This window comes from Kluyvera intermedia (genome assembly GCF_034424175.1).
GTDB lineage: Bacteria > Pseudomonadota > Gammaproteobacteria > Enterobacterales > Enterobacteriaceae > Kluyvera > Kluyvera intermedia.
Window position 1 is genome coordinate 2,299,631 of the sequence record NZ_CP139986.1, and the last position, 57,671, is coordinate 2,357,301.

The following is a 57,671-nucleotide window of genomic DNA, read 5'->3' on the forward strand; positions in this document are numbered from 1 at the left end:
CGGTACGTCAGTGCCACAGAAGTCGAACATAAAAATAATATTCATCTGCACCCGACAATGACAGGTAAACACTATGAACTCACTCGGCCATAATCGCGTGGCTACCGCTGAAGCGGTCAACGCAGTCCCTCGCTCCCGGCGGCGCATAGGTATTCTGGCGCTGCTGGCCGTTGGTACCATGATTAACTATCTCGACCGTACCGTGCTGGGCATCGCTGCCCCGCAGTTGACACAGGAACTGGGGATCGGTGCAGCGATGATGGGGATCGTTTTTTCCGCTTTTGCCTGGACTTACGCGTTGGCGCAAATTCCCGGCGGTATGTTCCTCGACAGGTTTGGCAATAAAATAACCTATTTTCTGGCATTGGGTTTCTGGTCGCTGTTTACGCTGTTCCACGGATTCGCCGTCGGTTTAAAAACGCTGTTATTGTGCCGTTTTGGTCTGGGCGTTAGTGAAGCACCGTGTTTTCCGGTAAACAGTCGGGTGGTGAGCGCCTGGTTCCCACAACATGAGCGTGCCAAAGCGACGGCGGTGTACACGGTAGGGGAATACCTTGGACTAGCTTGTTTTGCGCCATTCCTGTTCTGGATAATGGACGGTTTTGGCTGGCGAGCACTGTTTGTCACCGTCGGTGTGGTTGGCATTCTCTTTGCGCTGGTTTGGTGGCGACACTACCGTGAGCCGCATGAAGATGCACATTTAAGTGAACAGGAGCGTGACTATATTACCGCGGGTGGCGGCATGAGTTCCGGTGCCGAACAGCACAAGGCTTTTAGCTGGCCGCTGGTGCGTCAACTGCTGAGCAAACGACAGATTATCGGTGCCAGCATTGGTCAGTTTGCGGGGAATACGGTGCTGGTCTTTTTCCTGACCTGGTTCCCCACCTATCTGGCAACGGAACGGCATATGCCGTGGCTTAAGGTAGGTTTCTTCGCCATTCTGCCATTCCTGGCAGCGGCGGGTGGCGTGATGTTTGGCGGCTGGGTATCGGATAAACTACTCAAGGCCACCGGTAATGCCAATCTGGGACGCAAGTTGCCGATTATCGCCGGTCTGCTGATGGCAAGCTGCATTATCAGCGCCAACTGGCTCTCCAGCGATACGGCGGTGATTCTGGTGATGTCGTTTGCCTTTTTCGGGCAGGGCATGGTTGGACTGGGCTGGACGCTTATCTCGGATATGGCACCAAAAGGATTGGGCGGCTTAACTGGCGGTCTGTTTAACTTTTGCGCCAACCTGGCGGGGATCCTCACACCGCTGGTGATTGGTTTTATCGTTGCCGCCTACGGCAATTTTTTCTATGCCCTTATCTATATTGGCGGAGCCGCGCTACTGGGCGTTATCGCCTATTTATTTATCCTCGGTGACGTGAAACGCATTGAACTGGATCTTCAACAGCAGGAGGGTGTACATGCAGATTAGCGGACACACGCGGTTGATCGCGCACCTGGGATATCCGACCGCCAGCTTTAAAGCCCCGATGATCTATAATCCCTGGTTTGAAAATCAGGGGGTGGATGTCAAAGTGGTGCCGATGGGAGTGAAGCCACAGGATTACGCCGCACTGATTCCTACACTGTTTTCACTGACCAACATTACCGGTGCCCTGGTCACCATGCCGCATAAAGTGGCAACCTGCGAACTGGTAGACCGGCTTAGCCCGACCGCGCAAATTGCGGGTGCCTGTAATGCGATTCGTCGGGAACATGACGGCACGCTAACCGGGGATATGTTCGACGGCGACGGTTTTGTTCGCGGCATTCAGCGTAAAGGTTTTCAAACCCACGGTGCACGTGCGTTGGTTGTCGGGAGCGGTGGCGTAGGGTCGGCGATCGCGGCATCGCTGGCCGCTGCAGGGGTAAGTGCCTTAACGCTGTTTGATCCCCGGGAAGCCACTGTGCAGGCGCTGGCAGATCGTCTCCAGACGCACTATCCACGGCTTAAACTGAAGATTATGTCGAACGACCCGGCTGGACACTCACTGGTGGTTAACGCCACGCCGCTGGGCATGTCACCTGGCGATCCGCTGCCTATGGACGTTGAGCGAATAGATCCCAGTGCATTCGTGGGAGAAGTGGTTATGAAGCAGGAATTTACACCGTTTCTCAAATCCGCGATGGCGCGAGGTTGTCCGGTACAGCGTGGAACCGATATGTTGTTTGAGATGATCCCAGCCTACCTGGACTTTTTCCACTTGCCGGTAGCAACACCGGAACAGTTACAGTCGCTGGCGGATATTCGCTACTAAAGCGCTGGTCAATAGCGTAATAGCCCGAGTAATATAGCGCTTTCTCGGGCTACTACGTACCGCTTATGAACTCTACTCTGACCTTACTGGCGGCAGGCAGCCTACGCCGCGCATTTATCCCACTGCAAGCCCAATTTACCCAACGTACGGGGATCGCGGTTGAGATTGTTTTCGGCCCGGCTGGTTTGTTGCGCGAACGTATTGAACGTGGGGCCGCCTGCTCAGTGTTTGCCTCAGCAAACCATCAACATCCACACAGGTTATGTGAAACGGGGCGTGCGCACGGTCTGCAACCTTTTGCGCAAAACCAGCTGATTTTAACGGTGAAAAATACGCCGCAAACGATGGGGAAGGATTGGTTGGGGTTACTGAGTGATGCCGCGCTGCGGCTGGGCACATCGACACCGCTATGCGACCCGTCCGGAGACTATACCTGGCAGCTCTTTGAGCGCCTTGATATCGACTATCCCGGCTTGGGGGCGTCCCTCAAGCAACGTGCGATACAACTGGTCGGTGGGCGCGATTCGTTGACGGTACCGCCTGGAGAAATCGCGAGTCGTTGGTTGATTCGACAAGGTCTGGCAGATTTGTTCATTGGGTATGCGCATTACGCCACTGCGTCGATGGGGGACACGGATATTCGCAACGTAACGATTCCACAACCGTGGAATATCCGCTGCGAATATTATTTGGCAATGCTGGATGAAAGCGACGCTGCTCGGCAATTTTGCCAGTTTATCCTCGCGGAGGAAGGGCAGCGCTGCCTGCGTGATGCTGGATTTCTCGCCGTTAGCGATCCAGTTTAAATAGCGGCGTCACCACCGCCGTAGGGTAATCCTCTAGTTGGATTTTACGCACTACTACGCCGTAAGCTCGCTGCAGATTATCCTCTTGCACAATCTCCGCCGTTGTTCCTGCCAGCCACTGCCCGTTGGGTAACAGCAGCAACGTATGGCTGGCAACCTGCAGCGCATGAGTAGGGTCGTGGGTAGTGAACATCACCGTACGCGACTGGAGATGTGCAAGATTGCTGATGAGCTGCAATACCGTTTGCTGATTGCCTAAATCCAGCGCCGAGCAAGGTTCATCCAGCAAAATGTTTTGACTGGCGCTGACCAGTGCCCGGGCGATCATCACCAGTTGCTGCTGCCCACCGGAAAGGGTGCTGAACAGCGTATCGGCAAGTGGTGTAATGTTCAGCAATGCTAATGCATTCAATACCTGCCGCTCATCTTCTTCCTGCGGCTGTGAGAAAAGGGCGATGTGACGCGCGCGGCCCATTAAGACCACTTCTTTGACTCGCCATGCAAAAGCAGGGTGAAACGACTGAGGCACGATGCCCGTGCCGCCCGAGACGGTGATTTCACCGGCAAGTGGCGGAAGAATGCCGGTTATCGTATCTAAAAGCGTACTTTTCCCGCGTCCGTTCGCACCCAGCACGGCCCAGACCTCACCGGGTTGACAGTGAAGGCTTAACGCCGCGAATAACGCTTTTTTATGCCCGTACTCCAGATTTGAGAGCGTTAACGTCGGGGTCATTTCAGCATTCCTTTACGGCTTGCGCGTACCAGCATGATGGCAAAGATAGGGGCACCAACCAGCGCGGTGATGATCCCAATCGGAATTTCGGCGGCGGTCAGGGTACGGGCAAGATCGTCAACCAGAACCATAAAGCTTGCCCCTAGCCAGAATGCGCAGGGGAGTAAGCGGCGATGATCGGCCCCCGTTAGCATGCGCGCCAAATGCGGGATCACCAGCCCCACCCACGCAATACTGCCGCTAACAGACACCTGCGCGGCAACCAGCAGCGCGCAGCATAGCAGTACTCCGCGACGTAATGCGGTCACCTGGACACCCAATGCGCGCGCATCTTTATCATCAAGCGACAGCAGATTGATACGCCAGCGCAGCTTATAAAGTACCAGTGCGGCGATCGCGACAGGGAGTGCCAGCAGCAGGACTTTCGTCCAGTTAGCTGTTGCAAAGCTACCCAACAGCCAGAATACGATATTCGGTAAGACCTCCTCGGTGTCAGCCATGTACTGCATCAAGCTCACCAGCGCTGCAAAAAAACCGCTGAGAATAATCCCCGCGAGAATCAGCACCAGCGTGCTTTCACGCTTTTGCAATGCCGCCAACAAATAGACCAACGTCAGCGCCAGCAAACCGAAGAAAAAGGTGGTGCCCATCATCATCGGCATACTCAGGCCCAGCAGGATTGCCAGCGTGCCCCCAAATGCGGAACCTGAGGTGACGCCGATAATATGCGGATCAACAAGGGGATTCTGGAAAACGCCCTGAAACGTCGCGCCGCACAGTCCCAATGCGCCGCCGGCCAGCAGCGCCATCAGAATGCGCGGCAGGCGAACGGACCAGACAATCTGGTGTGCAATATCGGCGGTACGGTGTGGATGGGTAAGCTGGGCCAATACGTCGCCAATTGACAAACCGTACTGCCCAAAGCATAGCGATACCACCGCGACCAGTAGGGCGAGTAACATCAACCCACCCTGAACCGTTTTAGGATGACTACTGATGTGCATTTGCGTGCCAATCGGTGCGATAGAAACGGTGATAGTAATCCTGTGCCTGCGCGTCGACATCGACGTTTTTATAGCGTTCCGGGTAGAGCTTTTTCGCCATCCACAGCTCGCCAATCGCCAGCGCTTCTGGCATTGGATAACCCCATGCCTTAGCGTATTCCGGCATCAACCAGACGCGATGATGTTTAACCGCATCAATGCCTTGCCACTGTGGATCCGTGGTGATTTGCTTCACGACATCCGGATAGCGATCCTGGACAAAAATTACCTGCGGGTTCCATTGCAGCACCTGTTCCAAAGACACCTGGCGCGCGCCTTTCACCGTGGCGGCCGCGACATTTATCGCACCGGCATGCTGCATCATCAGACCGGTATTTTTACCTGAACCGTAGGTATTGAGATCCGGGTTTGCCATATACACGCGTACTTTTTCGGTTGGTGGAATTGCAGCAACCGGCGCGTTAGATTTCGCACGGGCGGAAAAAGTGTAGTCAATCAACGCATTCGCTTCGTTTTTGCGGTTAACCACTTCGCCAATCAGGCGGATTCCTTGCTTAAGTCCTTCGTTATAGGCGCGCTCTTCATCGCCCATTGATGGGTTCATCTTGTTCTTTTCACCCACGGCATCATCGCGCAGCGATATCGCCACCACCGGGATCCCCGCATTTTGAATCTGCTGAATCATCTCTGTGGGGGCATAGTTCGCGACAAAAACCACCTGTGGGTGCAGCGCCAGCAGGCTCTCAATATGGGCCTGGGTCAGGTCACCGGGCATCGGCATTTTTTCAATCGCGGGCATAAAACGGGCGAAATTTGGACCAAGCTGTTTTTTCCAGCTACTTAGTACGCCGACAATATCGTCAGCCGCATTGAGCTGAACAAGAAGATTCAACGTCTGATGCTGGAGGACAACTACGCGGTTAACGGTATCGGGTACGGTAACCTGACGGCCAAGCTGGTCGGTGACGATACGCTCGGCTTGCGCAGGCGCGGCGGCGGTTAGACTGGCGCATACCAGCGCCAGACTCAGGAGGAAGCGGGGTAATGTGGACATCAGATACTCAATCAGGAGTGAATAAACGATGTGTATTTGATTATATAACGAAAGCAAATGCAAATCGTCTGAGGCAATTACCCCTAATTTTCTACGGCGAGCCCTCCAGCAAACGAAAAAGGCCGCAGAGTTGCTCCTGCGGCCCGGTTCGGGCGCATGCTGCCATTGCGGCGGCCTTGACGCCCGGGCATTTACTTCCGGTTATGCCACCAGCCCAAAATCAGACCAGTGAGCACGCTGACGATGAGCGGAGCGCCCAGATCGTGCCAGAACATAAATACCCATTGCATTAGCGTCATACCGCCATCCTGATTGCAATGGCAACGGTTCGCGGCTATTCTTAACTTGTCGAAGGTCAAGTTAGCCCCCGTTATGTTGCCAGGTTTTTACCGAACAACGTGCGGGGGTTTTCTCTTTCCAGCAACAGCTGCCGCCGGGGATCAAGCCCCCGCAACATTGCGCCTCTCCCGACAATCGGGATTGAGAGGATCCTATAGCACAAGGAACGGGCTCGGCAATCGCTGAATACTGTTTGTATATCCATGTATCTGCTTTTCAGAATTTGACCCAGCTGCAGACAGCGGATAATCAAATAAAATCTATTCATTACCATTCGCCTTCAACCCTCTGTATCTGCTTAACTGAACGTCTTCCCACCCGTAGAGTATTTTTATGGATCGTCGACAGTTTCTTATTCGTTTCACCGCACTGGCATTAGCTGCAAAGTCCGGTTTAGTCCAGTCGTCCTCATCGCAAAAAATGCCTTACACATTGTCGTTGTGGACGAGTACGCCCCCCGGTGGCGGTGGGCCTGTCGGCGAGATGCGCGTGAGCGCAAAGGGAGCACAAAGTCATATCGCCATACCGTATCTCACGGTCCTTGAACCATTATCGCCAAAGGGCCATGGGGTGTTGATCGCAGCGGGAGGGGGATATAAACGCATCGAAATGGAGATGGAAGCCTGGCCAGCAGCATACTGGCTGGTCGAAAGGGGATTTACGGCTTATATGCTTAGCTACCGCCTGCCGGGAGAAAACTGGCATGACGGGAATTTGGTTGCGTTGCAGGACGCACAACGCGCGCTGAGAATAGTACGTGAGCGTGAAAAACAGGTCAGCGTGCTTGGGTTCTCTGCGGGAGGACATTTGCTGGGAATGGCAGCGACGCGGGCGGATTATCGTAGCTATCCCATCCACGATGCGATTGACGAACGGCCTGCGCACGCCGACCGTGCCGCATTGATTTACCCCATCATCACGCTGGAGAAACCCTACAACCACAGCTCAACGCATAAAATTCTGGTGGGAAATACGGCAACGGATGTGCAGAACGCGGCATGGTCAGTACAAAATTATGTCACTGACCAAACGCCGCCAATGTTTCTGGTTCAGGCTGAAAACGATACGGTGTCCGATCCGCACAATACGCTAATCATGCAGGCCGCCTGCGTTAAAGCACGCGTTCCGGTTACCTTGTACCGCTATCCTAATGGTGGACATGGTTTTGCCATGGGCCGACCCGGCACACAAACAACGCAATGGCCTGCCCATTACCTAAGATGGTTATCGCTCTCGTAGCTCGGCCAAGCGCAGCGCCGCCGGGTTTACTCCGCCTCTACAGGCGTCAAATAATCCAGTCTTAAAGGCTCTGCCAGCAAACTGTCCATCTGTCCGATAAAGGTCTGAAAATAGGGCAGGGAAATATGCTCTTCCAGCGCCGCCTGATCGCGCCATGACTCTCGCATATAGAATACTTCTGGCTCGTCGCGTAACTGAAACAGCGTGTAGTCGGTATTACCCGGCTCCTGACGTGTAGGCAATATCAGCGCTTTGAGCGCTTCACGTAATTCATCCACTTTTCCCGTTTTCGCTTTTAAGACGGCAATAATTGAAATCATCTTAAAATCCCTCCAGCACAATTTTCCCAACAGCGCGGCCCGTTTCCAGCTGTGCATGCGCCCTTTGTAAATTCACGGCATTGATGACCCCGTAATGTTGGCCCAACGTGGTCTCGAGGGTTTGATTATCAATTAGCGTTGCCACTTCACTCAAAAGGCGATGCTGAGCGCTGATATCGCGGGTTTCAAACATCGAGCGAGTGAACATAAATTCCCAGTGCAGCGAAATACTTTTCAGCTTCAGCGGCACCACGTCCAGGCTTTGCGGATCGTCAATGAGCGCCAGTTTCCCCTGTGGCGCGAGGGCGGTAATAAGTTGAAGATAATGCCCCTCGGTATTGTTCAGGCTGGCAACATGCGTCACTTCATTAATGCCAATACGCGCCAGCTCTTCGGTAAGCGGTTTATTGTGGTCGATAACGTGATGCGCCCCCGCTTCGCGTACCCACTTCTGGCTTTCGGGGCGAGACGCGGTGCCGATAACCGTCATTTTCGTCAACTTGCTCGCCAGTTGCGTCAGGATAGAACCGACGCCACCTGCAGCACCGACGATAAGTAAAGTATCGCCAGCATTTCCATCGCGCTGAACGCCCAGACGATCGAACAGCAGCTCCCAGGCGGTGATCGCGGTGAGCGGTAACGCCGCCGCTGAGGCGTTATCCAGCGTCCGTGGCTTCAGTGCGACGATGCGCTCATCTACAAGCTGAAACTCACTGTTGCTGCCTGGACGGCCTAGCGCACCGGCGTACCAAACTTCATCTCCAGGTGTAAATAACGTGACGTTGTCACCAGTGGCTTTGACGACGCCAACCGCATCCCAGCCCAGAATGCGTGGGGTATCCGAGGAGAATCCGGCGCGGACTTTGGTGTCAACTGGGTTAACGGAAACAGCTTTAATTTCAACCAAAATATCGTGGCCTTGCGCTTGTGGGACGGGCAACTCAATCGCGGTAATAAACGGAATGTTGCTGCCTTCGGTGGCGGCGCGGGTAATAGCAAATGCTTTCATGGTATCTCCGGGTATTGTCTGGAATACCCGGATGGTAGGCGTAAGCGGAGAGGGGAAAAATAGGGCGCTGACGATAAGTCTTATACGTAAATCACGAAAATCCCGTTAATCATCGGTGTTCATAAACGCTCCTTTTTCTGGGTAGGCGGTATTGTGCCGCTGCTGTTGGTGCCACTATTTATCGTAACTTCGTAATAATAGTTCTAATGAATTAACCCTCTTCAACAATACACTTCTCCAGATGTGAACTCCTCTCCCGTTTTAATGATTTTATAAACCATTAAAACAATATATGTTTTATATGTGTATAAATAGCATCGTATATATAGATTGTGGCAATGATTTTTAAAATACTTTTGGATCGATAAAGAGAAGCGTATTCTTTGCAGCGGGATAATATTTTCTTATCGGTTCTGAGGTTTTAAATATTCATTCGTTCAATAACTATAGCCAAATAAACTATTGATTTTATGTGTTGAGTGGATTCACCTTCCAGATTATGGGTTTTTATTATTGGTATCAGATAGTTATTGATGTCGTTTTGAACGATTGACTTATCCGGCACACCTCAATTCAAGATAACAAGAGAGGCTGGTGGGGCTACCAGCCTCAGCGGTAGCGTGCTCGATGCAATAATACTGCCCATTTATATTCATATTATATGGAAATATGTTTTCCAACAATTCACGAGGTTATTAATGTCTACAGGATTACGTTTCACTCTGGAGGTGGACGGCCTGCCACCGGACTCGCTGGTTGTGACGTCCTTTCATCTGAGTCAGTCCTTTTCCTCACTGTTTACCCTCGATATCTCGCTGGTCAGCCAGCAGCTTCTCAGCATGGATTTCTCTCAGGTACTGGAAAAACCGGCGCACCTCAAAATCTGGCAGGGCACGGAGATACAGCGCCGGGTGAACGGCATTGTGACCTGGTTTGAACAGGGCGAAAACGACGGGCACCAGATGCTGTACAGCATGCGAGTCCGCCCGCCGCTGTGGCGCGCCGCACTGCGCCAGAACTCCCGTATTTTCCAGAATGAGGATATTAAAAGCATCCTCGGGACGATATTGCAGGAAAACGGGGTCACGGACTGGAGTCCGCTGTTCAGCGAGGCGCATCCGGCGCGGGAATTCTGCGTGCAGTACGGGGAAACGGATTATGACTTTCTGGCGCGGATGGCCGCGGAGGAAGGGCTGTTCTTCTACGAAGAGCACTCATCTGACAGCGATGACCAGAGTCTGGTGCTGTGCGACACGGTGCGCTTTCTACCGAAGGCGTTTGAAATTCCGTGGAACCCGAATACCCGCACAGAGGTGAGCACGCCGTGCATCAGCCAGTTCCGTCATAGCGCGCAGATACGGCCCTCTTCCGTCATCGGCAAGGACTACACCTTTAAACGCCCGGGCTGGGCAGGCCGCTTTAAGCACGAGGGCGAACATCAGGATTACCAGCGCACGCAGTATGAAGTGTTCGACTATCCTGGTCGTTTCAAGGATGCACACGGGCAGAACTTCACCCGCTGGCAGATGGAGGGATGGCGCAATAATGCCGAGGCGGCCCAGGGGAAAAGCCGTTCCCCTGAAATATGGCCGGGACGGCGTATTACGCTGACGGAACACCCGCAGGCGAGCCTGAACCGGGAATGGCAGGTGGTGAGCAGCGCTTTGCAGGGTAGCCAGCCGCAGGCGGTGGCAGGGCGTTCCGGCGCAGGAACCACCCTTGAGAATGATTTTACGGTGATCCCGGCAGACAGAACGTGGCGGCCGGTGCCACAGCAGAAACCATCGGTGGATGGCCCACAGTCGGCGGTGGTTACCGGCCCGGAAGGCGAAGAAATCTTCTGCGACGAGCACGGTCGCGTACGGGTGAAATTCAACTGGGACCGCTATAACCCGCCAGACCAGGACAGCTCGTGCTGGATCCGGGTCGCGCAGGCGTGGGCGGGGCCGGGGTTCGGTAACTTAGCCATCCCGCGCGTGGGTCAGGAGGTGATCGTCGATTTCCTGAATGGCGATCCGGATCAGCCGATCATTATGGGGCGAACCTACCATGCCGATAATACCCCGCCGGGCGGCCTTCCGGGGACGAAGACGCAGATGACCATCCGCTCAAAAACCTATATGGGCAGTGGGTATAACGAACTGATGTTTGAGGATAAAGCCGGGCAGGAGCTGCTGTCGATGCATGCGCAGAAGGACATGAAGACGGAAGTGCTCAATGACCGGACCACCCTCGTGACCCATGACCATTTTGAAGCCGTGAAAAACAACCAGACCGTGACCATCGCGGAAGGCTTCCATCTTATGGATGTCCAGAAAAGCGATCACATGACCACCGTCCGGAAAGGGTCATTGATGGAGGATGTTTTTAAGTTACGCGGAACGACAGCGGGATCGGTAGAGGTCAGGGCGGTTGATAACGGCGGAAGTAATGACGGGATGCAGTCTTATCAGGCGGCTAAACAGATCTCACTGTCTGTTGAGGAAAGCATGATTGCGCTGACCCCGGACGGTATTCAGTTACAGGTTGGCAACACATTTATTCAACTGACTAAGGACGGCATCACCATTAACGGCGAAGCCGTGTTTATCAACTGTTAACTCTAAATTGGGAGAGTGTTATGCAATTCACTTTTAACGAAGGCCGTATATATCTGCCCGCCCAGTGGCAGGATCAATCGATGCATGTTCTGGTTTCCAATGATAACAGCGGGATCAACCTCGTTATCACGCGGGAGCCTGTCGCACAGGGTACCCGAACCGACACTCTGTATCAGGAAACGATTGCGTTGTACCAGGGCAAATTGGATGGATACACCGAACATGCTTGCCATGAAATGACCTTAGCGGAAGAACCCGCGTGGCTGCTCGATTACAGCTGGAATGGTCCTGAAGAAGACGGTAAGCAAGGACGCATCCAACAGTTAGCGGTTTTCCAGCGACGCAACGAAATGCTGCTGACCTTCACGTTTAGCACCTCTCTTCCATTGAATGAGGGGCAAAAAAAGATGCTTCTTGACGTGGTCTCAAGCTTCAAACCATTACCACCGGATGAAGTATCTGAGTCACAGGACTGACGGAAAAACAACGTATGAGTGAAGGACAGGGAGGCCCTCAGGGGGCGAATGCCGGTGGTTCGCTGGCAATGAGGCAAAAGTCGCTTCAGGCGATGGCCGTCAGCCAAAAGCAGCGCGCGGCAAATGATAAAACTATTTCTCAGATGCTGGCCTCACGGTCAGAAACGCCGCAGGCAGCAAGGCTGGGAGATAAAATTCAGCACAAGAGTTTTCTTGGTGCATTAGCGGGCGCGCTATTGGGGGCTGTCGTCACGATTGCAGAAGGTTGCGTCATTATCGCGGCGTGTACTCTCGCAGGGCCAGGAGCGCTGCTAGTGATCATTCCCGCCCTGATGTACGGCAGTTACTGGGCTGACGAATATGTGGAAATGGCGAAATCGTGGCTGGAGGAGAAGATAAACAGCTGCTTTGACCCGGATGGCGCCATCAACACCGGCTCGAAAAACGTCTTCATTAACCAAAAGCCAGCCGCCAGAGCAGCAGTCACGCTACCGCCGCCTCCACCGCCGAATTCAATACCTGCTCCACCTGAAGAGGAGCCGGGATGGGGAGATAAAGCCGAAGCGCTGTTTGATGCGGTGCTGGAGAAGGCTGAGGAACTGGCGCTGGCCCCAGTGCAAGCAGCAATGACGGTGGCAGACGGCAACGCCGGATTCATGGATCGGCTGAATGCCGGTGTCTCGCTGTTATTACCCTGCGGCCCCATCATTATGAAGTTTGCGGAGATGGTTGGAGGCCGCGGCGAAATCGAAAAAGATGTTAACTTCCCGGAAGCAGGGATGGACACAGCAATTTGTTCCAAAGAACTCAAACCACCGCGGATAGCGCAGGGCAGCAGCAATGTGTTTATAAACAACCAACCCGCAGCGCGAAAGGGTGACAAGCTGGAGTGTAGTGCTGCCATCGTTGAAGGCTCGGAAAACGTTTTTATCGGCGGCGGGAAGGTGACTTATCTGGAGATCCAGCCAGAATTCGCGCCATGGCAGCGGCAGATACTGGGGGCAATCACGATAGCGAGTTTTCTGCTGCCGCCGACGGCATTGGCAGGAAAAATTGCGAGTCTGGCAGCTAAACTCGGCAGGCTGGGCACGCTGGCAGGTGCGAAGCTGGGTAGCCTGGTGGCCCGTACCGGCGGCAAACTAAAAAGCGGTTGGGGGAAGGTCGTCAAATGGGTGAAAGATCCAGTTGATCCAGTCACCGGCGCCTTCTGCGACGAACGCACAGACTTCACTCTGGGCCAGACGTTACCGCTTTCCTTTACCCGCTTCCACAGCTCCGTTCTGCCGCTTCATGGCCTGACTGGCCTCAGTTGGGGGGACTCCTGGAGCGATTATGCCTGGGTTCGTGCCCGTGGAAGCCGGGTCGATATCATCACCCTTGGCGATACGCTGAGTTTCGCCTTTGAAGGCGACAGCGACACGGCGGTGAACCCGTATCATGCGCAGTTTATTCTGCGGCGGCGCGATGATTATCTGGAACTGTTTGACCGCGACTCGCTGAGCAGCCGCTTCTTTTACGATGCGTTTGCGGGCTACCGCCTGCGCCAGCAGGTCACGGACGATGCGGAGAACCTGCGTCTGGCACATTCGGCTGAAGACCGCATGTACCTGCTGGGTGCGATGAGCGACACCGGCGGCAACCGCATCACCTTTGAGCGCGACGCGCAGTACCGGCTGACCGGCGTAAGCCATACGGACGGGATCCGCCTGCGACTGACCTACCACGACAGCGGCTATCTCAAAAATATTCTGCGCACCGATAACGGCCTCCAGACCCTGGCGACCTACCGGCAGGATGAAGTGGGGAGGCTGACGGAAGCGGATGCACGTCTGGGCTATCACCTGTTTTACGATTACGACGCTGCCGGGCGGCTTATCCGCTGGTCAGATAACAACCAGACCTGGTGCGGATTTACCTACGATGGCCTGGGCCGGGTGGTCTCCACCGGCGGTGCGGAAGGTTACTATCAGGCGACGCTGGCGTATGCCGACGGTATCACCTCAGTCACAGACGGCAAAGGCACCAGCTATTACCGCTATGACGTTCACGGCAACATTCTGCAGGAGCAGGCGGTGGACGGCAGTCTGACCACCTTTGAGTGGGATGAGTACCACCACCTGCTGGCGCGCCTGTCACCGGCGGGCAGGCTGGAGCGTTTTGAGTACGATACGTCACATGGTCAGCTCACCCGTTATACGGCGGCGGACGGCGCGGTATGGCAGTACGCCTATGATGAACGCGGTCTGCTGAGTGCGGCCACGGATCCGGGCGGTCAGACGTGGACGCAGCGCTGTGATGAGCGCGGTCTGCCGGTGTGTCTGGTGTCACCGCAGGGCGAGGAGACCCGGCTGGAGTACACGCCTCAGGGGCTGTTATCCGGTGTGTTCCGGCGCGATGAGCACCGTCTTGGCGTGAGCTACGACCACCACAACCGGGTGGAGACGGTCACTGACGTGATGGGCCGGTCTCAGCAGACGGAGTACAACGGCCACGATCTGCCGGTGCACGTCCGTGGCCCCGGTGTGCAGGATGCACGGCTGCAATGGCAGGAACACCATAAGCTGAGCGGACTCCAGCGCAGCGGCTCCGGGGCGGAAGGATTTGCGTACGACCGCCACGGTAACCTGCTGACCTACACGGACGGCAACGGCGTGCCGTGGCAGATGGGCTATGGCCCGTTTGATTTACCGGTGTCGCGCACCGACGGCGAAGGCCACCGCTGGCAGTATCGTTACGACAAAGACACCCTGCAACTCACCGAAGTTATCAGTCCGCAGGGTGAGTCCTACCGTTATGTGCTGGACCCGATGGGACGGGTGGCGGAAGAGCATGACTGGGGCGGGGTCAGCTGGCGGTACACCTACGACCCGGACGGCCTGAGCCTGAGTAAAACGAACGGTCTCGATGAGACTCTCCGTTACGGTCACGATGCCGCGGGCCGTCTGGCGACGGTCACCGCGCCGGAAGGGAAAACGCGCTACGCGTATAACAAAACGGGCAGGCTGACGGCGATATTCAGTCCGGACTCAGAGCAGCGCACCGGCTACGATGAACGGGGCCGGGTCCAGGTGGTCACGCAGGGCAAACGGGCGATTGAGTACCATTACCCGGATGCGCAGACGGTGACGCGCTGTATTCTGCCGCCGGAAGATGGTAAGCATCCGGACGAAACCCTACTGAAGACAACGTACCGCTACAACCCCGCGGGCGAGCTGGTGCAGGTGGTGCTGCCGGGCGGGGAAATGCTGGCATTCGCACGCGATGAGGCGGGCCGGGAAATCCGCCGTGTCGGCAGCCGGGGTTTTGCCGAGGAGCATGAATGGGACGAAGCCGGTCAGTTACTGTCCCAGCGGGCGGGGCATTACCCGGAAGGCGGCACGTCACTTTACGCCTCGCTGAGCCGGGGATATCAATACGATAACGCGGGCAATCTCAGTGCGCTGAGCGAATGTGGCGAAACGGGCAGCGAAACGCGGCGAAAGTATCAGACTGACCGTAACGGTCAGGTCACGGAAGTTAAGGTGACGGGCGGCGGCCGTTACGCGGGTGCGCACGATGAGGTTTACCGCTACGACAGCTGCGGCTATCAGGGCGACGCGCAGTACCAGAAAGGCCACCGTCTGAACCGTGCCGGAAACCGGACGTATGAGTATGACGCGGCAGGGCGGATGGTCAGCCGTACTACCCACCGCGACGGCTACCGGCCAGAGCAGGAGCAGTTTCGCTGGGACAGCCGTGACCAGCTGACGGGCTACCGCAGCGCCACGGGCGAGCAGTGGGACTATCGCTACGACGGCAGCGGAAGGCGAACCGAAAAGCGCTGCGACGCTAAAAAGCTGCGTACCACCTACCTGTGGGACGGCGCCAGTATTGCGGAAATCCGGGAATACCGTGATGATACGCTGTACAGCGTGCGTCACCTGGTGTTCAGCGGTTATGAACTGCTGAGCCAGCAATACAGCCGGTCGCGACAGGCACATCCGACAGAGCCGGTCAGGTGGGTGACGCGGACAAGCCATGCGGTGAGCGAGCCGACGGGCCGCCCACTGATGTTCTTTAACAGCACAGGTGATGTGGTCAGACGTCCGGCGGAAACGACGCTGTGGGGGCGGCTGATTGCCGCCGCTCATGATGACGGTACACCGCGAAGGCGGGAGGATGAGGAAGCCGACCCGGGGATGTTGTACGCCGGGCAGTGGCGGGATGCGGAATCGGGGCTGTGCTATAACCGGTTCAGGTACTACGAGCCGGAAAGTGGGATGTATCTGGTGAGTGACCCGCTGGGGCTGGGTGGCGGGGAGCAGACTTACCGGTATGTGGGGAATCCGTGTGGGTGGGTTGATCCGCTTGGTTTGGCGGCGACTTCTATACCTTTAAGTAAAGGGAAACCTGATTTTTATGTTGGGCCTGGTGGTCCTGGATCGACTATGCCTTCTACCGCTTACCGGTATATGAATAGCAAATATGCTGCACAGACAATGGAAAATAATTCGGCTCCATTAAGTTACTTCGGGTATACCAAATATAACTCTGGACATGAAGCCAGAGATGCCTATCAAATATTTTATGAGAAAGGTAACCCTGATTCATGGAGTGATGCGCGGCTATTAGGAGAGTTTGATACATTACAACTTTATAAAAATGGTGTGCCTCAGGTTCAAGTCCCACTAGCCAATGGTGGAAGAGGGCCTGGATATGAGCTTTTTACCAGCGCATATCCTGAGTATGGCAAAGGTGGGGTATTACAGTTGCTACCGATAGAACATAATTACCCTATTATTTTTGAACGTATTAGTGTTATTCCAGAGTAAATGCCATGACAGATGATGAATTACGAAAGAACCTTGCTTATTTAATAAACACGTATGTTCCGGAGAGTCAAAGAGAACCATTTTATGATGATATATCAAAGCCTGATGTGCCAGTAAAAGGTATTTTGGCGGATTTTAATAAAGTCAAAATCAGAACTGTCGATCAAGTGGATGGTGACTTAATAAGTGATATTTATTTTCACTTTTGCTGATAAAAAGCCGGGCAAGAAATTAATTCTTCCCGGCTTTTTATTATTTAACTCTTGTTCATTCCACTAAACAAGCACGTCTTTAATCCCCCTAACTGCCTGTTTAGACTGATAAAGCTGCTCACGCAATTCCTGCATCTCGTTGTTGTCAGCGATGATGGTCAGGCCCCCCTCCGAAATCTTCACCGTCACGCCCCGCCCGGTATCAAGTCCTGCCTCTTTATAATCCAGCCAAAACCCAGGGTGTTTTTTTGCAGTTGCCACTGGTCTTGTGTGGAAATAGTTGAGTAATAATTCATTGATAATGAGAGCGGGGCTGCACGACTTTTTTATTTTATGTCGATCTCTCAGATTATATAAATATAATGCTGAGTAATATGAGATCCCGGTTTATCACCGGGAGCCACTCATCATCTTCCGCGTTTTATCGCCGGAATATCCCCGGCATCATGCAGTGTCCCCGGGAAGGTTTTCAGCCAGGCCTGAACTTTCTGTTTGTTAGTACCCGTTACGCTCATTCCTTCAATGCAGCCCCATAGCTCGTTGGTGTTTTGCGCTGTAATCACAATACAGTCTTTCATCACGCGGATTTTTAACGGTGTTCCTTCCGTAAATCCGGCCAGGGGCATCCATTCGCCATGTAGGCGGATCGCATGCTCGCCAACGGTTGAGTAAAATTCGCAGTGGGTAAAATCTGGCACGGAATCGGAATCACAGTTCGCCATGGTCGAGGGTTTCACTCTTTTTGAACGTGATGGTGATTGAGGGGGCGTTGAGTGTTTAACGTGAGTGGCAGGAACCGTTGGGTCGGTATTACCGACTGTGCCGTCAGAGTTGAGGATCGTAGCCATAGGGCAGCCTCCAGTGAGTAATCAATAACTTCCACCACTGGAAATGCTAATTTCACGGGTGGCGGAACCAGACAGAGTTAGCATTACCGGCCTCACTGACACCGGTGCATCTTGCGATGCCCCTGCCTGGCCCACCATTGAGATGTGACCATACGCACGACACAAAAAAAGCACAGATGTGCATTGTGTCGCCACTAAGAGTATTCAGGAGGTCAATCCCGGCGTCTGATTTTGCGGACGCAACAAAAGGATACAACGCCCAACCAACGCAGACAATCCCGTTTTTCTGAAAGCGACTCGCAGAAATAGAATCTACTTCCTCGTTGGCAGATGTATTTTGTCATGAGGCTCATACGCTCCCCAGAATCCTCACGTTGGTTACAAAATGGCATAAAAGGCACAGTATCTTCCCACTCAGGCTTTCTATACTGTCTTCACATTCATCATGATGATACAGGCAGGACGTTATGAACCAGTACAGCACGTTTTCCCTTGGTTCCCACTTTGTGAATCGCCTCGGTTACGGGGCGATGCAACTCGCCGGTCCGGGTGTTTTTGGCCCGCCCAAAGACCGCCATGCGGCAATTACCGTGCTGCGTGAAGCGCTGGCACTTGGCGTGAACCACATTGATACCAGCGATTTTTATGGTCCTCACGTCACCAACCAGATTATCCGCGAAGCGCTGCATCCTTACGCCGACGATCTGGTCATTGTCACCAAGATTGGTGCTCGTCGCGGTGATGATGCATCCTGGCTTCCGGCATTTTCGCCAGAAGAGCTCAAACAGGCGGTACACGACAACTTGCGAAATCTGGGGCTTGATGCGCTGGATGTGGTCAATATGCGCGTGATGATCGGTGACGGTCATGGGCCGCGCGAAGGCTCGATTGAAGCTTCAATTAATGTATTAGCTGAGCTCCAGCAGCAAGGGTTGGTGAAGCACATCGGGCTGAGTAATGTCACCACCGCGCAGGTGGTTGAAGCACGTAAAATTGTGGATATCGTTTGTGTGCAAAACGAGTACAACATTGCGCATCGCGGTGATGATGCGCTCATTAATGCACTGGCTCGTGATGGCATTGCTTACGTACCGTTCTTCCCGCTGGGCGGTTTTTCACCGCTGCAATCGTCAACGTTGAATGAGGTTGCCAGCACGCTGAATGCCACTCCAATGCAGGTGGCGCTGGCCTGGTTGTTGCATCGCTCGCCGAATATCCTGCTGATACCGGGTACCTCATCCGTGGCGCATCTACGTGAAAATATGGCGGCGGCAGAGCTGACATTGTCACCTGACGTGCTGGCGACGCTTGATGGGATTGTCGACAACGCCTGATCGGAGGTTTCATGGCAGAAAAACGTGCGGCTCAATGCCACTGCGGTGCGGTGGCTTTCACCGTTGAACTGAGCGATGGGTTTAATACTGCCCGGCGCTGCAATTGCTCATATTGCAGGATGCGCGGCGCGGTTGTGGTATCTGCGCCGCTCAGCGGGATAACGATATTGCGTGGGCAGGATAAGCTGACCGAGTATCGCTTTAATACCGGGGAGGCTGTGCATTATTTTTGTTCAGTGTGCGGGATTTACACCTTTCATCAGCGCCGTTCTAACCCGCAGCAATATGGCGTCAACGTCGCCTGCATTGAAGATGTGTCCCCGTTCGATTTTCCCTGCATTGAGGTTCACGATGGAGTAAGTCATCCGAAAGACGGTGGCGGCGGTGGAGTAGTCGGGTATTTGCGATACGACAAGAAGTAGCCTGGACGAGGCGTTTATGCCGACTCCGGGGAGGCTCGGAGTAAAATGTTATACCGAGCAGTTCCCGGCGGCGCTGCGCTTGGCCGGGCTACAAAGCGACATAGCAAAAAGCCCTGCGTGTGAGCGCAGGGCTTTGGTGATGCGGGGTGCGATTACGCGACCAGGCTGTCGATCACTTCTTTTGCATCGGCGGTCGCTTTGGTAGCCACTTCCGGGCCGTAAGCGATACCTTCAGCGAAGACCACGTTCACATCGGTGATACCGATGAAGCCCAGGAACACGTTCAGGTATGGGGTGATCAGGTCAGTTGGGGTATCTTTGTGGATACCGCCACGGCTGCTCAGCACGATAGCGCGTTTGCCGGTCACCAGGCCTTCAGGGCCTTTTTCGGTGTAACGGAAGGTCACGCCAGCACGAGCAATCAGGTCGAAGTAGTTTTTCAGCTGCGTTGGGATGTTGAAGTTGTACATCGGCGCGGCGATAACAATCACGTCGTGAGCTTGCAGTTCAGCAATCAGCTCGTCAGACAGCGCCAGCGCTTCCTGCTGACGTGGCGTCAGCGGCGCATCGCTTGGACGCAGAGCGCCAACCAGTTCGCCATCCAGCACCGGAATTGGGTTTGCCGCCAGGTCACGCACGGTGATTTCATCAGCAGAGTGCTTTTCACGCCACTGTTCAACAAAATAGTCGGACAGCTGACCTGATTGAGAGTAGCCTGCCAGGATGCTGGATTTCAGAACCAATACTTTGCTCATAGGTAATTCCTTATATTTGATTGACGGGCGGTGCCCTGTTGCTTGATGACACTTTATTCACATTCCTGCCACAGGGATAGCGCAATATATCGAATTCTATTGTCAGTTTTTTTGAACAAGGCAAGAAATGCGCGAATGTGGTACGCTACGACCATACTTTATAAGAGCTTTTTCCTGGCAGTAAGCTGCCCAATAACACTATGACTGAACAACAAAAAATCACCTTCGCCATGTTAAGCCAGCGTCTTGAAACGCTGATGCTGCGGGATAAACAGCGATTTTCCCGCCGTTTACATGGCGTTAAAAAGGTTAAAAATCCTGATGCTCAACAAGCCATTATTCAGGAGATGGCGCAAGAAATTGAACAGGCTGCTGGTAAAGTCCTGCTGCGTGAAGCGTCACGCCCGGTGATTGAATACCCGGAAAACCTGCCGGTTAGCCAGAAGAAACAAGACATCCTTAATGCCGTGCGCGACCACCAGGTGGTGATCGTGGCGGGGGAAACCGGTTCGGGTAAAACCACGCAGCTACCGAAAATCTGCATGGAGTTAGGGCGTGGTATTAAAGGTCTTATCGGCCACACCCAGCCGCGTCGTCTGGCGGCACGTACCGTGGCGAATCGTATTGCTGAGGAGCTAAAAACCGAGCCGGGCGGCTGTATCGGTTACAAGGTGCGTTTTAGCGATCACGTCAGCGATAACACCATGGTCAAGCTGATGACCGACGGTATCCTGCTGGCTGAAATTCAGCAAGACCGTCTACTGATGCAGTACGACACCATCATTATTGATGAAGCGCACGAACGTAGCCTGAACATTGACTTCCTGCTGGGCTACCTGCGAGAGCTATTGCCGCGTCGGCCCGATCTGAAAATTATCATCACCTCGGCCACCATCGACCCGGAGCGCTTCTCGCGCCACTTTAATAATGCACCGATTATCGAAGTCTCCGGCCGGACTTACCCGGTTGAAGTCCGTTATCGGCCAATTGTTGAAGAGGCCGACGATGTCGACCGCGATCAACTGCAGGCGATTTTCGACGCTGTCGATGAACTGGGTCGTGAAAGCGCGGGCGATATCCTGATCTTTATGAGTGGCGAGCGCGAAATTCGTGATACCGCCGATGCGCTGAACAAGCGTGACCTGCGGCATACCGAAATTCTGCCGCTGTACGCCAGGCTGTCGAACAGCGAACAGAACCGTGTGTTCCAGTCGCATAGCGGACGCCGTATTGTGCTGGCAACCAACGTAGCTGAAACCTCGCTGACCGTGCCGGGTATTAAGTACGTGATTGACCCGGGTACCGCGCGTATCAGCCGCTACAGCTACCGCACCAAGGTGCAGCGTCTGCCGATTGAACCGGTCTCACAGGCTTCCGCCAACCAGCGTAAAGGCCGTTGTGGTCGTGTGTCGGAAGGGATTTGCATTCGTTTGTATTCCGAAGACGACTTCCTGTCGCGTCCGGAATTTACCGACCCTGAAATTCTGCGCACCAACCTGGCCTCAGTTATCCTGCAAATGACGGCGCTGGGTCTGGGCGATATCGCCGCGTTCCCGTTTGTTGAAGCGCCGGATAAACGCAATATTCAGGACGGTGTGCGCCTGCTCGAAGAACTGAGCGCAATTACCACCGACGAACAGCAAACCGCTTACAAACTGACGCCAATGGGCCGCCAACTCAGCCAATTGCCGGTTGACCCACGTCTGGCGCGAATGGTGCTGGAAGCGCAGAAGCACGGCTGCGTGCGGGAAGCGATGATCATCACCTCGGCGCTCTCCATCCAGGATCCGCGCGAGCGCCCAATGGATAAACAGCAGGCGTCTGATGAAAAACACCGCCGCTTCCACGATAAAGAGTCGGACTTCCTCGCCTTTGTGAATCTGTGGAACTACCTGGGCGAGCAGCAAAAAGCGCTGTCGTCGAACCAGTTCCGTCGCCAGTGTAAGCTCGATTTCCTCAACTATCTGCGGGTGCGGGAGTGGCAGGATGTTTACACTCAATTGCGTCAGGTAGTGAAAGAACTGGGCATTCCGGTGAACAGCGAACCGGCGGAATACCGTGAAATTCACGTTGCGTTGCTGACCGGTCTGCTGTCGCATATCGGCATGAAAGACACGGATAAGCAGGAATTTACCGGCGCCCGTAACGCGCGTTTCTCCATCTTCCCAGGCTCGGGTTTATTTAAGAAACCGCCAAAATGGACGATGGTGGCCGAACTGGTGGAAACCAGCCGCCTGTGGGGACGAATCGCCGCACGTATCGACCCGGAATGGGTGGAGCCGGTGGCGCAGCATCTGATTAAACGTTCCTATAGTGAACCGCACTGGGAGCGTGCGCAGGGCGCGGTAATGGCGACGGAAAAGGTCACCGTTTACGGACTGCCGATTGTGGCGGCGCGTAAGGTCAACTACAGCCAGATTGACCCGGCGTTGTGCCGCGAGCTGTTTATCCGCCACGCGCTGGTGGAGGGCGATTGGCAGACGCGTCATGCTTTCTTCCGCGACAACGCCAAGCTGCGTACAGAAATCGAAGAACTGGAGCATAAATCGCGCCGTCGCGACATTCTGGTCGATGACGAGACGATGTTTGAGTTTTATGACCAGCGCATCAGCCATGATGTGGTTTCCTCACGCCATTTCGACAAGTGGTGGAAACAGGCCAGCCGCGAAACACCTGATTTGCTCAACTTTGAAAAGAGCATGTTGATTAAAGAAGGGGCGGAGCAGGTCAGTAAGCTGGACTACCCGAACTTCTGGCATCAGGGCAATCTCAAGCTGCGACTGACCTATCAGTTCGAGCCGGGTACGGATGCGGACGGCGTGACGGTGCATATTCCGCTGCCACTGCTAAATCAGGTAGAAGATGCCGGGTTTGAATGGCAGATTCCGGGGCTGCGACGTGAACTGATTATTGCACTGATCAAATCGCTGCCGAAGCCGGTGCGTCGTAACTTTGTTCCTGCACCGAACTATGCCGAAGCTTTCCTGGGGCGCGTCACGCCGCTGGAAATGCCGTTGCTTGACTCGCTAGAACGTGAACTTCGCCGTATGACTGGCGTCACCGTAGACCGCGAGGCCTGGCAATGGGATCAGGTGCCCGATCACCTGAAAATCAGCTTCCGTGTGGTTGATGATAAAAACAAGAAATTGCAGGAAGGGCGTGTATTACAGGATCTGAAAGATGCGCTGAAAGGCAAAGTTCAGGAGACGCTGTCGGCGGTGGCCGACGACGGTATCGAACAGAATGGGCTGCATATCTGGAGCTTCGGCGACCTACCGGAACGTTACGAACAAAAGCGCGGAAACTATAAGGTGAAAGCCTGGCCTGCGCTGGTGGATGAACGTGACAGCGTGGCGATTAAACTGTTTGATAACGAACTGGAACAGAAGCAGATGATGTGGCGCGGGCTGCGCCGTTTGTTGTTGCTGAACATCCCATCGCCGATTAAATACCTGCACGAGAAGCTGCCAAATAAAGCCAAGCTGGGTCTGTACTTTAACCCGTACGGCAAAGTGCTGGATCTGATTGACGACTGTATTTCCTGCGGCGTTGACAAGCTGATTGATGAGGCTGGCGGTCCGGTGTGGACAGAAGCGGGCTTTAATGCGCTGCAAGAAAAAGTGCGTGCCGACCTCAACGAAACGGTGGTGGACATTGCCAAACAGGTTGAGCAGATTCTGACGGCGGTATTCAACATTAACAAACGGCTGAAAGGGCGCGTCGATATGACCATGGCGCTGGGGCTGTCGGATATCAAATCGCAGATGAGCGGCCTGGTTTATCGTGGTTTTGTCACCGGTAACGGCTTCCGCCGTTTGGGTGATACGCTGCGTTACTTACAGGCGATTGAGAAGCGCCTTGAGAAAATGGCCGTCGACCCACATCGCGACCGCGCGCAAATGCTGAAGGTGGAGAGCGTGCAACAGGCGTGGCAGCAGTGGCTCAACAAACTGCCGCCTGCCCGCCGTGAAGATGACGACGTGAAGGAGATCCGCTGGATGATTGAAGAGCTGCGCGTTAGCTTCTTTGCTCAGCAATTGGGAACGCCGTATCCGATTTCAGATAAGCGTATCTTGCAGGCGATGGAGCAGATCGTCGCCTAAATGCACGGTGGCGCTTCAGTATGTAGGCCCGATAAGCGCAGCGTCATCGGGCAAGTCCGTGCACATTGCCGGATGGCGGCGTTGCCTTATCCGGCCTACGGGTTAAGTCCAGCCACCGCCCAGCGAGCGGTAAAGGTCTATTTGCGCCAGCAGTAGGTTATTTTTCACCTGCACCACGCTGATTTGCGTTGAGAACAGCGTGCGCTGGGCATCAAGCACATCCAGATAGGATGAGTATCCGTTGCGATAACGGTTCTGGGCGATACGCAGCGTTTCCTGAGCGACGGCCTCTTGCCCTTGCAGTTCGCTTAACTGCTCGCCATAACGGGTGATAGCATCGAGGCTGTCGTTCACTTCTCTGAACGCGCCGCGTACCGTTTTCTCATAACCGTACAGCGCCTGATTACGCTGTGCCATCGAGACATCCACCTGCGCGTTTAGCGCCTGACGGTTCAAAAGCGGGGCGAGAATACTGCCGCCAAAACTCCATAATCGCAGTGGATTATCCAGCAAGTCCGGCAGGGTACGGTCCTGATAACTGCCGGTAGCGGTGAGGTTTATCGACGGCAGTAGCTTCGCCTGTGATGAAGCGAGCGTAGCATCTGCCGCGACTAGCTGGCGCTGCGCCTGCACGATATCAGGCCGACGGTTTAACAGCGTCGAGGGTAGCTGTGAAGGAAGCGATAGCGGGGTCAGTTGACCAAATTCGTTGCGACGCACCGCCCCGGGATTATTACCGATGAGCACGCTTAAGGCATTCTCCTGCTGGTCTATCTGATGGCGCAGCAGCGGTATTTGCGCGCGAGTGGCGCGTAGCTCTGAGTCCGCTTGCATCAATTCCAGCCGTGAGGTGTAGCCCGTTTCAAACTGACGCTTTGCCAGGTTGAAGGCCTCTTCCCGGGATTTTAGCGTCTGCTCGGTAACACGGAGTTGTTCATCCAACGACAGCAGCGTGACATAACCCACCGATACCGAGGTTGCCACGGTAAGATTAGCCGCAGAAGCGGCGGCTTTTTGCGCCTCAAGGCTGGCTTCGGCAGCGTCAGATACGCTGCGATTCGCGCCCCACAAGTCGACGTCATAGCTGGCGGTCAGTCCACCTTTGTACACCGTGCTATGAATCGGCTGGCCGGTCGCTGCCGATTGCGCCCGGGCGCGGGTGCCGGTTAATCCCAGATCCAGCGTAGGGAATAGGCTACCATCTGCCGCGTAAACCCGTGCCTGGTACTCATTTACTCGCTCGCGCGCGATTAATACATCGCTGTTATAACGCAGTGCCTGGTCAACGTACTGATTCAGCGCGCCGTCATGAAAATTGCGCCACCAGACGGCCTCCACTGGGCTGGCGGGCCCGATATCTGTGCGCCAGGCCGCAGGAATTGTCAGGGTGGGTTCAGCACGCGGGATATCTGCCGATTGACAGCCGACCAGCGCGAGCGCTAAGGCCAGGGTGACGGGGCGGATCATTTCTTCGCCTCCGCGCGGGTATCAATCGTCACCTGTACCGACATGCCTGGACGCAGGCGTTGGCTATTTTTCTGCCCGTCATCGACCGCAATTCGCACCGGAATACGCTGGGCGATTTTGACAAAGTTACCGGTGGCGTTATCTGGTGAAATGGCGCTGAACTCCACGCCGGTAGCCGGGGAAATGCTTTGCACCGTGCCTTTGAATTTCTCGCTACTTAACGCATCTACGCTAAAGGTCACCGGTTGACCCACGCGCACCGTGGCAAGCTGAGTTTCTTTGAGGTTGGCGATAACCCAATGATGCGGCGGCACCAGCGGCGCTAAGTGCGTTCCGGCAGTCACGTACGCGCCAAGGCGCACGGCGATTTGCCCGAGTTGACCGTCGGTGGGGGCGATAATCTGGGTATTTTGCAAGTCGATATCGGCCAGTTCCAGGGCGGCCTTCGCACTGGCGACATCCGCTTCAAGCGAATCTCGATTCACGATAGTGGTTTGCAAGTCCTGACGCGACATTTCGAGTGTGGCTTTCGCCTGTTCAATATCGGCTGTGCCCTGTGCGGCGCTGGCGCGAGCGGAGTCACGTTCACGAATTGATAATGAACCGTCGGCGGTCAGTTCCTGCACACGCTTTAAATCCGCCTGTGTTTTCAGGTTCTGGGAGCGGGCGTTTTGCAGCGCGGCGTCGTTACGCGCAATCACCGCCTCGGCGCTTTTGCGCTGCTGGAGGTTGTTTTTCAGCGCCGCTTCTTTCATCAATAGTTGTGCCTGAGCCTGGTGCACGCGTTGCTTATAGATACGGTCGTCAATCTGAAACAGGACCTGGCCTTTCTTGACCTGATTAAAGTCCTGCACGTTGACGCCAGTCACGTATCCGCTGACCTGCGGGCTAATAAACGTCGTTTGCCCGCGCACATAAGCGTTATCGGTAAACTGGCTAAGGCGGGTAAACGGCGGTAACTGCCAGGCATAGAGGATAACCAGTACGCCGACCAGACCGATGGCTGCCGCTGTAAAAATCGATACCACGCGAATGTTGTTGCGGGTATTGGCCTGTTGCTTGGCCGCATCCTGCTGACTCATAACGACTCCAGATCTCTTGTTATTATTTGCTGCCCGTCGCCCGTTTAAGCGCGACGCGAGCGGTAATTCGCAGTCTTATCAATCGCCAGAATACCCACAGCAGCGTGGCGGCGGAGATGGCCGCAGTCAGCAGATAGGTATCATTGTAGGCGAGAATATTGGCCTCCAGCGTCGAGGCGGTTTGCAGTAAAGCGTTGGCCTGCACGTTTAAAAGCGTGCTGTCGCCAATCTGGCTTTGATACTGTTGCGCGTACTGTTGCAACCGCTCGTTAATGAGCGGATTTAAGGTGGTGATTTGATCCGCGAGCTGGCTTGAATGGAACTTCTCCCGCCAGGTCTGGAAAGTGCCGAGGATGGCTGAACCGAGCAGACCACCGATATTCTGGCTCATGCCAAACAGTACAGAGAAGCTGACCAGGTTACGCTGGTCGGCTATCACGCCACCAATACCGGCAATCATGGCCGGAGCAAGGAAAAAGGCACTGCCAAAGCCAAGCAGGAACTGGCTTAACATCAGCTGATCCGGGCGAGTCAGACTGGTGGATTGGCTGTCGAGCAACGAGGCCACCATGATCAGCGTCAACGCGGTAGCGATAGGCCAGTACAAGCGGGCAGGGTTGAGGGTCAGGCAACTGGCGATAATTCCGCAGGTAATCCCCGCGAAAATAGACCATGCCAGGGTGGTCATCTGCTCATTTTGCAGCCCCACGTACTGTAGCCAGCCAATGACACCTGTATTCTGTTCCGCCAGCACAATGCGGATTAGCACCATAATCAGCCCCAGACGCAAAATACTGCCACTGGATAGCCAGCGCGTATTGAGTAGTGGGTTGCTGCGGTTATGTTCAAAAACCATCGCGCTGACAATCAGCACGATGGCAGTGGCCAGCGACCAGCCTATCCATGGCGCTTCAAACCACCAATCCAGGCGACCCAATGACAGTACCGCGCAGATAAGTCCCATGCCGGGAGCGAGCAGGATAAAGGTGATAAAGTCTTTTTTCTCAAACACTTTTTTGCGATCGCTGGGCGGTAATTTTAAGGCAATTACGCAAGCTAGCGACACCAGCGCCAGACCCAATTCAAAGAAATAGAGCCCGCGCCACTCATCAATTTGCAGCAGTTCAGTCGAGAACAGACGAGCAAGAGGAATGGCCAGCGACGAGCCGGTAATGCCGATAGTCAGGGCTTTTAGGCGATGTTTCGCCGGCCACGCCTGGACCTGGTAGTAAATCCCCAGCGAGCTGAGCGCCGCCGCCACCATTCCGTGCGCGGCGCGCACCATTAGCGCAGAACTCAGATCGTTGACGAACAGGTGAAAGAAGGTGACCAGCACGTAAAGCACCAGAAAACCCTCGGTAAACGCGCGTAGACCGAACTGCTGGCGGAACTTCACCAGCAGCAGGTTTATCGACACGTTGGTCATCACGTATACCGCCGGAAGCCAGGCAATCTCAGTGGACCAGGCCGCGAATGAGCCCTGAAGGTTTTGCAGGTTGGCGGTGACGACAGCGTTACCCAGCGCCCCGGTCAAACAGACCAGCAAGCCGACGATGCCATAGGCCACACGGCGCGGGGCGCTATGGATAGGTGTCGATGGCGAACCGAGAATAGCCGGTTTTTCATGTGGCGCCCAATCATGCGGGGCGTAGGGATCGCGACGGGGAGGCGACATTATTTCTTCTCCACTTCGCGTAATAGTTTTGTGAGCACGTCATAAGTCTGCTGTTGTTCTTCCGGGGTGATGGCCGTCAGAATCTCTTCACGCAGCTCATCGGCGACCGTTTTTACCTGATGAAACAGGTCCATTCCTTTGTCCGTGGCGATGAGTAGACGCTTGCGCTTATCACGCTCTGTGAGAATGCGTTCAACTAACCCATGCTCGACCAGTTTGTTAATCAGCGGCACCACGGTGGCACTTTCAACGCCCAGTTCTTGCGCCAGCTCAGATTGCGAGAGCGGATGTTCGTTGCGCGCAATGGCCGCGACGGCTACCCAGGTTGCCTGACTCATACCCAGATCTTTTAGCCGACGATCAACCGCCAGCCGCCAGTGATGGGCGGTGAGGTAGAGGAGGTGGGAGAAATTTAACTGACGGTTATCCATAGCGACGTTTTCATAATCATTAGAGCTCTAACGAGTTTATGCTCGTCGCAAAACATAATTCAAGTGAATATATAAAAATAAGCAGAGTCTGAGATGAATCGTTTAGGTTGCCAGTTCCTCGGATTTACGCGGCAACATCTGTAGGCGCACCGTTCGATCCCTCTCCCTTAGAAAGGGAGAGGGGCATATCGTGCCGGTCAAACCTGGCTGGTTTGCGCGTTAATCACCGCGTTCTGACGTTTACTGCGGCTGGCGAAGAAAATCGCCGTTAGCGAGATGGCGACCGTCGCGCCGAGATACCAGGCGACAGGGACCCAGTCACCGTCGTATTTTGCCAGCAGTCCGGTTGCGATAAGCGGGGCGGTACCGCCAGCTAATGCCGCACCAATCTGATAGCCCAACGTGATCCCGGTATAACGGACATTGGCGCTGAAAATTTCTGAGCACAGTGTCCCCAGCACGGCGGTGATAGGCGACCACAAAATGCCGAAGGTGATGACTGTCGCGAGCATGATGCCCCAGGTGGTGCCGGTATTTAGCAGTAAGAACCACGGGACAATAAACAGCCCCAGCAAAACGACGCTGATGGCATACATCCGCTGGCGACCAATTTTATCGGATAACAGCCCCATTAACGGGATCATCACCGTTGAAACTAATGCGCCGAGCGTCACGGCTTCAAGCACCTGCGATTTTTGATAGGCAAGCGTTGTGGTGGCGTAGCTGACCACGAAGGTGGAGAAAATATAGAACGGCGCGGTTTCGACCACTTTCAGCCCCGCCGCGATAATGACTTCACGCCAGTGATGAGTCAGGGTCTCGCGCAGCGGCGCCTTGGCAACCTGACCCGATTCTTTTACCTTCTTAAATTCAGGCGTTTCATCAATATCTTTACGGATCCACAGACCAACCAGCACCAGGACTGCGCTCATCAAAAATGGAATACGCCAACCCCAGGAGAGGAACTGCTCTTCGCTGAACATCGTCATCAGTGAAACGATAAAGGTGGCCATCAGCATCCCGATGGTCACGCCCGCTTGCGGAATACTGCCGAAGAACCCTTTGCGTTTTTCGGGCGCATACTCGTAGGCTAACAGCAGCGCGCCACCCCATTCACCCCCGATACCGATGCCCTGAATAATGCGCATCAGAATTAACAGGATGGGTGCCCAGATCCCAATCTGATCGTAGGTTGGCAACAGGCCAATCATGACGGTTGCACTTCCCATCAACGACAGCGTAATGACCAATGTTTTTTTACGCCCAATACGGTCGCCAATGTGGGCGAAAATCACGCCGCCAATCGGACGGATAAAGAAGGTCAGCGAGAAGGAGAGGTAGGAGAGAATCAGGCCAATGACCGGGTCGACCATCGGGAAAAAGATCTTGTTGAAGACCAACGCGGCGGCTGTGCCGTACAGAAAATAGTCAAACCATTCAATGGAACTGCCCGTCAGGCTAGCAATCAAAACCCTTTTATTTTTTTTCAGGATTGTGGTGCTGCTTTCTTGTATTGTCATGAAGAATAACTCCCGCCACATTGGGTAAAATTCGGTGTCACCTTTTTAACGATGGGTGCAACCAGAATGGTGAAAAAGGTTGTGTGTTTGTTAAGCAAACTAGATATGCGAATGATTTTTGGCAAGCCTGGCGTGGGAATTTGTGAGTTAAGTTACGTCTCTTTTTTGTTATTTATGACTGCATTTTGTCTTTCAGGTGATGTGTAATGCTATAAATGAAAAAATAATCAGCACATAATTCAGGTGCAACCGCATTGTTTTTAGACGTTTCTGGTTATTTCAAAAATGTTACAAATTGGTTGGTTGTGCAAATGTTCTGCTTGGTTGCCTTTGGAAGGGAGTAAAGAGTAATGGACAAGTCATATTTACCTGAGGAAGTACTGACGGCTGCGAATCAACTGGGTGGCTGGCTGGCGCAGAATGATTTCACCGGACAACCCGACATTCAGGATACTCAACTGATCGTCATGGCGGGAAACGCCGTGATGCCGACCATCGACGCGGCTTGTCGTTTGGCGAGTGAGAATGGCGGCACGTTGCTTATCAGTGGCGGCATCGGCCATTCAACGGATTTTCTCTACCAGGCTATCGCCCAGCATCCGCGTTATTGCTCGCTGAGTATTGAGGGTCAGCCCGAAGCGCGGCTGTTGGCAGAGATAGCCCATCGATTCTGGCACATTCCGCGTGAACGTATTGTGGTGGAAGACCTGTCGACCAACTGCGGCGAGAACGCGTGGTTTACCCGACGGACGCTTGTAGAAAAGGGCATTCCTGTACAGCGGGCGACGGTAGTTCAGGATCCCACCATGCAACGGCGCACGATGGCGACCTTTGCCCGCGTGTGGCAAGAAGAGGCGGATGCGCCTGAATGGCTAAGCTATCCGGGTTATCAACCGGTGCTGGAGAATACGGTGAAGGGCGTTAGCTGGCGGCAACCGGCCCAGGGATTATGGCCCGTTGCGCGTTATCTGGCGCTGATTATCGGTGAACTGCCGCGTCTGCGCGATAATGCTGAAGGATACGGCCCACGCGGGAAAGGATTTATTGCCCACGTTGATATTCCAGATGAAATAGAAGCTGCGTGGTTATTGCTAAGCGCTGATCCCCATCTTCAGCCGTTACTGGCGAGCCGTCATCTGAGTTGATGTATGTTGCAGGTGTCCCCAGCCTCTACATTTTGGTCTCAATCCAGCTCATCAATAACCGTGGCCATTCTGCCACCGGCAAACCCTGTGCATCGCGGATCCCAAAGCCATGGCGCCCCTGTTCAAACAGATGAATTTCCACAGGAACCTGATGGGCGTGCAGAGCATTAAACATCGCCAGACTGTTCTCCACTTTCACTGCCGGATCATCAACGGCATGCAATAAAAATGTCGGCGGGGTGTTGTGGCCTACCCGTTTATCCAGCGAATAATGTTCACGTTGCGCACTTTCTGGCTGCGCGCCAATCAGTTCCATCCGCGAACCGGCATGACCAACCAGGCGTCACTAGAATGCCGATACCGTTAGGCTTTTCAGGTCGATAAACCGTGATTTCAGGGGCGCGAACTCCCGTTACCGCCCGGTCGAATGCGCTGTTGCCGGTATGATCGTTTTCCAGAAACAGTGATACCGGGCTGGGTTGGGCCCCCGGCGCATCACCGCCAGGCCAGATTGAGAAGGTTGTGGATGAGCGAGCGGCACGAGCCATGCGAGAACAAAGTGTGTCCTGATCGTCCATGTTGATGATGTCCTTATGGGTTTCGCTGAAGAGTGAAACACTATACTCGCGCCGACAGACGGAAAATGTGCGGAGATAGCGTTTTGGTTAACGTATTGCTCTGAATGGGAAAATTGCACTGTTCGGTTCCCTCGCCCCTTTGGGGAGAGGGTTAGGGTGAGGGGCTGTCTGGATCCGAGAAGGAAATAACATTTACTTTAATAACAGTGCATTAACCCTCACCCCAGCCCTCTCCCTTAAAAAGGGAGAGGGAGCACATCGTGCCTGATTTTTCATGGGGATACCTCAGGTGATAGCCCCGCCACATGGTTACATTTTGGCGAACTTCTCCAGCACACGAATTAACTGGGTCACAAAACCGTATTCGTTGTCATACCACGAGACGGTTTTTACCAATTGCAGCTCGCCCGCTTCGCTGACCTCCGTCTGTGTGGCATCAAATACGGAACCAAAATGGCTGCCGATAATATCGGATGAGACAATTTCATCCTCGGTATAGCCAAAAGATTCATTATTCTGTGCGGCGTTTTTCATCACCAGATTCACTTCGTCAGCGGTGACTTTTTGACTGAGGATGGACACCAGTTCGGTGACGGAGCCGGTTTTGGTTGGTACTCGTTGCGCATGGCCTTTCAGCTTGCCGCTGAGTGCTGGGATCACCAGCCCAATGGCTTTTGCCGCCCCGGTGGTATGCGGAATAATATTCTCCGCCGCCGCGCGGGATGCGCGTAAATCTTTACCTCGAGGACCATCGACCAGCGACTGTGTACCAGTGTAAGCATGGATGGTGGTCATGGTGCCCAGTTCAATGCCGAAGGCGTCATTGAGCGCTTTCGCCATTGGGGCCAGACAGTTCGTGGTACACGATGCGACTGAGATGATTTTATCGCTGGCATTGAGCGTATCGTCGTTAACGTTAAAGACCAGCGTTTTCATCTCACCGGCAGGGGCGGAAACCAGCACTTTTTTCGCCCCAGCATCCAGGTGCGCCTGTGATTTTTCGGTGGAGGTGTAGAAACCGGTACACTCGACAATAATCTCTGCGCCTTGCGCCGTCCACGGAATATTCTTCGCCTCTTTCTCAGCGTACACGTTAATGGTTTTACCGTTCACAATCAGCGTGGTATCCGTAAAATCCACGCTCCATGGGAACGGCCCATAGTTTGAGTCGTACTTGAGTAAGTACGCCAGAACTTTTGGGGAAGTCAGATCGTTAATCGCCACGACTTCATGACTGCTGGATACTTCCAATAAACGGCGTAGAACCAGGCGGCCGATACGCCCAAACCCGTTAATACCAATCTTACTCATGGTGCTCTCCTGTCAGTGATGGGCGTCACCCCAATGGCACATGCTTAAAAAACGCCTGATAGATAAATGCGGATTATGTATTTCACCTGTCCAGGCTTAGTTCAGTCCTCGGGTAAGGGCAATATCAGGGTAATAAATTAATTTGTATCGATTTGAAAAAGTTAATGAATTTTTAATGAAAGATGGATACTTTGCTCTCTATTGTTATTTATTAGAGTGCTCAGGCGATGAACGACAAGTATTCCCGCTTACAAATTGCCATCCATTGGTTGGTTTTTCTTTTGGTTGTGGTGGCCTACGCAGCGATGGAATTACGTGGATTCTTTCCACGAAGTGACCGACCGCTGATTAACATGGTGCATGTTTCCTGCGGAATCAGCATTCTGGTGCTGATGGTGGCGCGTTTACTCGTGCGGCTAAAACGCCCGGCACCGCCGATTGTTCCAAAACCGAAGCCGATGATGACCGGCATGGCGCATCTTGGGCACCTGGCGATTTATCTGCTGTTTATCGCGTTACCGATTATTGGCCTGGTGATGATGTATAACCGGGGCAATCCATGGCTGGCATTCGGTCTGGTTATGCCGCACGCCGCTGAAGGCAATTTCGACCTGGTCGATACCCTCAAGCATTACCATATTCTGCTGGCGAATCTCGGCTACTGGCTGATTGGTTTACACGCGCTCGCTGCGCTGGCGCATCACTATTTCTGGAAAGACAACACGCTGCTGCGCATGATGCCACGCAAGCGTTAACTGGCCTTTAAACTCCCTGGTCTCTGCGTTACCATACGTCATCTATTTTTGTTATGTATGAAGGAGAACAGGGTGTTCGCAGATTTTGGCGTACTGAATTACTGGACGTATTTACTCGGCGCTATTTTTATTATTCTGGTGCCGGGGCCAAATACCTTCTTCGTGCTGAAAACCGGCGTTGCGCACGGTATCCGTAAGGGATACATGGCCGCGCTGGCGGTATTTATCGGCGATGCCGTGCTAATGTCTCTTTCTTTCGCAGGCGTTGCGACGCTGATTAAAACCACGCCGCTGCTGTTTAATATCGTACGTTATCTTGGCGCGCTCTATCTGTTGTATCTCGGCGGCAAGATGCTCTATAGCACGTTAAAGCGTAAAACGGCAGGTAAGGAAGAAGAGCCTGAACCGGGTCATGCTATCTTTAAGCGCGCGCTGACGCTGAGCCTGACGAATCCGAAAGCCATCCTGTTTTACGTTTCGTTCTTCGTGCAGTTTATTGATGTGCATGCCAAAACGCCGGGGCTGGCATTCTTTATTCTGGCGCTGACGTTGGAGCTGGTGAGTTTTATCTACCTGAGCTTCCTGATCGTGTCCGGTTCGCTGGTGACGCGCTATGTTAAAACGCGCAAGAAACTGGCGAAGATTGGTAACAGTTTGATTGGCCTGGTGTTTGTCGGTTTTGCAGCCCGATTGGCAACATTACAGTCCTGAGTTGTGATGCCGGATGGCGCTTCGCTTATCCGGCCTACTTCTGAAGCCATCTCTCGGCTCCATTTCCCTTTTAATGCAACATCGATTTTACAATCTCTGCTTTTTTATATAGTATACCCCCCTATACTAAAGGAGGCTTAATGCCGCATTCACCTGAAGACAAAAAACGCGCACTCACCCGCGTTCGCCGTATCAAAGGGCAGGTTGAGGCACTTGAACGCGCGATCGAGTCAGGTGAATCCTGTCTGACCATCCTGCAACAAATCGCCTCCATTCGCGGTGCGTCCAACGGCCTGATGGGCGAAATGGTTGAGATGCATCTCAAAGACGAACTGGTTAGCGGCGAAACGACGCCAGACCAGCGTGCATTGCGCATGACGGAAGTCGGTCATCTGCTACGATCCTATTTAAAATAAACATCACAACGGAAGAGACAGCTATGAAATCACGTGCTGCAGTTGCGTTTGGCCCCGGTCAGCCGCTGAAAATTGTTGAAATTGACGTCGCACCGCCAAAGAAAGGTGAAGTGCTGGTCAAAATCACCCATACCGGCGTTTGCCACACGGATGCCTTTACGCTATCTGGCGATGATCCGGAAGGCCTATTCCCGGCGGTGCTTGGCCATGAAGGCGGCGGTGTGGTGGTGGAAGTGGGCGAAGGCGTTACTAGCCTGAAAGCTGGCGACCACGTTATTCCGTTATACACCGCAGAATGCGGTGAGTGTAAATTCTGTAAGTCAGGTAAAACCAACCTCTGTCAGGCGGTGCGCGCCACGCAGGGTAAAGGCCTGATGCCTGACGGTACCACCCGTTTCTCCTATAACGGTGAGCCGATTTATCACTATATGGGTACCAGTACCTTCAGTGAATACACCGTGTGCGCAGAAATCTCGCTGGCGAAGGTCAACCCACAAGCACCGCTCGATAAAGTCTGTCTGCTGGGCTGTGGCGTGACCACCGGTATCGGTGCGGTACATAACACCGCAAAAGTGAAAGAAGGCGATACCGTGGCGGTATTCGGTCTTGGCGGCATTGGTCTGGCGGTTATTCAGGGTGCGGTACAGGCGAAGGCCGGGCGTATTCTGGCGGTGGACACCAACCCAGAGAAGTTCAAGCTGGCGGCAGAAATGGGCGCCACCGACTTTATCAACCCGAAAGACTCAGACAAGCCGGTTCAGGATGTGATTGTTGAGCTGACCGACGGCGGCGTTGATTTCAGCTTTGAGTGTATCGGTAACGTCAACGTGATGCGTTCTGCGCTGGAATGCTGCCACAAAGGCTGGGGTGAGAGCATCATCATCGGTGTCGCAGGCGCAGGCCAGGAAATCAAAACCCGTCCGTTCCAGCTGGTCACCGGTCGCGTATGGCGCGGTTCTGCTTTTGGTGGCGTAAAAGGCCGCACGCAGCTGCCGGGAATGGTAGAAGACGCGATGACGGGCAAAATTCAGCTCGATCCGTTTATCACTCACCGCCTACCTTTGACGCAGATTAACGAGGCGTTCGATTTGATGCATGAAGGCAAATCAATCCGCACCGTGATTCATTTCGGCGATAAATAATGCCCTCAACCAGCGGGAACTCTCCCGCTGGTATTTTGATTTGTGACCCGCCCAGCGTTTTCCACCTTTCCTGATAAGAAATTAGCGGCAATGGCCGATGACTCTATTACTTACTTCAAGTACACAGAGAGTTAACTCATGGAAAAAACATCCGCGCAGCCGGCTCGCTCGCAAAAAATCGGTTTTTTACACCACATCCGTCTGGTGCCATTTTTCGGTTCCGTTTTGGGGGGGATTTTACTGTTATTTGCGCTGAGCGCAGGACTTGCCGGCTATTTCATGTGGAAATCCGATGTCGACCAGCGTGATGTCACCCATGAGCTACAGGTGCGCGTCGGGCTTTCCGATAGCGCCAACTATCTGCGAGAAGCTCGCTTGATGATGATCCATGCTGGCGCAGACAGCCGCATTGCGGAAATGGACAGCATGAAGAAGAACCTGGCCGCCGCACAAGCGTGGATAAAACGTTCGCAGGATGGCTTTAAAGTTTATGCCGACAGAGGCGTCAAAACCGCAGCAGATAGGGCGCTGGATAACGAAATGAACCAGCGCTACAACGCCTATCTGGAAGGTATGAAGCCGATGTTGAAGTACGCGCAAAACGGTATGTTTGAGGCCATTCTCAATTATGAAACCGAGCAGGCTCGCACCCTTGATGATGCCTATAATGACGTACGCTTGAAGGTGATTGATATCCGTACCGCGCGCGCGGCTCAACTGACTGAACTTGCGCATAATCGCACCACGTTGGGCGTGATGTTTATGATCGGTGCGTTTGTACTGGCGGTGTTAATGACGATTATCACCTTCACGACTCTGCGCCGTGTGGTCATCCTGCCATTACAACGTGCAGGTTCGCGAATCGCGCAAATTGCCAGCGGTGACCTGACCATGACCGATGAACCGGTGGGCCGCAGCGAAATTGGCCAGTTGATTGGTAATCTGCAAAAAATGCAGCATGCGTTAGTGCAGACCGTAGGCACAGTGCGCCAGGGCGCGGAAGAAATTTATCGCGGCACTAGTGAAATCTCCATGGGTAACACCGATCTCTCTTCGCGCACCGAGCAGCAGGCGGCGGCTATCGAGCAGACGGCAGCCAGCATGGAACAACTGACCTCCACGGTGAAACAGAATGCGGATAACGCTCATCATGCCAGCAAACTAGCGGAAGATGCGTCCGGTAAAGCCACGCGCGGCGGACAGCTCGTGTCGGGCGTTGTTTCGACGATGGGCAGCATTTCAAGTAGCTCGAAAAAAATCTCTGAAATTACTTCAGTCATTAACAGCATTGCTTTCCAGACCAATATTCTGGCGCTGAATGCGGCGGTTGAAGCGGCGCGTGCGGGTGAACAGGGGCGTGGCTTTGCGGTTGTCGCCAGTGAAGTTCGCACGCTGGCAAGCCGGAGCGCCCAGGCAGCGAAGGAAATTGAGGGGCTGATTAGCGAGTCGGTGACGCTGATTGAGCGCGGTTCAAGTGAGGTTGTCCGTGCGGGTTCGACCATGACCGATATTGTAGATGCGGTAAAACGTGTGACCGATATTATGTTGGAGATCGCGGCGGCATCGGATGAGCAGAATCGCGGCATTCAACAGGTCAGCCAGGCGGTGACCGAAATGGATAACGTCACCCAGCAAAACGCCTCGCTGGTGGAGGAAGCTTCAGCAGCGGCCGCCTCACTTGAGGAGCAGGCTGCACGTCTGACGCAGGCGGTAGGGACATTCCGTCTTCAGGACTCGAAACGGGCCGAACCGGTAAAAGTCAGTGCTAAGCCTGCCTTTGCGCCGAATCGTCCGGCGGTAGCAGGCGCGGATAACTGGGAAACATTCTAGGGAAAGAAAACCCCGTAACCTGGCGGCTACGGGGTTTAGACTTACTTCGCGTCAGGTAACGCGTAAGCAATAATATAATCACCGCGATCCGGTGACTGGCGGGCGCCACCGGCGTTAATGACGATGTACTGTTTGCCGGTTTTCGGCGAGACATAGGTCATCGGGCCGGACTGGCTGCCAACCGGCAGACGGTCTTTCCAGATCTCTTTACCGGTTGCGGTATCAAACGCGCGCAGGTAGAAATCCTGAGTACCCGCAAAGAACAGCAGGCCAGACTGAGTCGACAGCGATGCCCCAAGCGTAGGCATCCCGATAGGGATTGGCATATGCATGCGAATACCCAGCGGGCCCGTATCTTCAACGGTACCGACCGGCACCTGCCAGACAATCTTGCCAGATTTCAAATCGACCGCTGACATGGTACCAAATGGCGGTTTCTGACACGGAATGCCCAGCGGTGACAGGAAGCGCTCGCGCATCGCGCCAAACGGTGTACCGTCCATCGGCACAATCCCCATCTCAATACCGCTGGCATCTTTAGCCACATTGGCACGCGGTACCATGTAGTTCGCCAGCCCCAAACGCATATCGTTGACAAACATCAGGCTGTTGTTCGGATCAACCGAAACGCTGCCCCAGTTCATACCGCCAAGCGATCCCGGATATTGAAGTGAACGATCAGTGCCCGGTGGCGTGAAGATCCCCTCGTGACGCATCTCTTTAAACTGAATACGGCACAGCAGCAGGTCAACCGGCGTCGCGCCCCACATGTCAGACTCTTTCAGCGTTTCATTGCCAATCATCGGCATGCCGACAGAGTATGGCTGCGTTGGGGAATACCGCTCACCTTCGACATTGCCTTGTGGCACCGGGCGTTCTTCGACCTTCGCGACCGGCTGGCCGGTTTCGCGGTTGAGCATAAAGATCATGCCCTGTTTACTGGTCTGAACCAGCACCGGTGTGGTGCCGCCTTTACCATCGGGTAAATCATAAAGCAGCGGTTGAGACGGGAGGTCAAAGTCCCACAAATCGTGGTGAGTGGTCTGATAATGCCAGCGTACCTGGCCGGTTGTAGCATCAACGGCAACAATAGATGAGCTGTATTTATCATCAAGCGCGGTACGTTCACCGGCCCAGAAATCCGGCGTGGCGTTGCCGGTTGGCAGATACACCAGATTCAGCTTCGCATCGTAGGACATCGCTGACCAGACGTTCGGCGTACCGCGCGTATAGGTCTGGCCTTCAGGCGGCGCACCGGTCAGGTTAGGATTACCCGGATCCCATGCCCAGGCGAGCTTACCGGTGCGAACGTCATAGGCGCGCACCACTCCTGGTGGTTCGTCGGTGGAGAAGTTATCGGCAACGCGTCCACCAATAACCACCACATTCCCCGCGACTAACGGAGTAGAGGTTTGCTGGTAATAACCCGGTTTAATTTCACCCATCCCAATGCTCAGATCCACCACGCCGTGGTCGCCAAAATCGTCGCACAGTTTGCCGTTATCGGCATTGATGGCGATAAGACGGGCATCGGTGGTAGGCAGGAAGAGGCGGCGCGGGCAGGCGGCTGGCGATGTGGCGGAGGCCGGTGTAGTAAGGGCTTGGGTATCTTCAAAATAGCCAAGACCACGGCAGCGTTGCCAGTTGGGAGCAGTGGCTTTCGAATCATAACGCCATTTCTCTTTACCGCTATCAACGTCTAGCGCCAGCACTTTGCTGTATGGCGTACAGACGAACAGGGTATCACCGACCTGTAACGGGGTGTTCTGATCTTCAGCCCCCGAACCGTTGCTCAATGGGATATCGCCGGTGTGTGCCACCCAGGCAACCTGCAACTTATCGATATTCTGCTTGTTGATCTGATCCAGAGCCGCGAAACGGTCACCGTGGGTGGTATTCCCCCAGTGTTCCCAGTTTTTTTGTTCTTCCCCGGCTGCGACCGGTTTGACCGGAACGGCTTCGGTGGCTGACACCAGAGCCTGAGGTTTGAACATCCAGCCAAGGCTAGCCAACAGAACGACGGCGAGTATCGCAGCCAGACCCCATGCGGCCCCTTTTCTGACGACCGTGGCCTTAGACATATACGGCCAAACCAGCGCACTTAACAGCGCCAGTACGCCGAAAGCAAACAGGCGTGAGAAGAGTGGCCAGTATTCCCAGCCCGCATCGCTGATTGACCATATAACTGCGACGATAAACGCCAGGCTATACAGCACAATGCCGCCACGGCGGTTACGCGCGATCAGAATGGCGCTGACCACCATAACCAGCCCCATCAGGGCAAAAAACCAGGTGCCGCCAACGGAGGCAAGTTTTGCCCCGAGTACACCGATAGCCAGTCCGATAACCATCATCAGACCGATAAGAAGCCACTGCAGGACTCGTGGGAATCCTCGTGGCACGTTGCCAGTTGCCATACTGTTCTCCTTGCGACAGCAGAAAATGCACGCGGGATGAACCAAAAAAATCATCAATCCCGTGCTGGTGTTTTGAATGAAATATATTTTTGCTTCTAACTAAGTGATTTAGTTCATTGACGTAACTACCAATGAACCATTTGGTTAACTTATGGATATGATAAAGCTGTTAAATTGCATTGCGCAATTGTTAAAAAATAATTTCGCATTTATTGCGTATCAGCACGCTTTACGAGCAGATAGCGCCTGCTTGATTGTGTTGTCGGGAGGCAGGGTACGGTGTGGTTTGAGGGAAGGGATTTACCCGTGTCATTAGTGGCCAGGACGGTCGAGTGAAAATCTTGCGGCAAGCGATACACTGATTTTATCAATAGATAAAGTCCTGTTTAGGACCTTCAGCGTAAATTACGAGAAAGGTATATTACATTTATAATTGTCACGAAACAGGAACGCCTTATCTGCACATAATGCATGACGGAGATATATACCTGGAGAATATATCATTTTTAACAATATAATTTGTGGAATTAATTTAAATGTCAGGGATTGATAAGTTTTCAAAATGGATTTGCAAAACTATTTATCGCAGTACCCACGCCAAAAAGTATCATCACAATAAAAATCTATGGCCTTTCTTTAAGGTTGAACGGTATGCCTCCGGACAACTTGGTGATGTTTATTTTAAACGTCATAGAATCACAAACATCGATCTCCACATTTGCGAGAAAACGAAACCGCTAGTGATTATGGCTACCGGGCCCTCGGTGAATCAGATTGATAGGCGATTCTTTGATGACTCCTTTGATTACCTGGGGGTAAATGGTGCATTTTCAATGAGAAACGTCCACTTTGAGTGGTACGTCATCATTGACAGAGACTTTGTCCGCGAGAGACTTTCGCTGGTGAAAGAGATTGTCGCACGAGAAGAATTGGTCTTGTTTTGTACGTATAACAGTCTGGATTCTATTTTTTCAAACATTCCATTTAAAGATGTTCGCTGTCAGATTAAAATTTTCGAAACTGCATCAAGTTCACTCATTAACCGTTTTTTATTATCACGCTGCCCAATAAACAACAGCAATGACCATTATCATTGGCACCAAAATTTCGGCTTTTCAGATAAAATCGAAGAGGTTTTATTTGATTATGGAACCGTCACCTATCCCGCGTTGCAAATTGCTTGTCTTTTGGGTTACAAGCAGATTTATATTGTTGGGTTGGATATGAATAATTTCAATACTCCACGGTTTTATGAATCATCCCAGGATAAATTAGGCACTCGACTTAATCTGGATTTTGACAATATCAATCATTCATTTTTGGCAGCTCAAGACTATTGCCAGTCGCACAATATACAAGTGGTCAATTTATCCTCGGAAAGCGCCATCGACGCATTTCCTAAAATGAGATGGGATAACCTTCATATCACTGCCTGAGGCAGACAGCTTGCGGCCCTCACGGGCCGCAAGTTGATATTAGGATGGCACGGATTTTCGTATAGCACTGAGTAAAATTTGCGCGCCCGTAGATAACGGAGTATCGACTCGGGTCAGGATACCAATTGGTTCTCCCTGACCCTGGGTTGCAATAGGCAGGGCGGTAAGCGTACCGCGCCGTAAATCCTCTTTCACCGCGCCGGAAGGTACGAACCAGATGTAGTTAAAATCAACCGTAAGCTGGCGCGATAACGAGGCCGACAGCGTTTCGATGCAACCTGGCGGCATTTTACAGCCCTGGCCTTGCAGTAGCGTTTCGGCATTTTGTCGGGGCACCGTGCCCTTAGGCGAAACGACCACTGGCCATTCCAGGACGCGGCTTAGGGTAATATTTTCTTGTAACAGTGGATGGTCTGGGCGAACCACCAGCTTCAATGATTCGAGAAACAGCAGCTCGTAGTTTAATCCCGTCATCAATTCCGGATCGGACATGCGACCAATACCCAGATCGATATCACCGGATTTCAACGCCGCCAGTAGCATGGTGTTATTCATGGTCGCGACTTGCAAGGTCACGTCTTTTTGCTGTTGGTGGAAGGGGCCAATGACGGCGGGTAGTACGCCTAATGCTGCGGTCGGTAATGCGCCGATGCGCACCACATCATTATTAACACCTTCTTTACGAATGAGTGCCTGGCCTGCGGTGTTTAAAGCATCAAGAACCTTCACTGCATGGGTTAAAAACTGCTCGCCAGTCAGGGTAAGCTGGGCCCCAAGACGACCGCGTTCAAACAGACGTGTCCCGGTCAGTTGTTCGAGTTCATTTAGCGTCTTCGACAGCGCAGGTTGGCTTAAATTAAGGGTTTCAGCCGCTCGCCCCAAAGTTCCTTGCTGGGCGACGGCCACGAAAGTGTGGAGATGGCGCAGACGAATGCGCTGACTAAAGAGAACGTTTTTTTCCATAGGCAATGTTAAAAACAGAGCGGTGTCAGTGACAAGTGAAGTTGTTTAAATTTGATAACTTGCTAGCAAATTATTATTAACATTTGAGGGGTTTAACAGACAAGTATTTTGTGGTGTTGACGTGTGATTGGGTTACACATAGGTCGATTTGAAGGCTATGCGGCATCAGATGGTGGGGCGGGTTGCCGGATGGCGGCGTAACCGCCTTATCCGGCCTACAGTCATTGTGCTAAACGTCAAAGAAAACCGTTTCGTGTTCACCCTGTAGATAAATATCGAAACAGTACACGGTTTCATTACCCCGCGTTTCTCGGCGGCCTATCAGCGTCTGGCGGCGGACTTCCCACTCGATAATATTTAGCACCGGATCGTTGGCGTTAGCGTCTTGCTCGTCGGAAAAATACATCCGGGTATTCAGGCCAATGTTGATCCCGCGCGCCACTATCCACAGATTCACGTGGGGAGCCATCATCCGGCCATCGCGACCGGTAACCTGACCGGGCTTGATGGTATCAAAACGCCATACGCCGCTGTCAAAATTGGAACAAGCACGACCCCAGCCACGAAAATCTTCATCCAACGGCTTTTCCTGCTGCTGGTCGGCAATATGGTTGTAGCGGCCTTCGGCATTGGCCTGCCAGATTTCAATCAACACATCACGCACCGGTGTACCTGAGCCGTCAAACACCCGGCCTTCAATGGCGATGTGCTCACCCGACGTATGGCTGTTGGTCAGCGTCGAACCAAAGTTTTTCTCGAAGATATGAAAGCCCGCGGCATCAGGTGCCAGACCAATATGCACATAAGGCCCGGCGGTTTGTGAGGCGGTTTCCGGTAAATAATCTTTCATCGTGCAGCCCCCTGAGTACGGTTTTCAAACAATGTCGCGCGCTGCCCGCGCAGCACTAAATCGAATCGATACGCCAGACAGTCCAGCGGCACTGCGGCATGGGTATCCAGTTCCGCAATCAGAGTGCGAATCGCATCATCGTTATTGATCGCTTTGACGATAGGGCACTGCTTAATCAGCGGATCGCCTTCAAAATACATCTGGGTAATCAGACGCTGGGCGAAGGCCTCACCAAAAAGGGAAAAATGGATATGCGATGGACGCCAGTCGCTGGCCTGGTTACGCCACGGGTAAGGGCCGGGCTTGATGGTGCGGAAAAAGTAGTAGCCGTTTTCATCGGTCATGACCCGCCCGCAGCCGCCAAAGTTCGGATCGATCGGCGCCAGATACTGATCTTTCTTATGACGATAACGTCCCCCGGCGTTTGCTTGCCAGACCTCCACCAACGTATTTTTCAGCGGACGTCCGAAACCATCACGCACATAGCCGTGGACGATAATACGTTCGCCAATCGGCAAACCGTCTTTGGCGTAATTGAGGATCAGGTCGTTATCCTGAGGGCCGAGATCTCTCTCGGAAAAGACCGGTCCCGTGATCTCTGACAGCGAATTTTGCAGCGAAATAAGGGCATTACGCGGAGAGCGCAACACGCTGGTTTTATAGCCCGGCGCATAGGCGGGCGGGTGATTGTTGTAATCCCGATGAATGACTTCTTGCGGTGACCATTTTGTGCTCATAGGTGGCTCCGTGTAGGGTATTTTATTATTGCCGCACACAGTGTGTGTAAATGCATTGTTAATTTAAAGTGAATTTAAGCGGTGCTTTGAATAACCTGTGGTTATGTAAGCCAACAAATTCACCCACTAAATCAACTCAGTAGCCGGGATCACACTTTGTAAATTCTTACCGCGCAGCGTCATTCGCTTTCCTACACTGCACATATAGTCACAGGAGACATGACATCATGGCGCACACCCTTTCGGCGGACGATATCCGGGAAGACTTTTCACAAGCAATGTCGGCAATGTACCAGCAAGAAGTCCCGCAATACGGCACTTTGCTGGCATTAGTCGCTGACGTAAACCTGGCAGTGCTGGAAAACAACACGCGCTTACATGAGCAACTGGCCAACGCCGATGAACTGGCGCGTCTTAATGTGGAGCGCCATGGCGCAATCCGCGTTGGGACGGCGGATGAACTGGCAACGTTATGCCGGATGTTCGCCATCATGGGGATGCACCCGGTGGGTTATTATGATCTCTCGGTAGCAGGCGTTCCGGTTCATTCCACGGCTTTTCGCCCGATTGATGATGCGGCATTGCAACGCAATCCTTTCCGCGTCTTTACCTCGCTACTGCGTCTGGAGCTGATCGATTCCCCGGAATTGCGGAAAAAAGCGTCCAATATTCTTACCCGACGCGACATCTTTACGCCACGCTGCCGTGCGTTGATGGCTATCCACGACGAGCAGGGCAGTTTCACCGCAACACAGGCACAAGAGTTTGTGCGAGAAGCGCTGGAAACCTTCCGTTGGCATCGTCATACCACGGTGGATAAGCAGACCTATGAAGCGCTCCACCAGCAGCATCGGCTTATTGCTGACGTTGTCTGCTTCCCGGGTTGCCATATCAATCATTTAACGCCGCGCACGCTGGATATTGATCAAGTGCAGTCACTGATGGCGAAGTACGGAATTGAACCGAAAGCAGTGATTGAAGGCCCACCGCGTCGTGCTGTGCCGTTGCTATTACGGCAGACGAGTTTTAAAGCGCTGGAAGAACCGGTGCAGTTTGCCGGTGAGCTTAGCGGCACTCATACCGCGCGTTTTGGTGAGATTGAACAACGTGGGGCGGCGCTGACGCCGAAAGGGCGCGTCTTATACGACAAGCTGCTTGCCGAGGCGGGCGTAGGGAAAGACAACTTGACTCACCAGCACCATCTGCAAACGGTGTTTAAAACATTCCCAGACAGTGAGTTTTTACTGCGTCAGCAGGGGCTGGCATGGTTCCGCTACCGTCTGACGCCCGCGGGTGATGCACACCGTCAGGCAATTCGCCCGGGCGACGATCCGCAGCCATTGATTGAACGCGGCTGGATTGAAGCGCAGCCGATTACCTACGAAGATTTTCTGCCGGTCAGCGCGGCGGGTATTTTCCAGTCCAATCTCGGTGGTGATGCGCACACGCTAAGCCACGGCAATGCCAGCCGTGAAGCCTTCGAACAGGCGCTGGGACGTAGCGTGCTTAATGAGTTCAGCCTTTATGAGGAAGCCGAGATGCGCAGCAAACGGCGTTGCGGTCTGCTCTGAAACAGGTACTCTGCATGGGAATCAGTTTAAAAGGATGAAGACCATGCAGACCCCCTCAACCCGAGTAGAAACCCAACAAGGGACGTTGTCAGGACTTGTGGATGAGGACGTTCATCTATGGCGCGGAATTCCCTATGGCCGCGCGCCAATCGGCTCTCTGCGCTGGCGTGCTCCGCAGCCACCTGCACCGTGGGTAGGCATTCGCCAGGCGGATACCTTTTCGGCCTCCAGTTGGCAAAACAGCGAGTACTGCCAGGAGCTGGGCGGCGGCGATCCGGGGCGCTTTTCTGAAGATTGTCTCTATCTCAATATCTGGTCTCCTGCCGAACGTACCGCTGCATTACCGGTGATGGTCTGGCTGCATGGCGGCGGGTTTACCATCGGTGCGGGCGGTCTGCCACCGTATGATGGTAAGGCCCTGGCGCAGCGCGGTGTCGTGGTGGTCACTCTGAACTACCGACTCGGACATCTGGGTTTTTTCGCCCATCCAGCGCTGGATGAGGAAGAGGGTGAACGGCTTTATAACTTCGGCTTGATGGACCAAATTGCCGCGTTACGTTGGGTGCAGAACAATATCGCCGCCTTTGGTGGTGACCGTGACAACGTCACATTAATGGGTGAGTCTGCCGGAGCGCGCAGCGTGCTGTCGCTGATGGCATCGCCCAAAGCCTCGGGATTGTTCCAAAAAGCGATTATCCAAAGTGGCTATACGTTGCCCGACCTGCCGCGTGACACTGCGCTGGCGCGCGGTGAAGACCTTGTCGCACATCTCAACCTTCCCAATGCCTCAGCGCAAAGGCTACGCGAAATTCCTGCTGAGCTATTCTGGTCGCTTCCGGCACCGTATAACACCGGCCCTGCACCGATTGTCGGCGATGCGGTATTGCCGCAGCCGATGCTCGATGTTTTCTTTGCCGGTAAGCAGCATGCTATGCCCGTCCTTATTGGTTCTAACAGCGATGAAGCCAGCGTGATGGCGGTGTTTGGCGTTGACCTTGCCGGTCAAATTCAAAAGCTGCGTCGTGAACGTCGGTTGGGTCTGGGGTTGATCAAACTGTTGTATCCGGGCGTGAAGGACGATGTCGAATTGGGGCGTCAAGTGTGCCGTGATATGGCATTTACTACCCTGGGGTATGTAGTGATGCAGGCGCAACAACGGATCAATCAGCCCTGTTGGCGCTATTGGTTTGATTATGTGGCTGAGGCCGAACATGAAACCTATTTACACGGTGCATGGCACGGCAACGAAGTGCCGTATGTTTTTGATACGCTGGGGCAAATTTCGCCCTCGCGCGACTATGCGACCGAAAGCGATCTCGCGTTTGCCGGGCAGGTAGCGGACTATTGGGTGAGCTTCGCCCGTGACGCCAGCATTAGCCACACCGTGCTGTCTGGGCCAGTGCGCTGGCCTGCGGCGGTTCGGGGGCGCGATCGTTTGTTACGTATCGGCATTCACAAACAGGCAGGTTTTAAAGTGGAGAATCGCTTTATGCGTGCACGGTTGGCGTTATTCAAACGAGTGATGAAACACCACGTCAGTCTGGATTAAGAGATTTTGTTGCGTGAGCAATTGGATTCTCAATCAATTTTGTCTAGAGTGGGCGTCATTGAAGCCATTTATATTTTGCAATTTCCGACTTTAAAAGGACGCTTTGCCAGGCATGAATCGCAGACATTTTATTAAATCATCCATGGCTGTTGCCACCGTATGCGGGACTTCCGGTTTTGCATCGCTTTTCTCTCAGGCCGCACTGGCGCAGGAGTCCGATATTGCTGACGGTCAGACGCGTCGCTTTGATTTCGGCGTTCTGCAATCAATGGCGCACGATTTATCGCGCCAGCCGTGGAGCGGTGCCCCGCGCGCGTTGCCTGATACTTTAGCCAATCTGACCCCGCAGGCGTACAACAGCATTCAGTATGACGCCTCGCAGTCACTGTGGAACAACGTCAAAGAGCGTCAGCTCGATGTGCAGTTCTTCCACGTGGGTATGGGCTTCCGTCGCCGCGTGCGTATGTTCTCGCTCGATCCCGCGAATCAGCAGGCGCGTGAGATTCATTTTCGTCCTGAACTGTTCCAGTACAACGATGCGGGTGTTGACACCAAACAGCTCGAAGGTCAGACCGACCTCGGGTTTGCCGGGTTCCGCGTCTTTAAAGCACCGGAACTGGCTCGTCGCGACATTGTTTCGTTCCTCGGCGCAAGCTACTTCCGCGCGGTGGATAGCACCTACCAGTACGGTCTTTCCGCTCGCGGCCTTGCCATCGACACTTATACCGACAGTCTGGAAGAGTTTCCGGACTTCACCTCATTCTGGTTTGAAACGGCCAAACCGGGCGCCACCACCTTTACCGTCTATGCGCTGCTCGATAGCGCCAGCGTCACCGGTGCGTATAAATTCGTGGTGCACTGCGAAAAAGCACAGGTGATTATGGATGTGGAAAATCACATCTATGCCCGTAAAGATATCAAACAGTTAGGCATTGCGCCGATGACCAGTATGTTCAGCTGCGGTAACAATGAACGCCGCGTCTGTGACACTATTCATCCGCAAATTCACGACTCGGATCGCCTGGCGATGTGGCTGGGCAACGGTGAGTGGATCTGCCGTCCACTGAATAACCCGCAAAAGCTGCAGTTCAACGCCTATCAGGATAAAAACCCGAAAGGCTTCGGTCTGCTGCAACTGGATCGCGATTTTACACACTATCAGGATGTGATGGGCTGGTACAACAAGCGCCCAAGCCTGTGGGTAGAGCCGCGCAACCATTGGGGGAAAGGGGCGGTTAGCCTGATGGAAATCCCTACCACCGGGGAAACGTTGGATAATATCGTCTGCTTCTGGCAGCCGGAAAAACCGATGAAGGCGGGGGATACGCTGAACTTCAGCTATCGTCTGTACTGGAGCGCGATGCCGCCGATTCGTTCCCCTCTGGCCCGCGTGCTGGCAACCCGTACCGGTATGGGCAGTTTCCCGGAAGGCTGGGCGCCGGGCGAGCATTATCCGGAAAAATGGTCACGTCGTTTTGCTATCGATTTCGTTGGTGGCGATCTGAAAGCCGCCGCGCCGAAAGGCATCGAGCCGGTGATCACACTCTCCAGCGGGGAAGCGAAGCAGATAGAGATCCTCTATGTCGAACCGTTCGATGGGTATCGAATCCTGTTTGACTGGTACCCAACCTCGGACTCGACCGACCCGGTAGACATGCGTCTGTTCCTGCGCTGTCAGGGCGATGCCGTCAGCGAAACCTGGCTGTATCAGTATTTCCCACCGGCACCGGACAAACGTCAATACGTTGACGACCGCATCATGAAATAACGATAGTGTAGCCCGGCCGAGCACAGCGACGCCGGGTTCTACGCCTGACTGGACCCCTGAACATGACTCCCTCAGAAATCATCACCGTCAATGATACGCTCTCTCTCCAGGCGGTAAACGAAAGCCATATCAGCGAACTGCACCAACTGGTGCTGCGAAATAAAGCCTGGTTGCAACAAACGCTAAACTGGCCGCAGTTCGTGACAGGAGAGCAAGATACCCGTCAGAACGTGCAGGGCAACATGATGCTGCATCAGCGTGGTATCGCTAAAATGTTCCTGATCTTTGACGCAGAGAAGATGGTAGGCGTGCTCTCCTTTAACCAGATAGAACCTTCCAATAAGACGGGCTATATCGGTTATTGGCTGGATGAAGCGGCACAGGGGAAGGGCATTTTATCCGCCGCGTTACAGGCGTTTATCGATTACTACACGGACAGCGGCGAAATCCGCCGTTTTGTGATCAAATGTCGAGTGGATAATTTACCCAGCAATCGGGTGGCTCAGCGCAACGGTTTTAAGCTTGAAGGGTGTTTGCGTCAGGCTGAGTTTCTTAACGACAAATTTCACGACCAGAATATCTACGCGCGTATTATCGATAACGCCGCGCTATAGACTGCCAAACAACGGGGTGCGGGTAATATGCTGTGCCCCAGTGAAAGCCTTACGCCCTCGCAGATGTATGGCTTCTCCCGGTAATGCTTCAATCACCACGCTGTCGGTAATATCAATGTGATGCTCAATCAGCACATCGCCCATAATCTGTGCCTCGCCCTGAATCAGTACGTGATCGTCCAACAGGATGGGGCCACCGCGCAACTGGGCATTTCCACCTACCATGACATGGTGCTTCAGCACGCAGTTTCCTTCAATCCGTGCATGTTCGGCAACCTGCGCGCTGTAGCGTAATGTGGGGATTTCATCGTCGCCTGATCCGGCGATAATCCGCGCGAAGCCGTACACTTTCGCGCAATCGCAGACCCAGATGTTGTTCTCTTCATTGCCCTCCAGACGTGCGTTATCGTAAATCTCCGCACGGTGTTCGACAAAAGCGTGAAGCAACCAGGCGCTACCGTAGATTTGCGCCTGATGAACCACCCGGCAGTGGCGCAGACGGGCGTGGTCATATATTTGCAGTTCACGGTCTTGTTCGGCGGTTAAGCCTTTTGCGCCGATAATTTGGCTGTATTCGCTGATATGGGCATGGCCAAAAAGATGGCACACGCCGTGGACTTGCGAATGCTGCACGGACACATCGCCGCTGAGACGGGCATGATGGCTGATGTTGCTGGTATCAACCCAGGCATTACCGCCAATTATCGCATGATGGCTGATTTCACAGGGATGGGTTAATCGGGCGTTGTCCTCAATGCGCGCTCCGGCAAAAACCAGGCTATTTTCATCATACACCCAACAATCACCGTCGTGACTGAGTGCCTGCTCATCGTCAAGCCAGCCGCCGGGCGTACCGGCTGTGACGTCGGAAAAATCGCGCAGGGCGATAATTTGCCGTACGCACCGGCTCTCCTTTCCCCCGGGAGCGCCAATGTGTACGGTACGACTCTCCTCACTCAGACGGAATTTTTTCATGGACGCCCCTGGAATATGCTTATCGTTAACTGTAGCAAATGCTGAACAGACAGGGCTTTTCTGCGCGATAACACGATACAAACAAGGGGGGAATTGCCGTAACAAATCTGGCACTTTAGACTGCCGGTTAATCGATACTTTGTTTCTGACTGGCGCAGATATAAAGAATCATTTAAAATGCAACTTAAAGAGTATTTGATTAAATAAACAAAATGCATAATGAAAATAACGATGTTCGCGTGCTAAACCTTCCGGCAGGCTACTTTGGCATGGTGCTGGGCACCATTGGTATGGGTTTTGCCTGGCGTTATGCCAGCACCATTTTACCCGTCAGCCACGCGATTGGTGATGCACTGGTTGTTCTGGCTATTGCCATGTGGTCACTGTTAACGCTGGCATTTCTGACGCGCGCAGTGCGATTCCCTTATAGCGTCTGGCAGGAGATGCACCATCCTATTGCCAGCAGCTTTGTCAGTCTGTTTCCCGCGACCACGATGCTTGTGGCGATTGGCGTAACGCCGTGGTCACGTCCTCTGGCGTTAGCGCTATTTGGCATTGGCGTGGTACTTCAACTGGGCTATGCCGCCTGGCAAACCGCCGGGCTCTGGCGCGGCGAGCATCCGGCAGATGCCACTACGCCGGGGCTGTATTTACCGACCGTGGCCAATAACTTTATTAGCGCGATGGCCTGTGGCGCTTTGGGCTTCAATGATGCAGGCCTGGTGTTTCTGGGCGCAGGAGTGATTTCCTGGGTGACCCTTGAGCCGTCGATTGTCCAGCGCTTACGTAGCGGCGGGACGCTTTCTGTGCCGTTGCGAACTTCACTGGGGATTCAACTGGCCCCTGCGCTGGTGGCGTGTAATGCGTGGCTTAGCGTGAACGGCGGTCATGCGGATGTGTTTGCCAAAATGTTGTTTGGCTACGGTCTGCTGCAATTGCTGTTTATGCTGCGTCTAATGCCGTGGTACTTACGTCAGGCCTTTAACGCCTCGTTCTGGAGCTTCTCGTTCGGTATCTCTGCATTAGCGTCTACTGGGCTGCATCTTGGCCACGCCAGTGACGCTGGTTTTTTCCATAATCTGGCGATGCCGCTGTTTATTTTCACCAATATCGTGATTGGCCTGCTGCTGCTAAAAACGCTGCACCTGCTATTTCAGGGTAAACTTTTGACCCGTGTTGCCGCGTCGACACTGATGAAACCGAAGGATGAATAATGACCACTCGTGATGAAAACTATTTCACTGAAAAATATGGCATGACCCGTACCCATTCTGATGTGGTGCACGCAGCAACGTTGATTAAACCGGGTAAAACGCTCGACCTCGGCTGCGGCAATGGTCGCAATAGCCTGTATCTGGCGGCTAATGGCTATGATGTGACGGCGTGGGATAAGAACGCAATGAGCATCAAAAACCTGCTGTCCATCCGTGATAGCGAAGGGCTGGAAAACCTGCAAGCAGAGGTAAAAGATCTTAATGCGCTGAGCTTTGACGGTGAATATGATTTTATTCTCTCTACCGTGGTGATGATGTTTCTTGAGGCTAAGACTATTCCGGGGCTGATTGCTAACATGCAACGTTGCACGAAACCTGGCGGTTATAACCTGATTGTCGCGGCGATGGATACCGATGATTTCCCTTGTACCGTCGGTTTCCCGTTTGCCTTTAAAGCCGGTGAGTTGAAAAACTACTACGAAGGTTGGGATTTACTGAAATATAACGAAGATGTGGGTGAACTGCATCGTACAGACGAAAACGGCAATCGTATTAAACTACGCTTTGCGACAATGCTTGCTCGCAAAGAATTATAACTGGTATTTATATAACGGGCGAAAGCCCGTTATTGCATGAATCATTTATATAAATAATGAGAGCAAGCTCCATATTTGCCGCGACAAACTCCTGATTCTTTTGCTATAACTTACTGGCATTTGTGCATTTATCAGGGATTATTCTCATGCGTACTCAAGCGTTTTTCAAAGCGGCTGCCCTTGTGGGCGTTCTGGCATTAGCAGGCTGTGCATCCAAGACCACAACTCCAGAACAGTTTTCAGGATTTTTAAAAGATTATTCCGGTCTGCAGGAAGCGACCACGGCGTCGGGAAAAACGGAACTGCGTTGGATCTCTCCAGATTACAAAGGGACTAACTACGATAATGTCGTCTATAACCCTGTGACCTATTATCCAGTGCCAAAACCAACCACCCAGGTTGGGGAAAAAGCGCTGTCCGATATCCTCACTTATACCAACACCGAGCTGAAACAATCGATTAGCGAGCGTAAACCGTTGGCGACAAAGACAGGCCCGCGTAGTCTGATCTTCCGTGGCGCTATTACCGCAGTTGACTCAAGCAAAGAAGGGCTGCAGTTCTATGAAGTGGTTCCAATCGCGCTGGTCGTAGCGGGTACTGAAGCGGCAACTGGCCACCGTACAATGAACACCAACCTGTACTTTGAAGCAGAGCTTATCGATGCTGCAACTAATAAGCCGGTGATTAAAGTTGTCCGTAAGGGAGAAGGAAAAGATCTGTCCAACTCTAACGCACAGCTGACGCTGGAGACGCTGAAGCAGGTTATTGATGATATGGCTATTGATGCGGTGAAATTTGACCCATCACAGAAGTAATTTCATATCATGACAAAATAAGGGGCGACACTCAGGTGCGCCCCTTATTTATTGCGTTACGCGCGGCTGGCGAACGGTATTCGCCACAGTTGCGGCCTGGCGAACATCACCAGATTGCCCAGCAGAATCAACACCAGCCCAATAATGGCATTAGCGTGCCACTGATAACCTTCATAAATTGTCGATAATGTTAGTGCAACAAGGGGAAATAGCAGGGTGCTATACGCAGCATTGCTGGCGCCGATGCGGCCGACCAGAGTGAAATAGACGCCAAAGGCTATCACCGAGCCGAAAATAGCCAGATAGAATAGTGCGCCCATATAGCTGAACGTCCACTGCGGCGTAAAATTATCGCCACGAACCAGCGCGACAATGCCGATAATGACGGTGCCATAGAGCATTGCCCAAGTGTTGGTGGTCAGTGTCTCCAGTCCTCGGCGCTGATGGCGCAGGCTGAGCATATTCCCCAGAGAAAAACCGTAGGTGCCCAGTGCGCTAAGCAAAATCCCCGCCAGCAGCGTGCTGCTGATTCCAACGGCCTGCAAATCTTGCCAGAAAAGCGTGATAATTCCGCCCAACCCCAGGAGGGCGGCAAAATAAAAGCGCTTCGGCGGTACCTGCCGATAAAATAGAAAACTGTTGATGGCATTAAATAATACCGCCATCGAGAAAATGACGGATTCCAGTCCGGTATTTATCCATTTTGCCGCGGTGTAAAAACACAAAAAATTGAAGCCGAATACGCAGCAACCCTGTAATACGCAAAACAGATGGTCGCGCAGGGACAGTGGGCGCAGACGCCGTAAACACAGCAATATTGTCAGCATGGCGATACTGGCAATAGCAAAGCGCCAGAAGATGGATACCGCCTCTGGTACCGGCCCTTGTTGTAAAAAGATGGCAATCCACGTCGTTCCCCAGATAACCACGACCAGCGCATAGAGCAGTGCGTTCATAATGCCTCATATCAATAATTCTGAAACATTCAGTCTGCCGTGACTGGGGCGGACCCGCTTGCAGCAGGTTGCCAATGACTTGCATATTCTTGCGGTTTTTCATCAACGGGCGGCTGAGAATGCTGGTATCGGGGTAGGACAAACTCTAGACTGGGACGTGGATTATTGTGGCCGAGATGTTAATGACTCAAACCTATGCGACCTTCGAACGACTACAAAGTCAGAATGCCATTCTGAGGGGAACCGTCGCGCTTAATTCCGGGATTCAGCTAGCAGCCTGGTACAACAAATGCGATACCCTGACGGTGCAAAGCGATCACCACACGTTGAGTCTGTACGTCGCAGATGGCTATGAAAGCTACCAGAAAACACCGCATGGCTGGAAAAATGGCGGTGGACCAGACCGTTTTTGCCTGATGCCGGAGGATAGCGAATCGACATGGGACATTCGTGGCGACCTGTCCTTTGTGCATCTTTACTGCACCGATGCGCATTTGCGTCAGGTGGGGGAACAAATCTGGGATCGCAGTCCGGCGTCTATAATGCTCGACGAACAAATATTTGGCGACGATGAAAAAATCACGTTGCTGTACCGCCAGTTTTTGTTGGGCTACGACTGGCAGCAACCGGCGAACCAGCTGACGCTGAGTAGCGCCAGCACGCTGTTATTAACGCACCTCTTACAGCACTATTCTAATGTCCAGTGGCGGTTACCGACGGTGACCGGTGGATTGTCACCGGCCGTGTTGCGACACACGCTGGACTATATTGATGCTCACCTGGCTACGCCGTTAACGCTGGCTGAACTGGCAGGGCAAGCGAGCTTGAGCGAGTATCACTTCGCGCGCATGTTTCGTCAGTCAGTGGGTTTAGCGCCGCACCAATATGTGATGCAGCGCCGGATGGATAAAGCACAGCAGTTGGTACGGCACAGCGCACTGCCGCTGACTGACATTGCGCTCGCCTGCGGTTTCAGCTCCGCCAGTCACTTTAGCAACCGCTTTAAAGCCGCGAATGGGGTCACGCCATCGCAACTACGGTCGAGCAGTGCGCGATAGCAACACAAAACTGGCGCCGCCAATCACTAATCCCCAGAAGGCTGAACCCACACCTGCCAATGTAATGCCGCTGGCGGTTACCAGAAAAGTCACCATAGCGGCATCGCGCTCACCCGCCACGTTTAATGACTGGAACAGGCTGCCGCCCAGCGTACCGAGCAGCGCCAGCCCGGCGAGCATCTGAATCCATACTGCCGGTAATGCGGCCATCAGTGCCGTAATCGACCCGCCAAATACTCCCGCAATCAGATAGAAAACCCCGGCAGCCGCTGCCGCAAGCCAGCGTTTGCCCGGATCGGGGTGCGCATCGGGGCTTTGGCAGATAGCGGCAGTAATTGCTGCTATACACACGGAATAAACACCGAACGGGGCGAGTATCAGGCCGAATGCGCCGCTTATTACAATCAGCGGTGAAACGGGGACCTTGTAACCGGAAGCCTGTAACGTCGCCAGCCCCGGCGCATTTTGCGAGGCCATCGTCACCAGAAAGAACGGAATACCGATGCTGAGTAACCCCGTGATAGAGAAATGCGGAGTGATGAACTGTGGCATAACAATGGCCGTGCTTAGCGATTGCGTGACAATGTCACCTTTTAGTGCGGCGACAACCATTCCCACCACTAGCGCTGCCACAACCGCGTAACGCGGCGCCAGCGCTTTAAACAGCAACCAACCGACCAGCATGCTGCCGCACAAGATCAGATGCCCCTCAAGGGTGCTAAAAGCCTGTAAACCAAAACGTAATAAAATACCTGCCAGCATGGCGGCCGCCAGCGAATGGGGGATCAATTTCATCAGCCGGGCAAACCAGCCGGTTAAACCGCAGAGGACGATTAAGGCGTTGGCAAAGATAAAAATGCCGACCGCATCATTTAGCGTTGCGCCTTGTAAACTGCCCACTAATAGCGCCGCGCCAGGCGTAGACCATGCGGTTAAAATGGGCACTTTACGCCACAGCGTCAGCACCAGCGTACTGACCCCCATCGCCAGGCCAAGGGCGGTCATCCAGCCGGATATTTGTAATGCGCTGGCACCTGCCGCCGCTGCCGCCTGCCAGATGATTGCCGCGGAGCTGGCGTAGCCGACCAGCACGGCAACAAAACCGGCCAGGACGGTGGGAAAAGGGATGAATGAAAATCGCATAGGTGTCTCTTGTGCGTTATAGCGTCCATACACAGTATCACTGTGCGTTATAACGTACAACCTCCAGGTCATTTTCTAAACGTGGTGCGATGAGTGCGGTATACTGGCAAGAGGTAACCGAACGGAGGTGGAATGAATATTGCGCAACACCTGGCGGCAACGCTGAAAATGCAGCGTCAGCAGCGAGGCTGGAGCCTGTCGAAACTGGCGGAAGAGACCGGTGTTTCGAAGGCAATGCTGGGGCAAATAGAACGTAATGAGTCCAGCCCAACCGTGGCGACGTTATGGAAAATTGCCACCGGTTTGAATGTGCCGTTCTCGGTCTTTATCACGCCCCCGGAACCGGGCGATGAGCTGGCATTTGACCCGCAACAACAGGCGATGGTTATCACTCCGGTATTCCCCTGGGATGAACAACTCTGCTTTGACCACTTTTCAATTACGCTGGCGCCAGGTGCAGTAAGCGAATCAACGCCGCATGAAAAAGGGGTGATTGAACATGTGGTGGTGATAAGCGGGACGTTGGATATGTGGGTGAAGGGAGTATGGCAGTCGCTCGCGCCGGGTGAAGGATTACGTTTCGCAGGCGATCTGGCTCACGCTTACCGCAACAGCGGCGAGCAGACCGCGCA

The 57,671-nt window shown here is 53.5% G+C and carries 48 protein-coding genes and 2 pseudogenes (1 of these 50 cut by a window edge); 27 read left to right on the plus strand and 23 right to left on the minus strand.

The annotated features are described in order from the left end of the window. Nucleotides 1-73: 73 nt before the first annotated feature. The 3 genes from U0026_RS11140 (at nucleotide 74) to U0026_RS11150 (ending at nucleotide 3,055) form a co-directional block, all read left to right on the plus strand. Complete coding sequence (locus U0026_RS11140) at nucleotides 74-1,423, plus strand: MFS transporter (protein ID WP_062779564.1); 1,350 nt, start codon at nucleotides 74-76, stop codon at nucleotides 1,421-1,423. Then, nucleotides 1,413-2,249 (plus strand): shikimate dehydrogenase family protein, encoded by an 837-nt coding sequence (locus tag U0026_RS11145; RefSeq protein ID WP_062779566.1) that lies wholly within the window; start codon nucleotides 1,413-1,415, stop codon nucleotides 2,247-2,249. Before U0026_RS11140 ends, U0026_RS11145 begins: the two co-directional genes overlap by 11 nt. 65 nt (nucleotides 2,250-2,314) lie before the next feature. Continuing rightward, nucleotides 2,315-3,055 carry a substrate-binding domain-containing protein gene (locus U0026_RS11150; RefSeq protein WP_062779568.1) on the plus strand — a complete coding sequence of 247 codons (741 nt, stop codon included), beginning with the start codon at nucleotides 2,315-2,317 and terminating at the stop codon, nucleotides 3,053-3,055. Here U0026_RS11150 and U0026_RS11155 read toward each other — a convergent pair. The 4 genes from U0026_RS11155 to U0026_RS11170 form a co-directional block, all read right to left on the minus strand. Beyond that, on the minus strand, nucleotides 3,039-3,788 hold the full coding sequence (locus U0026_RS11155) for an ABC transporter ATP-binding protein (protein WP_062779570.1): 750 nt from the start codon (nucleotides 3,786-3,788) through the stop codon (nucleotides 3,039-3,041). The two genes, U0026_RS11150 and U0026_RS11155, sit on opposite strands and share 17 nt — an antisense overlap. Continuing rightward, nucleotides 3,785-4,792: a FecCD family ABC transporter permease gene (locus U0026_RS11160; RefSeq protein WP_062779571.1), complete on the minus strand. Its 1,008-nt coding sequence runs from the start codon at nucleotides 4,790-4,792 to the stop codon at nucleotides 3,785-3,787. The genes U0026_RS11155 and U0026_RS11160 overlap by 4 nt, the downstream gene beginning before the upstream one ends. Then, nucleotides 4,779-5,846 (minus strand): ABC transporter substrate-binding protein, encoded by a 1,068-nt coding sequence (locus U0026_RS11165; RefSeq protein ID WP_062779573.1) that lies wholly within the window; start codon nucleotides 5,844-5,846, stop codon nucleotides 4,779-4,781. Before U0026_RS11165 ends, U0026_RS11160 begins: the two co-directional genes overlap by 14 nt. A gap of 191 nt (nucleotides 5,847-6,037) precedes the next feature. Continuing rightward, a complete protein-coding gene (locus tag U0026_RS11170; protein WP_062779575.1) occupies nucleotides 6,038-6,145 on the minus strand; it encodes a type I toxin-antitoxin system toxin Ldr family protein in 108 nt (35 codons plus the stop codon). Between the two features lie 373 nt (nucleotides 6,146-6,518). On the opposite strand from U0026_RS11170, the gene U0026_RS11175 reads away from it, so the two are divergent. Beyond that, nucleotides 6,519-7,424 (plus strand): alpha/beta hydrolase, encoded by a 906-nt coding sequence (locus U0026_RS11175; protein ID WP_062779579.1) that lies wholly within the window; start codon nucleotides 6,519-6,521, stop codon nucleotides 7,422-7,424. Nucleotides 7,425-7,450: 26 nt separating this feature from the next. Here the strand turns inward: U0026_RS11175 and U0026_RS11180 are convergent, their stop codons facing one another. Then, nucleotides 7,451-7,744 carry a putative quinol monooxygenase gene (locus U0026_RS11180; protein WP_062779581.1) on the minus strand — a complete coding sequence of 98 codons (294 nt, stop codon included), beginning with the start codon at nucleotides 7,742-7,744 and terminating at the stop codon, nucleotides 7,451-7,453. 1 nt (nucleotide 7,745) lies between these two features. After that, the gene (locus U0026_RS11185) at nucleotides 7,746-8,753 is read right to left on the minus strand and encodes a zinc-binding alcohol dehydrogenase family protein (RefSeq protein WP_062779583.1); all 1,008 of its coding nucleotides are present in this window, start codon (nucleotides 8,751-8,753) and stop codon (nucleotides 7,746-7,748) included. Nucleotides 8,754-9,451: 698 nt separating this feature from the next. Here U0026_RS11185 and U0026_RS11190 point away from each other — a divergent pair. From U0026_RS11190 to U0026_RS11205, 4 genes are read left to right on the plus strand one after another with little or no spacing between them, the layout of a single operon-like run. Beyond that, nucleotides 9,452-11,353: a type VI secretion system Vgr family protein gene (locus U0026_RS11190; RefSeq protein ID WP_126440742.1), complete on the plus strand. Its 1,902-nt coding sequence runs from the start codon at nucleotides 9,452-9,454 to the stop codon at nucleotides 11,351-11,353. A 20-nt stretch (nucleotides 11,354-11,373) separates the two neighbouring features. After that, nucleotides 11,374-11,829, plus strand: a complete 456-nt coding sequence (locus U0026_RS11195) for a DcrB-related protein (protein WP_062773758.1) — start codon at nucleotides 11,374-11,376, stop codon at nucleotides 11,827-11,829. Between the two features lie 14 nt (nucleotides 11,830-11,843). Next, nucleotides 11,844-16,640, plus strand: a complete 4,797-nt coding sequence (locus tag U0026_RS11200) for an RHS repeat-associated core domain-containing protein (protein WP_082806304.1) — start codon at nucleotides 11,844-11,846, stop codon at nucleotides 16,638-16,640. A gap of 5 nt (nucleotides 16,641-16,645) precedes the next feature. Beyond that, nucleotides 16,646-16,852, plus strand: coding sequence for a hypothetical protein (locus U0026_RS11205; RefSeq protein ID WP_073971091.1), 207 nt, complete (start codon nucleotides 16,646-16,648; stop codon nucleotides 16,850-16,852). Between the two features lie 63 nt (nucleotides 16,853-16,915). Here the strand turns inward: U0026_RS11205 and U0026_RS11210 are convergent. Continuing rightward, nucleotides 16,916-17,089 (minus strand): annotated as a pseudogene (locus U0026_RS11210) (SymE family type I addiction module toxin); the annotation flags it as partial. A gap of 170 nt (nucleotides 17,090-17,259) precedes the next feature. Beyond that, nucleotides 17,260-17,700 (minus strand): SymE family type I addiction module toxin, encoded by a 441-nt coding sequence (locus tag U0026_RS11215; RefSeq protein ID WP_082806303.1) that lies wholly within the window; start codon nucleotides 17,698-17,700, stop codon nucleotides 17,260-17,262. Between the two features lie 467 nt (nucleotides 17,701-18,167). Here U0026_RS11215 and U0026_RS11220 point away from each other — a divergent pair, with 467 nt between their 5' ends. Beyond that, complete coding sequence (locus tag U0026_RS11220) at nucleotides 18,168-19,034, plus strand: aldo/keto reductase family oxidoreductase (protein ID WP_062773754.1); 867 nt, start codon at nucleotides 18,168-18,170, stop codon at nucleotides 19,032-19,034. Between the two features lie 11 nt (nucleotides 19,035-19,045). Then, the gene (locus U0026_RS11225; protein WP_062773753.1) at nucleotides 19,046-19,456 is read left to right on the plus strand and encodes a GFA family protein; all 411 of its coding nucleotides are present in this window, start codon (nucleotides 19,046-19,048) and stop codon (nucleotides 19,454-19,456) included. Nucleotides 19,457-19,608: 152 nt separating this feature from the next. Here U0026_RS11225 and azoR read toward each other — a convergent pair whose 3' ends face one another. After that, entirely contained in the window at nucleotides 19,609-20,211 is a 603-nt protein-coding gene (azoR, locus tag U0026_RS11230) for an FMN-dependent NADH-azoreductase (RefSeq protein WP_062773752.1), read from the minus strand. 200 nt (nucleotides 20,212-20,411) lie between these two features. Here azoR and hrpA point away from each other — a divergent pair, with 200 nt between their 5' ends. Then, nucleotides 20,412-24,314 carry an ATP-dependent RNA helicase HrpA gene (gene hrpA, locus U0026_RS11235; RefSeq protein ID WP_062773750.1) on the plus strand — a complete coding sequence of 1,301 codons (3,903 nt, stop codon included), beginning with the start codon at nucleotides 20,412-20,414 and terminating at the stop codon, nucleotides 24,312-24,314. A gap of 102 nt (nucleotides 24,315-24,416) precedes the next feature. On the opposite strand, the gene U0026_RS11240 is transcribed toward hrpA, so the two are convergent. The 5 genes from U0026_RS11240 to U0026_RS11260 form a co-directional block, all read right to left on the minus strand. Beyond that, the gene (locus U0026_RS11240) at nucleotides 24,417-25,781 is read right to left on the minus strand and encodes an efflux transporter outer membrane subunit (RefSeq protein WP_062773748.1); all 1,365 of its coding nucleotides are present in this window, start codon (nucleotides 25,779-25,781) and stop codon (nucleotides 24,417-24,419) included. Continuing rightward, the gene (locus tag U0026_RS11245) at nucleotides 25,778-26,863 is read right to left on the minus strand and encodes an HlyD family secretion protein (protein ID WP_062773746.1); all 1,086 of its coding nucleotides are present in this window, start codon (nucleotides 26,861-26,863) and stop codon (nucleotides 25,778-25,780) included. The genes U0026_RS11240 and U0026_RS11245 overlap by 4 nt, the downstream gene beginning before the upstream one ends. A gap of 22 nt (nucleotides 26,864-26,885) precedes the next feature. Beyond that, on the minus strand, nucleotides 26,886-28,538 hold the full coding sequence (locus U0026_RS11250) for an MFS transporter (RefSeq protein ID WP_062773744.1): 1,653 nt from the start codon (nucleotides 28,536-28,538) through the stop codon (nucleotides 26,886-26,888). Further along, nucleotides 28,538-28,969 carry a MarR family winged helix-turn-helix transcriptional regulator gene (locus U0026_RS11255; RefSeq protein ID WP_062773743.1) on the minus strand — a complete coding sequence of 144 codons (432 nt, stop codon included), beginning with the start codon at nucleotides 28,967-28,969 and terminating at the stop codon, nucleotides 28,538-28,540. Before U0026_RS11255 ends, U0026_RS11250 begins: the two co-directional genes overlap by 1 nt. A gap of 197 nt (nucleotides 28,970-29,166) precedes the next feature. Continuing rightward, nucleotides 29,167-30,489 (minus strand): MFS transporter, encoded by a 1,323-nt coding sequence (locus U0026_RS11260; protein ID WP_062773768.1) that lies wholly within the window; start codon nucleotides 30,487-30,489, stop codon nucleotides 29,167-29,169. A 350-nt stretch (nucleotides 30,490-30,839) separates the two neighbouring features. Here U0026_RS11260 and U0026_RS11265 point away from each other — a divergent pair, with 350 nt between their 5' ends. Further along, a complete protein-coding gene (locus U0026_RS11265; RefSeq protein WP_062773741.1) occupies nucleotides 30,840-31,634 on the plus strand; it encodes a YdcF family protein in 795 nt (264 codons plus the stop codon). Nucleotides 31,635-31,659: 25 nt separating this feature from the next. On the opposite strand, the pseudogene U0026_RS11270 reads toward U0026_RS11265, so the two are convergent. Both U0026_RS11270 and gap read right to left on the minus strand, forming a co-directional pair. After that, a pseudogene (locus tag U0026_RS11270) lies at nucleotides 31,660-32,212 on the minus strand (alpha/beta hydrolase). Between the two features lie 309 nt (nucleotides 32,213-32,521). Beyond that, entirely contained in the window at nucleotides 32,522-33,523 is a 1,002-nt protein-coding gene (gene gap, locus U0026_RS11275) for a type I glyceraldehyde-3-phosphate dehydrogenase (protein ID WP_062773737.1), read from the minus strand. A 227-nt stretch (nucleotides 33,524-33,750) separates the two neighbouring features. Between gap and cybB the strand changes: the two genes are divergently transcribed. The 5 genes from cybB to U0026_RS11300 all read left to right on the plus strand — a co-directional run bounded on the left by cybB (nucleotide 33,751) and on the right by U0026_RS11300 (nucleotide 38,377). Then, entirely contained in the window at nucleotides 33,751-34,278 is a 528-nt protein-coding gene (gene cybB, locus U0026_RS11280) for a cytochrome b561 (RefSeq protein ID WP_062773736.1), read from the plus strand. 72 nt (nucleotides 34,279-34,350) lie between these two features. Continuing rightward, nucleotides 34,351-34,989, plus strand: coding sequence for a leucine efflux protein LeuE (gene leuE, locus U0026_RS11285; RefSeq protein WP_062773734.1), 639 nt, complete (start codon nucleotides 34,351-34,353; stop codon nucleotides 34,987-34,989). Nucleotides 34,990-35,129: 140 nt separating this feature from the next. Next, nucleotides 35,130-35,405 (plus strand): metal/formaldehyde-sensitive transcriptional repressor, encoded by a 276-nt coding sequence (locus tag U0026_RS11290; RefSeq protein WP_062773733.1) that lies wholly within the window; start codon nucleotides 35,130-35,132, stop codon nucleotides 35,403-35,405. 23 nt (nucleotides 35,406-35,428) lie between these two features. Continuing rightward, nucleotides 35,429-36,547: an S-(hydroxymethyl)glutathione dehydrogenase/class III alcohol dehydrogenase gene (locus U0026_RS11295; protein WP_062773731.1), complete on the plus strand. Its 1,119-nt coding sequence runs from the start codon at nucleotides 35,429-35,431 to the stop codon at nucleotides 36,545-36,547. Nucleotides 36,548-36,685: 138 nt separating this feature from the next. Further along, nucleotides 36,686-38,377 (plus strand): methyl-accepting chemotaxis protein, encoded by a 1,692-nt coding sequence (locus tag U0026_RS11300; RefSeq protein WP_062773729.1) that lies wholly within the window; start codon nucleotides 36,686-36,688, stop codon nucleotides 38,375-38,377. A 41-nt stretch (nucleotides 38,378-38,418) separates the two neighbouring features. Here the strand turns inward: U0026_RS11300 and U0026_RS11305 are convergent, their stop codons facing one another. After that, nucleotides 38,419-40,794: a glucose/quinate/shikimate family membrane-bound PQQ-dependent dehydrogenase gene (locus tag U0026_RS11305; protein WP_062773727.1), complete on the minus strand. Its 2,376-nt coding sequence runs from the start codon at nucleotides 40,792-40,794 to the stop codon at nucleotides 38,419-38,421. Between the two features lie 536 nt (nucleotides 40,795-41,330). Between U0026_RS11305 and U0026_RS11310 the strand changes: the two genes are divergently transcribed. Beyond that, nucleotides 41,331-42,230, plus strand: a complete 900-nt coding sequence (locus tag U0026_RS11310) for a hypothetical protein (protein ID WP_062773725.1) — start codon at nucleotides 41,331-41,333, stop codon at nucleotides 42,228-42,230. Between the two features lie 39 nt (nucleotides 42,231-42,269). Here U0026_RS11310 and U0026_RS11315 read toward each other — a convergent pair whose 3' ends face one another. The 3 genes from U0026_RS11315 to pcaH all read right to left on the minus strand — a co-directional run bounded on the left by U0026_RS11315 (nucleotide 42,270) and on the right by pcaH (nucleotide 44,780). Then, complete coding sequence (locus tag U0026_RS11315; RefSeq protein WP_062773723.1) at nucleotides 42,270-43,193, minus strand: LysR substrate-binding domain-containing protein; 924 nt, start codon at nucleotides 43,191-43,193, stop codon at nucleotides 42,270-42,272. Nucleotides 43,194-43,422: 229 nt separating this feature from the next. Beyond that, nucleotides 43,423-44,043, minus strand: a complete 621-nt coding sequence (gene pcaG, locus U0026_RS11320) for a protocatechuate 3,4-dioxygenase subunit alpha (RefSeq protein ID WP_062773721.1) — start codon at nucleotides 44,041-44,043, stop codon at nucleotides 43,423-43,425. Beyond that, complete coding sequence (pcaH, locus tag U0026_RS11325; RefSeq protein ID WP_062773719.1) at nucleotides 44,040-44,780, minus strand: protocatechuate 3,4-dioxygenase subunit beta; 741 nt, start codon at nucleotides 44,778-44,780, stop codon at nucleotides 44,040-44,042. The genes pcaG and pcaH overlap by 4 nt, the downstream gene beginning before the upstream one ends. A 227-nt stretch (nucleotides 44,781-45,007) precedes the next feature. Between pcaH and hglS the strand changes: the two genes are divergently transcribed. The 4 genes from hglS (at nucleotide 45,008) to rimL (ending at nucleotide 50,282) form a co-directional block, all read left to right on the plus strand. After that, nucleotides 45,008-46,351, plus strand: coding sequence for a 2-oxoadipate dioxygenase/decarboxylase HglS (hglS, locus tag U0026_RS11330; protein ID WP_062773717.1), 1,344 nt, complete (start codon nucleotides 45,008-45,010; stop codon nucleotides 46,349-46,351). Nucleotides 46,352-46,394: 43 nt separating this feature from the next. Next, entirely contained in the window at nucleotides 46,395-47,900 is a 1,506-nt protein-coding gene (locus U0026_RS11335) for a carboxylesterase/lipase family protein (protein ID WP_062773716.1), read from the plus strand. Between the two features lie 112 nt (nucleotides 47,901-48,012). Further along, on the plus strand, nucleotides 48,013-49,668 hold the full coding sequence (locus tag U0026_RS11340; protein ID WP_062773714.1) for a glucan biosynthesis protein D: 1,656 nt from the start codon (nucleotides 48,013-48,015) through the stop codon (nucleotides 49,666-49,668). 62 nt (nucleotides 49,669-49,730) lie between these two features. After that, entirely contained in the window at nucleotides 49,731-50,282 is a 552-nt protein-coding gene (rimL, locus tag U0026_RS11345; RefSeq protein ID WP_062773712.1) for a 50S ribosomal protein L7/L12-serine acetyltransferase, read from the plus strand. Here rimL and ydcK read toward each other — a convergent pair. Next, on the minus strand, nucleotides 50,277-51,257 hold the full coding sequence (ydcK, locus tag U0026_RS11350; protein ID WP_062773711.1) for a YdcK family protein: 981 nt from the start codon (nucleotides 51,255-51,257) through the stop codon (nucleotides 50,277-50,279). The genes rimL and ydcK overlap by 6 nt on opposite strands. Before the next feature lie 212 nt (nucleotides 51,258-51,469). Between ydcK and tehA the strand changes: the two genes are divergently transcribed. From tehA to U0026_RS11365, 3 genes are all read left to right on the plus strand, one after another. After that, on the plus strand, nucleotides 51,470-52,471 hold the full coding sequence (tehA, locus tag U0026_RS11355; RefSeq protein ID WP_062773709.1) for a dicarboxylate transporter/tellurite-resistance protein TehA: 1,002 nt from the start codon (nucleotides 51,470-51,472) through the stop codon (nucleotides 52,469-52,471). Then, nucleotides 52,471-53,067 carry a tellurite resistance methyltransferase TehB gene (tehB, locus tag U0026_RS11360; protein ID WP_062773707.1) on the plus strand — a complete coding sequence of 199 codons (597 nt, stop codon included), beginning with the start codon at nucleotides 52,471-52,473 and terminating at the stop codon, nucleotides 53,065-53,067. The genes tehA and tehB overlap by 1 nt, the downstream gene beginning before the upstream one ends. Before the next feature lie 146 nt (nucleotides 53,068-53,213). Then, on the plus strand, nucleotides 53,214-53,882 hold the full coding sequence (locus U0026_RS11365; protein WP_062773706.1) for a DUF3313 domain-containing protein: 669 nt from the start codon (nucleotides 53,214-53,216) through the stop codon (nucleotides 53,880-53,882). 56 nt (nucleotides 53,883-53,938) lie between these two features. Here U0026_RS11365 and U0026_RS11370 read toward each other — a convergent pair whose 3' ends face one another. Next, entirely contained in the window at nucleotides 53,939-54,838 is a 900-nt protein-coding gene (locus U0026_RS11370) for a DMT family transporter (RefSeq protein ID WP_062773704.1), read from the minus strand. 182 nt (nucleotides 54,839-55,020) lie between these two features. Between U0026_RS11370 and U0026_RS11375 the strand changes: the two genes are divergently transcribed. Next, the gene (locus tag U0026_RS11375) at nucleotides 55,021-55,896 is read left to right on the plus strand and encodes a helix-turn-helix domain-containing protein (protein ID WP_062773766.1); all 876 of its coding nucleotides are present in this window, start codon (nucleotides 55,021-55,023) and stop codon (nucleotides 55,894-55,896) included. Here the strand turns inward: U0026_RS11375 and U0026_RS11380 are convergent. Continuing rightward, nucleotides 55,873-57,039, minus strand: coding sequence for a benzoate/H(+) symporter BenE family transporter (locus tag U0026_RS11380; protein WP_062773703.1), 1,167 nt, complete (start codon nucleotides 57,037-57,039; stop codon nucleotides 55,873-55,875). The two genes, U0026_RS11375 and U0026_RS11380, sit on opposite strands and share 24 nt — an antisense overlap. A gap of 132 nt (nucleotides 57,040-57,171) precedes the next feature. On the opposite strand from U0026_RS11380, the gene U0026_RS11385 reads away from it, so the two are divergent. Further along, nucleotides 57,172-57,671 carry the 5' portion of a helix-turn-helix domain-containing protein gene (locus U0026_RS11385; RefSeq protein WP_062773701.1) on the plus strand. It continues 76 nt past the right edge of the window, so only the first 500 of its 576 coding nucleotides appear in the window; the start codon lies at nucleotides 57,172-57,174; the stop codon falls past the right edge of the window.

What these genes read in the sequence shown, in the direction of transcription:
- U0026_RS11140 (WP_062779564.1), top strand. Translation starts at nt 74, where the DNA reads ATGAACTCACTCGGCCATAATCGCGTGGCTACCGCTGAAGCGGTCAAC.
- U0026_RS11145 (WP_062779566.1), top strand. Translation starts at nt 1,413, where the DNA reads ATGCAGATTAGCGGACACACGCGGTTGATCGCGCACCTGGGATATCCG.
- U0026_RS11150 (WP_062779568.1), top strand. Translation starts at nt 2,315, where the DNA reads ATGAACTCTACTCTGACCTTACTGGCGGCAGGCAGCCTACGCCGCGCA.
- U0026_RS11155 (WP_062779570.1), bottom strand. Translation starts at nt 3,788, where the DNA reads ATGACCCCGACGTTAACGCTCTCAAATCTGGAGTACGGGCATAAAAAA.
- U0026_RS11160 (WP_062779571.1), bottom strand. Translation starts at nt 4,792, where the DNA reads ATGCACATCAGTAGTCATCCTAAAACGGTTCAGGGTGGGTTGATGTTA.
- U0026_RS11165 (WP_062779573.1), bottom strand. Translation starts at nt 5,846, where the DNA reads ATGTCCACATTACCCCGCTTCCTCCTGAGTCTGGCGCTGGTATGCGCC.
- U0026_RS11170 (WP_062779575.1), bottom strand. Translation starts at nt 6,145, where the DNA reads ATGACGCTAATGCAATGGGTATTTATGTTCTGGCACGATCTGGGCGCT.
- U0026_RS11175 (WP_062779579.1), top strand. Translation starts at nt 6,519, where the DNA reads ATGGATCGTCGACAGTTTCTTATTCGTTTCACCGCACTGGCATTAGCT.
- U0026_RS11180 (WP_062779581.1), bottom strand. Translation starts at nt 7,744, where the DNA reads ATGATTTCAATTATTGCCGTCTTAAAAGCGAAAACGGGAAAAGTGGAT.
- U0026_RS11185 (WP_062779583.1), bottom strand. Translation starts at nt 8,753, where the DNA reads ATGAAAGCATTTGCTATTACCCGCGCCGCCACCGAAGGCAGCAACATT.
- U0026_RS11190 (WP_126440742.1), top strand. Translation starts at nt 9,452, where the DNA reads ATGTCTACAGGATTACGTTTCACTCTGGAGGTGGACGGCCTGCCACCG.
- U0026_RS11195 (WP_062773758.1), top strand. Translation starts at nt 11,374, where the DNA reads ATGCAATTCACTTTTAACGAAGGCCGTATATATCTGCCCGCCCAGTGG.
- U0026_RS11200 (WP_082806304.1), top strand. Translation starts at nt 11,844, where the DNA reads ATGAGTGAAGGACAGGGAGGCCCTCAGGGGGCGAATGCCGGTGGTTCG.
- U0026_RS11205 (WP_073971091.1), top strand. Translation starts at nt 16,646, where the DNA reads ATGACAGATGATGAATTACGAAAGAACCTTGCTTATTTAATAAACACG.
- U0026_RS11215 (WP_082806303.1), bottom strand. Translation starts at nt 17,700, where the DNA reads ATGGCTACGATCCTCAACTCTGACGGCACAGTCGGTAATACCGACCCA.
- U0026_RS11220 (WP_062773754.1), top strand. Translation starts at nt 18,168, where the DNA reads ATGAACCAGTACAGCACGTTTTCCCTTGGTTCCCACTTTGTGAATCGC.
- U0026_RS11225 (WP_062773753.1), top strand. Translation starts at nt 19,046, where the DNA reads ATGGCAGAAAAACGTGCGGCTCAATGCCACTGCGGTGCGGTGGCTTTC.
- azoR (WP_062773752.1), bottom strand. Translation starts at nt 20,211, where the DNA reads ATGAGCAAAGTATTGGTTCTGAAATCCAGCATCCTGGCAGGCTACTCT.
- hrpA (WP_062773750.1), top strand. Translation starts at nt 20,412, where the DNA reads ATGACTGAACAACAAAAAATCACCTTCGCCATGTTAAGCCAGCGTCTT.
- U0026_RS11240 (WP_062773748.1), bottom strand. Translation starts at nt 25,781, where the DNA reads ATGATCCGCCCCGTCACCCTGGCCTTAGCGCTCGCGCTGGTCGGCTGT.
- U0026_RS11245 (WP_062773746.1), bottom strand. Translation starts at nt 26,863, where the DNA reads ATGAGTCAGCAGGATGCGGCCAAGCAACAGGCCAATACCCGCAACAAC.
- U0026_RS11250 (WP_062773744.1), bottom strand. Translation starts at nt 28,538, where the DNA reads ATGTCGCCTCCCCGTCGCGATCCCTACGCCCCGCATGATTGGGCGCCA.
- U0026_RS11255 (WP_062773743.1), bottom strand. Translation starts at nt 28,969, where the DNA reads ATGGATAACCGTCAGTTAAATTTCTCCCACCTCCTCTACCTCACCGCC.
- U0026_RS11260 (WP_062773768.1), bottom strand. Translation starts at nt 30,489, where the DNA reads ATGACAATACAAGAAAGCAGCACCACAATCCTGAAAAAAAATAAAAGG.
- U0026_RS11265 (WP_062773741.1), top strand. Translation starts at nt 30,840, where the DNA reads ATGGACAAGTCATATTTACCTGAGGAAGTACTGACGGCTGCGAATCAA.
- gap (WP_062773737.1), bottom strand. Translation starts at nt 33,523, where the DNA reads ATGAGTAAGATTGGTATTAACGGGTTTGGGCGTATCGGCCGCCTGGTT.
- cybB (WP_062773736.1), top strand. Translation starts at nt 33,751, where the DNA reads ATGAACGACAAGTATTCCCGCTTACAAATTGCCATCCATTGGTTGGTT.
- U0026_RS11290 (WP_062773733.1), top strand. Translation starts at nt 35,130, where the DNA reads ATGCCGCATTCACCTGAAGACAAAAAACGCGCACTCACCCGCGTTCGC.
- U0026_RS11295 (WP_062773731.1), top strand. Translation starts at nt 35,429, where the DNA reads ATGAAATCACGTGCTGCAGTTGCGTTTGGCCCCGGTCAGCCGCTGAAA.
- U0026_RS11300 (WP_062773729.1), top strand. Translation starts at nt 36,686, where the DNA reads ATGGAAAAAACATCCGCGCAGCCGGCTCGCTCGCAAAAAATCGGTTTT.
- U0026_RS11305 (WP_062773727.1), bottom strand. Translation starts at nt 40,794, where the DNA reads ATGGCAACTGGCAACGTGCCACGAGGATTCCCACGAGTCCTGCAGTGG.
- U0026_RS11310 (WP_062773725.1), top strand. Translation starts at nt 41,331, where the DNA reads ATGTCAGGGATTGATAAGTTTTCAAAATGGATTTGCAAAACTATTTAT.
- U0026_RS11315 (WP_062773723.1), bottom strand. Translation starts at nt 43,193, where the DNA reads ATGGAAAAAAACGTTCTCTTTAGTCAGCGCATTCGTCTGCGCCATCTC.
- pcaG (WP_062773721.1), bottom strand. Translation starts at nt 44,043, where the DNA reads ATGAAAGATTATTTACCGGAAACCGCCTCACAAACCGCCGGGCCTTAT.
- pcaH (WP_062773719.1), bottom strand. Translation starts at nt 44,780, where the DNA reads ATGAGCACAAAATGGTCACCGCAAGAAGTCATTCATCGGGATTACAAC.
- hglS (WP_062773717.1), top strand. Translation starts at nt 45,008, where the DNA reads ATGGCGCACACCCTTTCGGCGGACGATATCCGGGAAGACTTTTCACAA.
- U0026_RS11335 (WP_062773716.1), top strand. Translation starts at nt 46,395, where the DNA reads ATGCAGACCCCCTCAACCCGAGTAGAAACCCAACAAGGGACGTTGTCA.
- U0026_RS11340 (WP_062773714.1), top strand. Translation starts at nt 48,013, where the DNA reads ATGAATCGCAGACATTTTATTAAATCATCCATGGCTGTTGCCACCGTA.
- rimL (WP_062773712.1), top strand. Translation starts at nt 49,731, where the DNA reads ATGACTCCCTCAGAAATCATCACCGTCAATGATACGCTCTCTCTCCAG.
- ydcK (WP_062773711.1), bottom strand. Translation starts at nt 51,257, where the DNA reads ATGAAAAAATTCCGTCTGAGTGAGGAGAGTCGTACCGTACACATTGGC.
- tehA (WP_062773709.1), top strand. Translation starts at nt 51,470, where the DNA reads ATGCATAATGAAAATAACGATGTTCGCGTGCTAAACCTTCCGGCAGGC.
- tehB (WP_062773707.1), top strand. Translation starts at nt 52,471, where the DNA reads ATGACCACTCGTGATGAAAACTATTTCACTGAAAAATATGGCATGACC.
- U0026_RS11365 (WP_062773706.1), top strand. Translation starts at nt 53,214, where the DNA reads ATGCGTACTCAAGCGTTTTTCAAAGCGGCTGCCCTTGTGGGCGTTCTG.
- U0026_RS11370 (WP_062773704.1), bottom strand. Translation starts at nt 54,838, where the DNA reads ATGAACGCACTGCTCTATGCGCTGGTCGTGGTTATCTGGGGAACGACG.
- U0026_RS11375 (WP_062773766.1), top strand. Translation starts at nt 55,021, where the DNA reads ATGACTCAAACCTATGCGACCTTCGAACGACTACAAAGTCAGAATGCC.
- U0026_RS11380 (WP_062773703.1), bottom strand. Translation starts at nt 57,039, where the DNA reads ATGCGATTTTCATTCATCCCTTTTCCCACCGTCCTGGCCGGTTTTGTT.